This window comes from Rhodonellum psychrophilum GCM71 = DSM 17998, from assembly GCF_000381545.1.
Taxonomy (GTDB): Bacteria; Bacteroidota; Bacteroidia; order Cytophagales; family Cyclobacteriaceae; genus Rhodonellum; species Rhodonellum psychrophilum.
The window spans coordinates 115,343-173,013 of the sequence record NZ_KB906680.1 but is presented as its reverse complement, the minus strand read 5'-3'; the positions used below and the strand labels follow the sequence as shown (position 1 = coordinate 173,013).

The following is a 57,671-nucleotide window of genomic DNA, read 5'->3' as shown; positions in this document are numbered from 1 at the left end:
TTGGAAGAAGAAATTTAGAACCAAGTTCCCCTTTGAAATTTGCAATGGGCTTGTTGCTTTTGGGCATTGGTTTCTTTGTGATGTATTTTGCCGCTAAAATTGCGGCGTCAGGGGATTTGGCTGCTCCCACCTGGTTGATCTTTACTTATATGCTTCACACCTTCGGTGAGCTGAGTCTTAGTCCAGTTGGATTGAGTTTGGTCACCAAACTTGCCCCTGCAAAATATGGAGGGCAAATGATGGGGATTTGGTTCCTTTCGGTTTCACTTGGAAATTTGATTGCTGGAATCATCGCCGGTGAGGCAAGCGGGGGGACTGAGGAAGCTTTGGCACAGATGCCAGACCAATACATGATGATCATTTACACGGCAATAGGAGCTGGTGTGGTTTTGCTCCTGCTCAGCAAGCCCATTAGAAAATTGATGGGAAATGTCCATTAGAAAAAAAAAGAGAGGACTTTTAAAGTCCTCTCTTTTTTTTTCTAAATTAACGAATGAACTTAGTGATTTTTCTTGTCATCCTCTTTTTTGAAAAGGCTTTTTCGGGCATCCATTGCCGAAAGTCCAGCGCCCACACCGATCAAGATACAAACGATTAAAAGGAACAATTGTGCACCTGGTGCGATTGGGGAATTAAAAATCTGTAATAGCATGATATATGGGATTAAATGAATTGCTTAATTTTTTCGAAAGATAATACAGAAGGTTTGTTGCTCAAAGAAAGATCCAAAAAAAGGCAGAAGGAAATGCCATTCCATCTGCCTTTGTTTTTCTGACTCAGTCAATTTCGTCGTCAAGGTCTTCGAAATCCTCATCTTCGAAGTCTTCAAGGTCGTCGTCGTCGTCGTCGTCAAAATCTACAAAATGGTCGTCGAGAAGCTCACTGTCATCGTCCAAGTCATATGCCTCGTCTTTAAATTGCTCAGCAAACTCATCTTCCTCTTCTTCTACGAAATCATCTAATTCCTCTTCAAAATCCTCCATGGTGTGAACGTTGGTTAATGATGCAAATATATTAATTGCATTGATTTTCACTAAACACTTCAAAATATTTTTTTACACCAAGATCAGCGCTTTCTTTTTGCCATTTGGATTTTGATCAGGCAGGAAATGGTTCTTGATCTCCAATTGGATTTGTTGACTATCCAGCCATTCCTTTTCAAGAATTCCTGTCCAAGTTTCGAGATATAGAATTACATCTTCTTTCCTGTTTTTAAGAAGGTTATTCCTTTCTTCAAAGGGAATTTCTTTGAGGATTTTTGGGTCGGAAAGCCTTTCCAAATGCTTCAATTCATCGAGGGTCAATCCAGCTTCCAACATTTTATCGATCATCAAATCCATCGGATATCCACTGGTGGGGCAATAATCGATCAACTGTTCGTTCCAATCACCCATCCTTTGCATGGCAAAGCGATGGATTTCAGCTTTGCTCAATTGAGTGATTTCCTGTGCAAGGTTTCCGCAGTTGCAAGCCCCCATGTGGCCCCATTGATAGGGTGCCCCATTTTTCAGTTTTACGATCGTTTTTCTGAATGCTTTGATGAGATCAAGATTGTTTTTTGCCATTTCACTTCAATTGTTGTTCTATCAATATAACCATAAAATGGCATTCAGGTTTTAGAAATGCATAAAAAAAAGGCTCTATCAATGACGGAACCTTTTAAAATTTATGATTAAGAAGATTTATTTAAAAATGGTTTTGATATATTTTTTGATCAGTGGTTTTGATAAATATTTTTTGACCAAGGAGTAATTTGAAGCTTTATTGATGTCTCTTTCATCGACGGAACTGCTCAGGATATAAACTTCCGGCTTATAGGTTTTGGGCTCAAATTCTTCCAAAAAATCCCAACCTGTCATTTCCGGCATGTTTAAATCCAAAAAAAGGTAGTTTGGACTAATACTGGAAATATCCTTGAGTGCTTCTATGGCACTTTGGAATTTAAAAATTGTACAGGGCACCTTTATGTTGTTGAAAATAAGCTTTTCAGTAATAAAGGTACTTATGGGATCATCGTCGATTAATACTATCCGAACCATCAAGATGCAAAATACATGTTTTGAAATGCAAAATTATTAATACAAAAATAACGGAATAGTTTTGAATTGCAACATGGCTTTGATATTAATTTTTATTAAAACCAATTATTTTTTTTTCTAAAATTAAAACAAGCATTTCGTGAGAAAGGGATAGACCCTATTTTGATAAAATTCTCCGGATAGGACTTGATATTTACTTATCTCTTAATTCCGGAAGGTAGGTGTCAAGATGCTCTTGGTATGTTTTCACTATCTGAGAGACTGATTTGGATAGTCTTTTCCTTTTTTCCTTTGGGCTGTTGCTTTCGCTCACAGCGGTGAGCCGCATTAGGATTTTATCTTCCTTTGGATCTATATAATCCACGATCAATTGGATCAACTCATAATCCTTTGTGGTGACGGTGTTGAATCGATTGTTCATTCTCGGATCAAACATCCATGGGTCCCAAACCCTCCATCCCCACATTGGATACCTGTTTTGGTATATCTCTTTTTGTCTAAGATCTTCATTTGAGGCATATCGGATGACCAAGTCGGGATTGGTTCTCTCATATTTCATGCCGATGGCTTCCAGTTGCTCCTGTAAGTCGTGGGAAACCTGGGCATCCAAAAGGTCATCGTCAAATCCCTTCATGCCAATTTCTTTATTGATCAGTACAAAACTGGTGTAGGCTTTATAAGGTGCGATTTCCGTATTTTCCTTGAATATTTCGATGGAGCTGCATCCCATGCAAACGAAAATGATCAGTGCAAAATAAGGATTCAATAGATTGATTTTCATTGTGATTTCGGTTTGTCTTCTTATCTAACGCTTGAAATTGAATTTCGGATCAATGTGCTGTAATTTATAGATTTTATTGGTATCGGGATTAGGTAATTTTTCTGTAAGGCTATTTTCAATTATAAAACACAAAATGAAAGCTTATATTTTTTCTTCAAATTGTTTATTATTTTATTTGTGTATACTTTCTAAACTTAAATTTTCGGAATCATGAAAAATTCAATTTTAATCTTATTCTTTGGACTGTTGGGTTATGCTTCTCAAGCGCAGGACGTTATTGAAGCTGTTCCCAGTCCTGTGACGGCATTAAAAGACACAACTTATTGGAACTCAGAAATCAGCGCTGGGCTCAATTTCAATCAGGCAGCCTTCAGTGGAAACTGGAAATCAGGTGGGGTTAATTCCGTGGCGTTCGGCTCCATCATTTCAGGAAAAGCCAATTATGCCAAGGAGAAGATTTCTTGGGACAATGACCTGGAGTTTCTATTTGGGATTGTGAAAAATGAAGGACAAGGTACAAGGAAGGCGGCGGATAGGATTTTCTTGGATTCAAAGTTGGGATACAAAATCTCAGACCATTGGGGATATTTTACAGCGGTCAATTTTATTTCCCAGTTCGCTGATGGGTTCGAGTATGGAGACAACGGCAATGATTTGCTGATCTCAAGTTTTCTTGCCCCAGGTTTTTTGACAGCTTCATTGGGTCTGGAATACAAGCCCAATGATGAGTTTGCGCTGAGATTGTCTCCTTTTTCCCCAAGATTAACCTTTGTGACCAATACTGAAATCATCAACAACGTTCCAAATAATTATGGTGTTGATCCTGGAAAGAAGGTCAGGGGCGAATTACTCGCATTCTTGGTTTATGCCACTTGGAAAAAGCAAATCAGTGAGAATTTCACGATCAATTCCAGGTATCAGATGTTTGGGAATTATGAAACGCTTTCTTTCAAGAATATCGATCACCGACTGGATGTGACTTTGGTGGCAAAAATCACCAGTTTTATTGATGTGACTTTTACCAGTATCAATCTCTATGACATTGATATGGATCCGGGGATCCAATATAGTCAGGCCCTGGCATTGGGTGTGTTGTACAAGATCAGCAATAAAAAATAAAGGAAAATCTCCTCAGATACAATAATTATACTGTTTTTTGGATTTATCTGATTTATTTGTTTTATTGGGATAGTTAAATAATAGTTGGTTTAGTTTTCATACAAAGAGCGGGAGAGATTCTCCTGCTTTTTTATTTATTCTGGATCTTTATACTTATTATAGGTAAATCGCTCATTGTGATCAAATTTTCCGTGATACTAGGGGAAAAATATTGCATGAGATCGGATCTCCCATGTGTGATGATGGCGATGGCATCTGCACTTACTTTTTCCGAAAATTGGATTATCCCACGCTCTTCTTTGAAAGCATCTTGTATATGTATGTCATGCTGGTAACTGCTGAATGTGGAAAGGAAGGATTCACCAATCTTCAGGATGTCATTGGTTTCCATGAAATAAGTAGGCGTGTTTACAAACAAGATCTTCAATTTTAACTTTAAAAATTCTGCAAGTCTTTCCAAATCCGAAAACGATGGTCCTGATTCTTCCTTGAAATTTGTGGAGATGATAAGAGTATCCAAATCCAATTTAGTATTGGCCTCTTTGACGATAATGACAGGGACTTTGGCTTTTCTGATCATGCCGTAGGTATTGGTGCCAAGAATATGTTCTCTGAAACCATATTGCCCATGGGAACCCATGACGACCAAATTTGCGTTTTCGGATTCGACAAATTTTTCAATTCTTTCTTTCCCGTCGCTGTAAATGAGTAATTTTTTTGCGGTCAATCCCTCCGCATTTGCTTTCTTGATGAGTTCTTTGAGGTTTTCTTTTGCCTCGGAAATCTTTGATTTCGTGTCAGGGAAAAGGAGTTCCTGCTCCTTGGTAAGTTTTGACCAATTGACCGGAGTGATCATGGTGTGAAGGAAAATCAATTCGGATTCTGTTTTCTTGGCCAAATGAAATGCATAGGTAACAGCAGCGTTGGCGCAATCCGAGAAATCTGTGGGAACCAGTATCTTTTTGTTCATGATCGAAAAATTAAGAATTATAAAAATAACCATTATAAAGTTAATTTTAATCTGGGAATATCACAAGATTTGGCAATATTTAAAAAGTGATTAAAATCAGAAAAATCCACAATAAAAAAATGAGCTTAAATAACAAAAGCCTCCTAGTTATGGGAGGCTTTTGTGCGCGCGGAAGGATTCGAACCCTCAACCCTCAGAGCCGAAATCTGATATTCTATCCAGTTGAACTACGCACGCAGGATGCTGCTTGGTGACAAGTCAGCATTCAATGGGAATTATTTTTCTGATGGAACTAGAATTGCGGCTTTCACCTTCTCCGCTGCTTCTTTCAAAGTGATGGCAGAAGATACTTTCAATCCGGATTCATCTATGATTTTTGCACCTTCCTCAGCATTGGTTCCTTGAAGTCTTACGATAATCGGAACTTTAATGTCACCGATCGTTTTGTAAGCTTCCACTACGCCGTTAGCGATTCTGTCACATCTTACGATACCACCAAAAACGTTGATCAAAATAGCTTTCACATTTGGATCTTGAAGGATGATACGGAAGCCAGCTTCTACTGTTGTTGCATTGGCCCCGCCACCTACGTCTAGGAAGTTGGCAGGCTCACCGCCGGAAAGCTTGATCATGTCCATGGTAGCCATGGCCAAACCTGCTCCATTGACCATACAGCCAACGTTTCCATCCAATTTGACATAGTTCAAACCGTATTTGTCGGCTTCAACTTCCAAAGGATCTTCTTCTTCGAAATCCCTTAGGATGGCAAGGTGTTTATGTTTGAAAAGCGCATTGTCATCAAGATTAACCTTTGCATCGACAGCAAGGATTTTATCATCTGATGTTTTCAATACTGGATTGATCTCAAATTGAGAAGAATCGGTTGCAATGTAAGCCTCATATAAGGAGGTGATGAATTTCACCATACCCTTGAAAGCAGTTCCTTCAAGCCCAAGTTTGAAAGCCAACTTTCTTGCCTGGAATCCTTGAAGACCTACCTTTGGGTCGATCCATTCTTTGATTATTTTTTCTGGATGGTTTTCAGCCACCTCTTCAATGTCCATTCCTCCTTCGGTAGATGCCATGATTACATTGCAACCTTTGGCTCTGTCCAAAAGGATGGACAAATAATATTCTTTTGGCTCGGATGCTCCTGGATAGTACACATCTTGCGCGATCAATATCTTATTTACTTTTTTGCCTTCAGGACCAGTTTGGTGTGTGACCAAGGTTCCTCCTAGGATGTTTTTGGCTTTCTCCATTACTTCGTCCAAACCTCTGGCCAAGACCACACCGTTTGAACCCGTACTCTGAATCTTACCTTTACCACGTCCACCGGCATGAATCTGTGCTTTGATTACATACCAAGAGGTACCCGTTTCCGCATTCAGTTTTTTGGCCGCTTCTAGTGCCGCTTCAGGGGTATCGGCAACTATGCCCTCCTGGATGGCGACCCCATAACTCTTTAAAACTTCCTTTGCTTGATATTCGTGTATATTCATTCTTGTGATAATTTTTGCCCGAAGTTAAGCGCTTACAATTGATTTTCAAATTAACCTATGCTCTTTTTGGGAAATTTGTGGCATTTTTGAGGTAAATTAAGAAAGTAATTTAAATTTCGGATCAATAAATTTCTTCCATGTTAAGCGCAAAAGGAATACATAAAAATTATGGGGATCTTCATGTCCTTAAGGGCGTGGATGTTACCATCCAATCTGGGGAAGTGGTGTCGATCGTGGGAGCATCCGGTGCCGGCAAAAGCACTTTGCTTCATATTCTTGGTACTTTAGACCAAGCTGACGAAGGAGACGTGGAAGTTGGCGGTGCCTTGATTTCTAAATTGAAGGGGGACAAGCTGGCCGAATTCAGGAACAAGGAAATCGGTTTTATTTTTCAATTTCATAACCTGCTCCCTGAATTTACAGCTGAGGAAAACATCATGATCCCTGGTTTGATCGCTGGAACTCCCGAAAAGAAATTGAAGGAACGCGCAAAGGAATTGGCCGAACTTCTTGGCTTCGGATCCAGGTTGGATCACAAACCGTCACAGTTGTCAGGAGGTGAGCAGCAAAGAGTCGCCGTGGCGAGGGCATTGATCAATGATCCCAAAATAATTTTTGCCGATGAGCCGAGTGGCAACTTGGATTCCCACAATGCGCAGTCTTTACATGAGTTGTTTTTTGAATTGAGGAAGAAATTCGGGCAATCATTCGTCATTGTGACGCACAATCAGGACTTGGCACAAATGGCCGACAGGATGCTCACCATGCACGATGGCAAAATCCTGAGTGAAGTGCGAAATCCCAAATTGCCATCCCAATAGGGACATGCTGATCTTTATCTATTGCATTCGGAACATGCTTGATGAGAGCAGTTTAAATTGGTGACAATGTTGCTTTCAAAATCATCGACGTAACAGATTTGAATATTTAACTTTTTCGAATTTATTCAACCTGAAATAGGCATACCTTAGGGGGTTAAACTGCAAGAAAATCAAACTATTTGGACAATAGGGCGAGGCACCGAAAGGGTGGAATCAAAAATAGTTGACAACTTATTGATCATTGATAATTAAAGGCCCGAATTGCCTTTGTAATCCACAATACATGCTCAAAGGGAAAACCTGTTGAAGGAATTGAGTCTTTTCTATGAAATGGAAAAGAGATTTTACTTTAGCAACTTCAGCATTTCGTCGACGTGTTTTTTGGAGGCAAACAGATCAGAAAATGCGCCCTGAACCTTGTGGTCTTTGTCCAGAAAATAGGTGACCCTTTTTGGCATGCCCAAAATAGGGATGGAGGCGTCATATGCTTTGCATACATTTCCCTTGGCATCGGACAAAAGTTCAAAAGGAAGTTTGTTCTCTTTTTTGAATCGCAAATGCGTGGGGATGCTGTCTCGGCTGATCCCCAAAACCGGGATATCCAAGTCCCGGAAAGCCGAAAACTGATCACGGAAATCACAAGCTTCCGCAGTACATACCTTGGTGAAATCTTTGGGGTAGAAATAGATGATGCAACTTTTTCCCTTGCAGTCCTTTTCCAAGTTAAAATCTTTTCCGGAAGTGGATGGGAGTGTAAAATTCGGTGCTTTTTGTCCTATTTTAAGTGGCATAAAGGAAACTTTATTTAGATTGTTTTTGGAAAATGTGAGTGGAATGAATCTCCATTTGAAAAGACAATAAAGATTACACAATTGTTTACCTCAAATTTGCGACTCAAATGAACCAATTGGATTTTATAATCCTTTTTCCATTAGTTTTCTGTATAATCCATCCCAAGTTTTGAGCAAAAAAAGTATCCAGCACATGCTGATCGCAGGTGTTCTTTTCGCCTTTATGAATGTTTCAGTGAAACTGATTCCTCATATCCCGGCGCTTGAAATCATTCTTTTTAGATCGGTGTTCAGTTTGATACTGACTTATTTTTTCCTCAAATCAAAAAATATTCCCGTCTTGGGAAACAACAAAAAACTTTTGATCCTCAGAGGCATTGCAGGTTCGGTAGGATTGATGGCGTTCTTTTACACGCTACAGACCATCCCTCTGGCAAGTGCCGTGACGATCAATTTTCTCGCCCCGATATTCACCACGATTTTGGGGATTTTCATCGTCAAGGAAAAAGTCGCTTCCCGCCGTTTCATTTATTTTGCGATCTCTTTCGTAGGAGTGGTCATCATTCAGGGCTTTGATCCGAGGATTGCGATAACGGATTTGCTGATCGGTCTTACCGCGGCTTTTGCGATGGGGATCGCCTATAACATCATCCGGAAACTCAAGACCACTGAAGATCCGCTGGTGATCATGTTTTATTTCCCTTTGATCACCATTCCCATTGCCTCCGTGATCAGCTTATTTGTTTGGGTGCAGCCCCAAGGCTGGGATTGGGTGATTCTTTTGGCCATTGGGCTTTTGACCCAATTTGCCCAATACTTCATGACCATGGCCTACCAAAACGCCAATTTGTCCAAAGTGGCAAGTTTGAGCTACATTGGAATTATCTATGCCCTCGGGTTTGGCTTTGTTTTCTTTGGCGAGACCCACAACTTATACACCTATTTGGGGATGATTTTGGTTTTGGCTGGGGTGATTTTGAACATCACTTCTAAAAAGTAAATCCAGATTCATCTTTTTGAACCCCATTCACATCAATAAGACCGATCAATTATGGGGTAGCCTTTCCTTTTACCAGCCAAAGCCTAAAGATGAACCATTGCTTGAACGCTCATTCTTATTTTTTTAATTTGTTGTTTTAAAGACCCGAATTCCACAGAGATCATTAATTTCGTGAATCGGTAGCTTTATTGGGTTTAGTCTGAAAAATTATAAATTCATTTCTCGAACATGAAAATCACAAAAGACCTCTATCAAGGCTCATTGGCCCTTCTGACGGATTTTTACCAATTGACAATGGCCTATGCTTATTGGAAGTCGGGAAAGGCAGAGGAAACAGCAGTTTTCAATTTATTTTTTCGAAAAAACCCATTCCATGGGGGATATACCTTGGCCGCAGGCTTGGATTACGTCATTGACTATTGCAGGAATTTTGCTTTTGACGAGAGGGATTTGGGGTATTTGCGGGAAATGAAAAACAAGGATGGTTCCCCGACATTTGAAACTGCTTTTTTGGAGTATCTCCAAAACATGAAATTTTCCTGTGACATTGATGCCGTCGAAGAAGGTACGGTAGTGTTCCCGCATTCGCCCATCATCAAGGTGACGGGGCCATTGTTGCAATGTCAATTGCTTGAAACTCCCCTTTTGAATATCATCAATTTTCAGACACTGATCGCCACCAAGGCCTCCCGGATTGTCTTTGCGGCAAAAGGGGACGCTGTGCTGGAATTTGGTTTGAGAAGGGCGCAGGGAATTGACGGGGCTTTGGCTGCCAGCCGTGCCTCCTATATCGGAGGATGCTCGGCAACAAGCAATGTGATGGCGGGAAAATTATTTGATATTCCAGTTTCGGGCACACATGCCCACAGTTGGATCATGGCCTTCAGTACCGAAATCGCCGCATTTGAGGCCTATGCAGCAGCTTTCCCTGACAAATGCGTATTTCTTGTCGACACTTACGACACGGTCAATGGGATCAAAAATGCCATTCAAGTGGGGAAGCAGTTGAGGGAAACAGGAAATGAAATGGAAGGGGTGAGGATAGACTCTGGTGATCTGGCCTACTTCAGCAATGTTGCACGCAAAATGCTGGATGAAGCGGGTTTTCCAAATGCCAAAGTTGTTGCAAGCAACGATCTCGATGAGCACATCATTGCCTCCTTGAAATCCCAAGAAGCCACGATTGACACCTGGGGTATTGGAACCAAATTGGTGACAGCCTATGACCAGCCAGCGCTTGGGGCAGTCTATAAACTTGCCGCCATCAAGTCAGAAGATGGCCAATGGGAGCCCAAAATAAAGATCTCTCAACAAACCATCAAAATTAATATTCCAGGAAACCAACAGGTCATTCGGTATTCCAAACACGATAAAGTGGTGGCGGACATGATATGCCTGGAGGGGGAAGATATTGACAAGGAAACTTTTGTCATTATCGATCCGGTGGATCCGACCAAAAGAAAGAAAATCTTTACCAAGGGAATGGACCAGGAAATTTTGCTGAAGCCTATTTTCAGGAATGGTGAAATGATTTACAAAATACCCGATATCCACACCATCCGAGAAAGAGCGAAGACAAACCTTTCCCATTTCGATAAGGCGCACAAAAGATTGGTAAATCCACACACCTATCCAGTTGGATTGGAAGAATCCCTGTATCAGTTAAGGACTGACTTGGTATTTAAAATGAAGAACTACAATGGAGAATAAAAAAATCATATTCAGTATTCAATCTTACCGCTATTTAAGAGATGAAGTCTTGTTGTTGGGCGACTTTGAAAAAGGGGAAATAGAGGTTAAGTTATTTCCCGATGGCGAGCGGTACCAAAGAATCCAGACGGATGTCAGCGGCAGGGATGTGGTCTTGATCGGAGGAACCGTGGCAGATACCGATACCTTAGAAATTTATGACCTTGCTTACGCCTTGATTAAATATGGCGCAAAATCCATCTTTCTGGTCTTCCCTTATTTCGGCTATTCCACCATGGAAAGAGCAGTAAAAAAGGGGGAGGTGGTCACCGCAAAATCCAGGGCAGTGATATTTTCATCCCTTCCGAGAACCAGCTTGGGGAACCATTTCATATTTTTTGACCTGCATTCGGAAGGAATTCCACATTACTTTGAAGGGCAGGCATTGATCAGCCATGTGTATTGCAAACCAATCATCACCAAAATCGCCAAGGAGTTAGCCACCGACGGTTTTGTGATGGCCTGTACCGATGCAGGAAGGGCCAAATGGGTCGAATCATTGGCCAATGATATGGGCGTAAATGCAGCTTTCGTATTTAAAAGAAGGCTTTCGGGTGACAAAACCGAAGTAACCAGCATCAGTGCAGACGTAGAAGGCAAAGATGTGGTGATCTACGATGACATGGTCAGAACAGGTGGTTCCCTGATCAATGCAGCCAGAGCCTACAAACAAGCTGGAGCCAACAAAATCTTCACCATCACCACCCATGGCTTGTTCAGCAACGATGCCTTGGAGAAAATCATGGGTTCTGGCTTGATCGAGAAAGTAGTGGCGACCAACTCCCATCCCAACAGCCATTTTTCTACCAATCCGGATTTGCAGGTAGAAACGATAGCGCCCTTGATCATTGCGCAGCTCAATCAACTTTGAGAAAGGAAGTAGTGAGGGGGTTCGGAAGAATTGCCAGACCAACAATGAAGCCTGATGAAGGAATTGTTTTGAGATTATTCAAAACTCTTCCTCGTTAAAAACAGTACCTATAGAAACCAAAAAAACCCAAACTATGAAAGCATTGCTAATTGTAGATGTCCAAAATGATTTCATTCCAGGAGGAGCATTGGCGGTGTCTGGTGGTGATGAAATCGTTTCGATCATCAATGAAATCCAGGAGAAATTCGACTTTATTGTTGCTACCCAAGACTGGCATCCCGCCGATCATGGCAGTTTTGCTTCCAATCATCCAATGAAATCTGTAGGTGAATTCATTGATCTCAGGGGAATCAACCAGATTCTATGGCCCGAACACTGTGTGCAGGGAAGCCAAGGTGCGGATTTTCATCCCGATTTGAATAGGGACAAATGGAAGGCTGTATTCCAAAAAGGAACCGACCAGAGTGTGGACAGTTACAGCGGCTTTTTTGACAACAATAAAGCAGGTGATACGGGATTGAGCAGCTTCTTGAAAAAAAACAGAATCAATGAAATAAGCGTCTGTGGCTTGGCAACGGACTATTGTGTCAAGTTCACGGTATTGGACGGGCTGGCTGAAGGTTTTAAAATGCAGCTTATTGTGGATGCGACCAAGGCGGTGAATATACAAGAAGGAGATTTCGAACGGGCAATCGAAGAAATGGAAAATGCCGGAGCAGTGGTCCTGCAATCAAGCCAATTTCAATAGCCAATTGGCAGCGTGAAGCACTTTGGATCGCGCTATCACATCAATAAATCCCAAAGCGGGTATTCCGCTGACCTATTTTAAACCTATGAAAATCGTGAAAATCAATTCCTTTATCATTTTGTTGGCCCTTTTCTTCATGGGTTTGTCTGTACAGGCGCAAAACAACCGCTTGCATGATTACAATCCAGTCGGCTGGTATGCTTTCTTTGCCAATTACAAGTTGGATGATAAATGGAGCCTGCATGGCGAATTTCAATGGAGGAGAGAAGGATTTTTTCCAGATCCTCAACAGAATCTTTACAGGGTAGGGGTGAATTATGCGATCCATAAACAGGTGGTTTTTAGGCTGGGCTATGCTTTTGCGGATACCTATTTCTACGGAAATATCCCTATTCAAGCCTCCGCAAAGATTTTCCCTGAACACAGGACTTACCAAATGGTCACGATCAGCAATCCGATTGGAAGAGTAGCCTTGTCGCACCGGTTCATGCTGGAACAGCGCTGGGTGGGAAGATATGTCAATCCAAATCTGAGCAAAGTGGACGATTATAATTTTGTCAACAGGATCCGTTATATGGCCAGAATCCAAATTCCACTGGTCGGGCCGACATTGGAGGACAAGGAACCTTATTTGGCAGCATACGATGAAGTGATGATTGGATTCGGGAAATATGTGAATCAGAATATTTTTGACCAAAACCGAATAGGATTGTTGGCTGGCTATCAATTCAGTAAAAGTCTTAGAATTGAAGGCGGATATCTCAATCAAACGGCTCAATTTGGTCGATTGATTGATGGGAAAAGCGTTTTTCAGCACAATACGGGATTTATAGTCAACACCTATTTTTCATTTTAGGATTTTCCTTATCCGAAAGCAGAATGGAGAGAATACCAGACAAAATCAATCTTGAGGAAAAAGATCCTATACCAATCCTTCAGCAGGAGATCCTTCAACTCGAATCCTTGCTGGAAACGCTTAAAAATGAATTGAGGAGTTTTGAGCATGTCATTCATAGTCAATTGGATAGAGCAATCGCCAGAATGTCTGAATTGAATAACTTGTACAAGACACAGAAAAATGCCAAAAAAGCCAAAAGGCTGGAACAAAAGAAAAGAGGAAAAAACTACCAAGAGCCAACAGGATTAATAACGAACAGGAATTCTTTTGGAATAGAAACAGCATTGGAATTGTCCGATAAGGAAGAGTTAAGACGACTGTACAAAGAAGCAGTCGTGCAGGTACATCCCGATAAAATAGCCCATGGAGGGGAGGAAGGCAAAATCCAGGATGCTACGGCATTGACCGCCCAACTCAATGGGATCTACAAAAGAGGGGATCTTGAAGAATTGATTTATTTTTACCAAAACGTGATTCTGGGAAACCTTTCGACCGGATCGACCCCGCATCCAAAAGCGGATAGCAAGCAAAGGATTTCTTCGCTGATAAAGAAAAAAGAAGTATTGGAAACAGAAGTCGCCCAACTTCAAAACTCCTTTATCTATCAAGTCCTTAAAACCTACAAGGATCCACTTACATTCATTGATGAGCTCCGGATCCAGTTTCAGGAAAGAATCAAACAGCTTGAAAAAAGGACGAGAAATTCGAAATAATGTTTTCTAAAAAGAGGAATTTCAAAATGCCGGTGATAACGACTTAGAATTGGAGAAAGGATTTCAAAATCAGATGGTTTGCTTCCTAACTTCCCCCGTCCAATGTAATAGCGTGCAGCTTTGTGGTATTTATGTCAGCCCACCACAGTCACTTCAGTGCATCTTGTGCACTTCAGAGGAGATGCTTTTGGACAAATCTTTCATGGGTGATCAGTTGCTAATGAACGTATCAATCAAACACGAGAAATGATTACCTTTAGAATATGAAATTAATGTGTCTTTCTGAATGGAGAAAGGAATTGACGGAGTAATAAGAACGAAAATGAAAAATTACCTTGATAGAACAAACTTTTGTTTAATTGCTTTTGGACTGTTGCTGGGGCTTTCAGGATGTGATTCTGGAGGGAGAGTTGAAGAAAAGAAAATAGTTGAACATGTTGCTAAATTGGCTCCAAAGGTTGCCATATCTGAAATTGAAGCTGGAATCAAAGCTTTTATTGACAAGGAAACAGCCTTGAATGATGGTTATTTTCTGGTTAAAGACGCTGAGAAAACGCTGCGTTTGAAGCTGGTGCGTGTACATACTGAATACCTTTCTAATTTGGGGCCGAGCAGATATTTTGCCTGCGTTGATCTTGCTGACGAAAAAGGTGATGTGTATGATGTGGATTTCTTTTTGGAAGGGGAGCCTGGGGCCATGAAGGTTACAGAAACTTCTCTCCACAAACTTAACGGTAAACCGTTTTATACCTGGAAGCAGGTTGTGGACAAGACTTGGCGTAAAATCCCTGTAGAAAAAGCCACATCTGACCTTTTAGGTGTTGTGGAAGTGGAGGATGAATTTGAGTTTTATTATCAGAGCGAATTACCGGAAATCACCGAATGGGCAAAAATGTGGATACCCATAGCCAAGACAGATACCTACCAAACTGTTGAGTTGATATCCATGAAAGCACCCGGCAAACAAAGAATACTAGCCGATAAAGATTTTAACAACAATATTCTTTACTTGGAACTAGGTCCTGAACACAGCGGTCAAAATCTGGAAATAATTTACAAGGTTAATCGCAAAGAAAAAGGCCCTTATGATGCCCAGATGCCTGTGCACGAAAGATATTTGAGTTCAAATCTTTTAATGCCTGTTGGAGGCCGTTTTCTAGAAATAGCCAATGAAGCAATTGGCGAAAAACGGAATGAAAGCAAACTGATGCAGGCACGGGCGCTTTACGATTATATTATTGACAACATGCGGTACATGAAGTTCGGCAAATATGGAAGTGGGGATTCGGATTTTGCCTGTGACTCCAAAACAGGAAACTGTACTGAATTCCATTCCTATTTTATTTCTCTGGCAAGATCGGTCGATATTCCAGCCCGTTTTTCCATTGGGGCTTCTGTTCCTTCTGACAGAAATGATGGAGGAATTGATGGGTATCACTGTTGGGCGGAATTTTATGCTGAGGGAAAATGGTGGCCGGTGGATATCAGCGAAGGGAATAAATACACAGCCCTTGCCACCTATTATTTCGGAAGACACCCCGCAAACAGGATCGAGTTGAGTCAGGGACGAGATATTGTTGTTCAGCCCGGGCCGGCATCTGGACCGATAAATTTTTTGGCCATGCCAATTTTAGAAATTGGAGGGAAGACTGCCTATCCAAAAACCAAATTTTCCTTTACAAGAAAAGCAGAGTAAGCAGTCAAAAAAATATCCGAAGACCTATAAATATCGATTTTAGGTCTTCGGATATTTTAATAAACTGTTGGATTAAATATTAACCTAATCCAGCAATCAAATTGTTTTCATTTGTGACTTGATTCCAGCTTTCCTTAATTTTTTGGATGTTCTCCACCTGTTGATTCAGCAGGATGTTCTGTGGAATCAGCAGGATGTTCCGCCTCTTCGGGATGCTCACCTGCATTTTCAGGTTGCTCAATTTTTTCGGTACCTTCCGATTCAGTCTTTTTGTTTCCACAGGAACTTAAAGAGGCAGAAAAAAGGAAGCCAAAAGCAGCTAATGTAAGAGCGATGGTTTTAAATTTCTTTAGTAAAATCATGATTGATTGTTTTAATGTTAGAAAATGAATTTAAAAAAGCGCATTTTTATCAACCAAAATTAGTACAATTTATGAGGTTGACACTGATTAAAGGCTATTTTTTTAACTCCAATTAACTTAAAAAAATAATTGTTTCAATCAATAAAGGCAATATTGAACCATTACTTTATGTCCAAAAAAATGGTCTGTTACAAAAAACTGAAAATCAAAGCTGAGAAAACAGAGGGTTCCCCGGATTGATAATTGCTTTAGCTTTTTTACAATTGTTCCAAATTACTTAAATAATTGGACTGGTTTTGTTGCCTAAACTTGTCCAGATTTAAAGCAGAAAGAGCAAAATATATAGATATTTTCACATGTTTTTTCTTCGTAATAGTCAGTAATTATTCACTAATGTTTTATAGAATGGGACATTGAAGCTATTGAGGTTCTACGACCACGGTATTCCTGTATTTGGAAAATGATTTCGTTTTAGCTTTTCTAATTGCGCCAAATTCAAGAATTGAGTTTTTTTGAATCAAAAGGTGCCTGCTCTAAAAAGTGTATTTGACAACCGGAAGTCATTTACCTCCCTATCAATTGCCATGGGCTTGATGATAATATGCATGCCGTTTTAAAATAAAAAATAGAGGTGAAGTGACTCCCAAATCCTGAAGAGATTATTAACCTCGACCGGATAAAAGCGTCACTTCACCTTTTTTCAAAAATTCAATTTTACAAGACCTTACTCTTGATGACCATCAATTTCACTCTTGTCATTTCATGGATGGAGTAGGGGATTCCTCCCAAACCTTCGCCAGAGGCATCTCTTCCGCCAAATGGCATCCAATCCACCCGAAATGCGGTGTGGTCATTGACCATAACTGCCGTTGCATTGAGTTTTTTGACAGTGTCCAAAGCGATGTCCAAGTCCTTGGTAAATACTGCTGCTTGAAAATGCAAATCCAGACGATTTGCTTCTTCGATGGCTTGTTCCCTGTCCTTGAATGGGTAAACACAGACCACCGGCCCAAAAATCTCTTCCCTGGAGACTTTCGCGTCTTGAGAAGGATTCCACAATACAGTCGGGGCATAAAGCGTATCGGAGATTCTTTTTCCACCGCAAAGCACTTTGGCGCCACTTTTCACTGCTTCCTCCACCCATTCTTCCACACGATCCACTTCTTTGGGTACAATCAGTGGACCGACCTCTGTTTTTTCATCCAGAGGATCTCCAACAACTAGCTTTTTGGCCATTTCTGCAATACTATTGGCGATGTTCTCCGCAATGGATTCGTGGACAAATATTTTCTGGACGGATACACAAACCTGTCCAGCATGATAAAATCCGCCTTTCACCAACAAGGGAAGCATTTCTTTGACGTCCGCGTCTTTTTCCACAATGACGGGTGCCGCACCACCATGTTCCAAGGCAGATCGGGTGCCGGGAGATAGTTTGGATTTCAGGTACCAACCAATTTTGGCCGAACCGATAAACGAAAGAAAGTTTATCCTTTTGTCCGTGACCATGAATTCCGAGGTTTCATTGTCACAAATGACAGTTTGCACCCAACCTTTGGGCACACCAGCCGCTCCCAGGATGTCCATGAAAGCCAGGCAGGAAAGCGGAGTGGTAGATGCAGGTTTGATGATCACGGGACAGCCGGCGGCAAATGCGGTGACCGTCTGATGAATGACCAGGTTTAAAGGATGGTTGAAAGCGGATATCGAAGCCACCACACCGATTGGCTCCCTTGTGGTGAAGGCAATGCGGTTGATTGACGCTTCCGTTTGTCCCATTGGAATTTGCTCTCCCTTGATTCTGGAAATTTCTTCGGCAGCGATTTTCACGCCGTTGATGGCGCGGATCACCTCCACTTTGGAATCCTGATAGGGTTTTCCGCCTTCCTGAGCCGCTGTTTTGGTCAAGCTATCGATTTGATCCTTCATCAATGCCGCTACTTTTTCCAGGATGGAAATCCTTTTGTGTGCGGGAATCCATTTGCTTCGGTCCAAAAATAAGCCATTGGCTGTTTCCAATACTTTTTCCACTTCCTTTTTTCCCACCATCGGGATTTCTTTGATCAAGCTTTGGTCAAAGGGGGCATATATCTTCAAGGTTTTCTTTTCGCTCATAATTTCTGTGTTTTTTGTTTTAACATCACATTCAGAATGGGGTGGTTTAAGGAATAATCAACAGGGAGATCGATCACATGTACGCCATCGGTTTCCAAACAGTGTCTCAGGATTTCCTGAAAATCCCCGTCGTTTGCAGGGCGATAGCCATTGGCACCATAACTTTCTGCATATTTCACAAAATCAGGGTTTTTGTAGTCCAAGCCAAAATCATCAAAGCCCATGTCTTCCTGTTTCCATTTGATCATTCCAAAAGCATTGTCATTGAGAATGATCACGGTCAGGTTGAGTTTTAGCCGGATGGCCGTTTCCAATTCCTGAGAATTCATCATAAAACCACCATCCCCACATACGGCCACCACTTTTTTATCAGGATGAATCATGTTGACTGCCATAGCAGAAGGCAATCCCGCACCCATCGATGCCAATGCATTGTCGAGCAGGAGCGTGTTGGGTTGGTAGCAAGTGTAATTTCTGGCAAACCAAAGTTTGTAAACGCCATTGTCCAAGGTAATGATGTCCTGTGGTGCCAGACTTTCGCGAAGGAGATTGACCAGGCGCTGCGGAAGCATCGGGAATCTTTCATCCTTGAAATAAGTACTCAGGTGTTGGGCAACTTCTTTTTTGACTTTTTCAAAAAAGCTGAAATCCCAATTTTGCTGTTTGGCGATTCTTTGGGAAAGTTTTTTGACGGTGGGCGTGATGTCACCCACGACATTGAGCTGTGGAAAATAAACAGGGTCTACGCCAGCGGGGGAGAAATTGACGTGAATCACTTTTTTCCCTCCTTTTTTCATGAAAAAAGGAGGTTTCTCGATCACATCATGTCCCACATTGATGATCAGGTCGGCCTGGTCGATTGCGGTATGGATAAAATCATTGCTGGAAAGGGCGGCAGTTCCAAGGTATTGGGCATGCCTTTCGTCAATCACTCCCTTTCCCATTTGCGTGGTGAAAAAATAGATCCCTGTGGTATCCACAAATTCCCGTAATGCTTCGCAAGTGATCTTTCTATTGGCACCTGCACCGATAAGCAACAAGGGCATCTTTGCATCCTGGATCATCTTGACAGCCTGATCGATGGCAATGTCATCCGCTTTTGGGATAATGTGCCCCACTACTTCAAAAACATCCGGTTCACAATCTTCTTGGGCAATATCTTCCGGCAATTCCAAGTGGACAGCCCCCGGTCTCTCCTCGATGGCCAATCTAAATGCTTCCCTAACGCTGGAGGCGATATTGTTGCTGTTGACGATTTGTTTGGTGAATTTGGTGATTGGACGCATCAGGTCCACCACGTCTATGATCTGAAAACTCGCTTGTTTGCTTTTTTTGATTGGCTTTTGGCCGGTGATCATCATCATCGGCATGGCACCAAGTTGGGCGTATGCTGCCGGAGTTACGAGATTGGTGGCACCAGGTCCCAAGGTGGAAAGGCAAACTCCGGCTTTACCCGTCAACCTGCCGTAAGTGGCTGCCATAAATCCAGCGCCTTGCTCGTGGCGGGTAAGGATCAATTTGATTTTTGAATTTTTAAGGGATTGAAGAAAATCCAGATTTTCCTCTCCAGGTACCCCGAAAATATATTCTACACCCTCATTTTCAAGGGCTTTTATAAAAAGATCGGATGCTTTCATTGAGAGATTTATTTAGTTTTGAAAAATGATTTCAGCTTAACAACCCAATTTTAAAGGCTTAGAGTTCGGTGATTTGTATTTTTATTTAGGATATATAGGATGGAATTGAGATTTGAAGCCCATTTATTCATCCTGAAAACAAATATCTGTGCGTTATGAACCCTTTGGTTTTGGCTCTTGGATTTCGTTTTTTTTCAACCAATGATTTCTTTTCCATGAATGATATTGTGAATGAACCTTAACTTTTCCTTCACCGAAGAATTGATCACAAAGGGATAGACATCCTTTGCGCCCATGCTCCTGTTCATGCTGTTCATCATAAATGTTACGGGCAACCATTGGTTGAAAATCTTGTCAAAATCCAAAGTGTCGTAAGCATTTGATTCCTGCTTGGTGGAGAGGTAATCCCCGGGTTTTGAAATTCTGGGAGAAATGGACAGTCCAAAAGAAAAGGCCGTTTCCAGGGTGTCTACCATGTGCATGTAATGCGCCCAACTCTCCGCCCAGTCTTCCCAAGGATGCATGGTGGCATATGGACTGATGAAGTGTTCATTCCAGTCATTTGGCGCTCCAGTTTGGTAATGTCTGTTCAAGGCTTCCTGATAACTTGTGGTTTCATCCCCAAAGAGCTTCCTGAATTCACTCAAATGATCCGTCCCATAAATAAGGAGGTCCCAATAGTAATGTCCGACTTCATGGCGAAAATGTCCCAAAACGGTTCGATATACTTCCTCCATCTGGTTTTTGGCCATTTCCCTTTCGACGTCATCTGCTTCGGCAATGTTCATGGTGATCAGTCCGCTGGCGTGTCCAGTCAGCACCTGGTTTCCTATTTCTCTTCCATCATTGGATTTGAACGCAAAGGCAAGGCCTTTTTTAGGATCTGTTTTCTTACTGATCACTGGGAGTTTCCATCTCAAAAGACTGTAGATCAATCTGCGCTTTGCGGCTTCAATGATTTTCCATCTTTCCAGATGGTCAGGTTTCAAGATATCGGGAACGGTACTGTTCAGTGCGCAGGAAATACAATATTTGGCGGGATCATCATCCAGGATGACCCAGTTGCACACATTGTGTTCGTGGTTGGCACAAAAATGAAAACCTCTCCCATACATCGATCCAGTAAAAATGCCGTCATCATGGGCATGCAGAGAAATCATTTTTAAGGATTGCGCATCAAAACCCAAGGTGTTGCCACAATGCCCACAAAAGGTATTGTCGAAATAAACCGGATAAGCACAATGATTGCATTTGAATAGGCGCATTTTTTAGGACAATTGGGGGAAGGGAATCTTTTAAGGATAGTAAATCAGCAATAATTCAGCCTTAAATTTTATTTTTAACAATGGGCAGCACTCTTTTTGAATGGATTTTTTGAAATGTTGATTCAGATAAAAACCATACAGGTTGATGGTATTCAGAACTTTATCCATAAATGAAATAGTTTTCAAGTCTATCCAGTTTTTGACTTTGATCAACCAAGCTCAGGCCTTACCAATTGCACAAGGGCAAGGAAAAGGTTCATATTCAGAAAGTTGCTTTCTGTTTTTGAATCCCCAGATCGATCCTAAACTCTATTCTCCAAATAATCTGATTTTCTTGCAGTTTAAACTCGATTAGGAAGACCAAAGTAATTTTGGGTTAAATCGGCATTGAAATTCTCCGTCACTGTTTCATTTTTACATGATTTGTCAAGGTACCAATCTGGTCGATGGTGATGGAAATGCTATCCTCTTCTTGCAAGGTGAACCCATCCTCCGGAACCAAGCAAGTTCCCGTCATCAGGTAAACGCCCACGGGGAAATGCATTTCCCTGAAAAGAAATTCGATCAATTCCCCATGTCCGCGCTTCATTTGATTGATGGAAATCTGGCCGGAAAAAACCTCTTGGTTGTCTCTGTGGATCTTCATGGAAATGATGGTGTCTGAATCAATGGGTAAAGCAGGAACGTAAAGTCCAGGGCCGATTGCCGCCGAACGGTCATAGCATTTTGCCTGCGGCAAGTAGAGCGGGTTTTCACCTTCTATATCTCTTGAGCTCATGTCATTGCCAATCGTATATCCCACGATCTGACCCGATGAGGTCGCGTAAAGTGTGAGTTCGGGTTCTGGTACGTTCCATTGGGAATCCTTGCGGATGTGGACCGCCTGCTCGGGTCCGGCAACACGGAAATGGGTGGATTTGAAAAACAGTTCTGGCCTTTCTGCTTCATATACTTTGGAATAAAAAACCGCAGCTCCGCTTTCCTTGGATTCTTCCATTCTCGCTTCTCGGCTTCTCATATAGGTGACACCTGCAGCCCAGATTTCCTGCGTCCCTATCGGAGCCAAAATGTCTTTTCCATCCCAAATCACTTTTTCCAAATCTTCCAACTCATCCAAAACCAGTTGGTGAAGATTGTCGCGATTGACAAAATCATTCCAAGGGGTATTTTCCTTTAAGTAATGACCGGAATCTGTTTCGACGAGTATGCCTTCGGAAGTCTTATAAAGCCGCATGGAATAGGTTTTTTGGTTTTGGGATTTGGTTTCTTCTAGAATTATTTAACAAGTTAAGTTGTTTGTTTAAAATCCAAAAGAATATCAAAATGATTTACAATTTACAGGGATTAAGCAAATGGTCTGACACCCAAAAATCCGTAGAACCTATGCCGGTGCTGTTTATTGGCCACGGTTCACCTATGAACGGGATTGAGGACAACCTTTTTTCCCAGCAGTGGAAAAAATTGGGTCAAAAATTCCCAATACCGGCCGCTGTCCTTGTCATATCAGCCCATTGGTTGACAAGGGGAACTTGGATCACGGCCATGGAACAGCCTAAAACAATACATGATTTTGGTGGATTTCCGAAAGCACTTTTTGATGTCACCTATCCAGCTCCTGGAAATCCGGAATTGGCTGAATATACGTCCAAGTTGGTTTCCCACAGCCATGTCGGTTTGGATCATGACTGGGGATTGGACCATGGTACCTGGACAGTCGTCCGGCACATGTATCCGGAGGCCAATATTCCTGTCCTGCAATTGAGCATTGATTATGCCCAATCACCCGAATTCCATTATCGGCTAGCCAAAGATTTGGCTCAGCTCCGCAAAAAAGGAGTGTTGATTATTGGAAGCGGAAACATGGTGCACAACCTTGGAAAGGTGGCTTGGGACAAAATAAATGAACCGGAATACGGCTTTGACTGGGCTTTGGAGATGAATTCCATTTTCAAGGAAAAAATCAGTTCCAAGGACCATCAATCCCTGGTCGATTATATGCATTTGGGGCCGGCGGCAAGATTGGCCATCCCAACCCCAGACCATTATTACCCCCTTTTATACAGTCTGGGGCTGCAAGGTGAGAAAGAAGAGGTTGCTTTCTTCAACGACAAAGCCGTTGGCGGATCCCTGACAATGACCTCTGTGATGATCGGCGGGGAACATGATTTTGTGATTTAGGTTAGGCGGAAACAAAAGCTGTGTTTCATGTCGGATTCAACCCGTTTTATGCATTGCCAATTCAATTCTAGCCTAAAAATGCTTCTTAATCAGTCGGTTGTTTAGTATTCTTGACTTCACCAAATCAGTACTATGCCTTCATCCCCAAATAGTCTGATTTTCTTGATTTTTCAAGCCCATTAGGAAATCTAATCCATATTTCGGGGTCAAAATCGATTGCCGGAATCAGTCCAAGATTTTGATTCTCAAAATCTTGTCATCTCCAGGTCGGGTCTTGGCCCTACCATCCGTATTGCTGGTACAGACATATAGGTAACCGTCAGGTCCAATGGTGATGTCCCTGAATCTTCCGTAAACCCCTTCCGAAAGCCCCGTCGAAAACCAGCGTTCCGTTTTTTTGACTTTGAAACCTTCTTCTTCAAAAATCACACGCATCAACGCCTGGCCTCCCAAAGAGGTCACGAAAAGATCCCCTTTATAGAAAACCATTCCGGCAGGAGGGAAGGCAGCATCGTTCCAACTCAAAATCGGGTCTTCATACTCCTCAATTCCCGGTGCACCCACCACCATTGGCCAACCGTAATTTTTTCCTTTCACAACCAAATTGATCTCATCCCTGAATTTGACTTCGTTTTCGACAGCTGCTCCCGAAGGTCCATGTTCTGAGTTGAACATCGTTTGCGTTTGAGGATCCCAGGCAAATCCCTGAACGACACGATGGCCATAGGAATAGATGGGCGAATTGGGAAAAGGATTGTCCTTGGGGATTTCTCCTTCGGGCGTCACCCGGAGGATTTTCGAAGCCAGTGATTCCAGATTCTGGGCAATAAAGGGTTGGCTCATATCACCCGTGCCGATATAGAGCATCTTGTCTGGACCAAAAGCGATCCTTCCTCCCAAATGGATGGCAAAAGCTGGGATATTGTCCAAAATGACCCGGTCGTCTTTAGCGGTGTTTCCTTCATGCTTGATCCGTATTACTTTGCTGGTCAATGCATTGTTTTCCCCAGCGTAAGTGTACATGAGGTAGATGAAGGGTTGGTTTTCAAAATCAGGATGCAATGCCATGCCCATAAGGCCGGCATCTCCGACAGCCATGATATCGCTGACCTCAAAAAATGATTCCTGTATGTGGCTTCCTTTGGGTACTCTCATAATCTCTCCTTTTCGCTGCGCAACCAATGCGTCTCCATTGGGAAGGAACAAAAGGCTCCAAGGGATATTGAAATTTTCAGCCCAAACCTCCACTTCAACGCCCTTGGGTTCGGGTACAAAAGTTTCTGGGAATTTCTGTGGCATCTCTCCCAAAATAGGACTTGCATTTTGTGCGACTGACAAGGAGGAAGCAAGGATAAATAGAAAAATGATCAGTTGGGTTTTCATAGGGGATAGGATTTGATTTAAATTTAAACAAAAATCAATGCTTTTTAAATGAATATAATTCAAACGGTATTTGACTGACTGATTTTGGAAGACCAGACTTTAAAGCAGGGACCAAAGCTTTTATACCTGGATTCAGAGCATTGATTTTATTCATTCAGGGTTCCGGTGCTTGAAAGAAAAAGAAAATAAAATACTTCATTCAATTAATTCCGAAGCCCTTTGATCACGACATGACCCGTGCCGTCTTCTTTGCAGGGGTATTGGAACTCCTGTTTGACCTTTTTAGGATTATTGATGATGGCATAAAATGCATCCAGGTATTTGAGCGTGGATTGGATATACTTCTGGTCAAGAAAGGCGCTTTTGGAATAAACTGCATAAATAGGCTCCTTGAGGGTATTGAAATGGGCTATTACCTTATCAAAATGCGCCATGTTGTCAATGCAAAACCCACGGTACCGTCTTTCCCGGACAGAACTCATTAATAATTCCGCTGCTGGTTTTGCATATGGAGCGCGGACAATTCCCGAATGGTCGAAATCATAGGGTACCGTTGAGGTCTTGGACATGGAATCTATTGCTATCAGTTTCACATTCTGTCGGTACTGGACGGACCAATCCGTGTTCCCGATCAAATAATTGAACACGGCCATGTTCAAGAAATCATCCAGTTGGGTTTGTTCGGGTCTGACCAAGGTTTTTTCCACCGCCACCATGCCGTTGCGTTCGGCCATCTGTTCCTCTTCTTCCAGTAAAATCCCATAAAATGGACCTTGCTCTTTTGGCTTTAATTTGGGGTCGTCCAAAACCACTTTGACCAGTTTGGCTTGGAAACTTTTTGGACTCATCAGGTTGTAAAGTTTGTAAACATGGTATTCTCGGATCAGGAAACTTTCTCCCTGACAGGGCATCACCAGTTTTAGACGGTCCTGTTGTGCGAAAATCGTTTTCTTTCTGTCTTCTTTTCGGAAATTCAAGAGCAATGGAGGATGGGAACAAATGCCTTTTGCCCTCCTGAAATTCCCTCGGGTTCTCAACCGGATAGGGATGGTAACAACACTGCTGTCCCCATCCGTGTAGCGCAAATTTCCAAAGCGATATTGCGGATCTCCTGACCGATCCCTTAACACTTCCGCCAAATCGCCTGACAAGGTGATTGTAAATACTTCCTCATTTTCAAATAAGCCACCCGTCTGGGCACTCGAAAATCCGGTAAGAAACAGCAGGAAAAACAAGGCCAAGCAGGTTGAGCACTTGTGACCAATACACCCTTTTCCCGAAAAGCAGTGAACAAAAGAAAAAATGGGAATTGATTTCATTTCCATTACATAGTGTTGAAATAAAGCAGTTTAAGTTATAAAAATATTTTGATATTTCTGAAAATCTGCTTCTTCATTTTATGTAATTCTTTGTTTAAAATAATTAACTTAGTTATATAAAAACCATAAAATGGAAATAGAACAAGAGGAAGAGCATAAAAAATCCGGGAGGGAGCGAGAAACGCTTTTTCGCGCAACTTACAGAAACCAAACCAATCTGAGACAGATCGTGGATAGCAAGGCAAACATGATCATCAGCATCAATACAGTGATCATTTCTTCTATCATCGCCATTTCAGGTTATGGAGTCGTGGCCGAAAAACTTGATTTTTACCAATATTCCATCATTATCCCTATGGTGGTGATCGTTCTTTCCTGTCTTACATCTGCCATTTTGGCGATTTTGGCGGCTCAGCCAAAGATCATCGAATCCCATTTCAAACCCAACCCTTCAGAAAAGACAAGCCTGCTGTTTTTTGGCGTGATTGCAGATTATACCCAACAGGAATATATCAACAAAATGGAAGAATTGTTGAATTCAAGGAAGGACATCTACGAGCACATGATCATCGATCTCTATAGCCAAGGGGTGATTTTAAAACAGAAATACAACCTGCTCGGCTACGCATATAAAGTGCTGATGATCGGATTTGCAACCGGCGTACTGGGCTTTGTGATCTTTATGGTCTTCTTCAGGTGAGCGAATGCTTCTTTTTAGGAAGGGTAAGAAATTTCCTTTCATCGGTTTCAAATAATTTGGCGTTCTCAATCAATGTCTAGAATATGAAAACCAAAGTGCTTGTCATTTTCCTGCTCGTTATTTTTTGCCATGTAGGTGTGGCTCAGGAAAGAATATTTGCACCACTTTTTGGAAGTGACTCGCTGCTGGAAATGAGCTTGTCTTATTCTTTCAAGGAGTTAAGGAAAAATACAAACGACTCTCTTTATCTCCCCACGATTCTCCATTATAAAACCAATAGAGGAAACTGGGATTCAATTGGAATCGAAATGCGCTCAAGGGGGAATTTCAGAATGAAAAACTGTTTTTTCTCTCCTGCCAGAATCAAAATAAGCAAAAAGGAGAGCAAGGGGACGCTATTTGAAGGATCCAAATCCCTCAAACTTGTGCTTCCCTGTCACGCCAACAAAACTGGCAATGATCTGGCCTTGAAGGAATATCTCTGCTACAAACTTTATGAACCCATTTCCAATTATTATTTCAAAACAAGGTTGATTGACCTGAACCTGACGGATCTCGATGGAAGGCAGGTCAAATCTTACACAGTCAAGGCTTTTTTTATCGAGGACAATGACCAGGTAGCCAGACGCTTTGGTGGGAGAATCATGAAAGGCAAAAACATCAACCCCTATTCCTTGCAGGATACGGCGGCTGTAAGACATGATTTTTTTCAATTTATGATTGCCAACACGGATTGGTCCAGTTTGGTACAACACAATTTGCAGGTGATGCAATTGCCTCCGAGGATTTATATCCCATTGCCCTATGATTTTGACATGGCTGGGCTTGTCAATGCCCCTTATGCTCAAGTCAGTGAAAAGCTGGAAATTGACAATGTACGGGAAAGGCTTTACAGAGGATTTTGCAGAAATGAAGGATTGCTGCAGTATGTCAGAGCAGAGTATCTTGAACGCGAACCGCAAATTTGGGAGGCTTTCAAGCACATCGAAAAGGACATCCACAAAAACGAATTGCAGGCAATGCGGAAATTTATCGAAGAATTTTTTTCCATACTCAAAAATGACAGGAAATTCAAAGACATCATCCTTTACAAATGCCGAACGCACACCTAAAATTCAGGATTTAAAACCAAATACAAATGGTCAAGACAAAAGTCATCCCGCTCCTCCAAAGGATTTTTTTTCACTCCTTGTTCTTGCTTTCGATACAGTCCGGTTTTGCGCAGCAAATCCTGGTGCCTCCCTACATCCAGCCAGGAAATGCACCAAATTTTTTCAGTGAACAAAAGGTAGTCATCTGGCAGACCGACAGTCTGCGGGGAAACTTCAGGTTGGAATGGGGAGAAGGACTTTCTGCCATTTCCGTGAAAAAGTTTAAGTCCGTCAAACTGTCTGCAACTAAACTTAACTTGAACAATGCATCGAGTTTCCTTTATCGGGGGAATATCAAAGGTTTGAAATTTGACAGAACCTATGTGTATCGGGTGACCCAAGATCAAAAAACAATAGCCGAACATGTCTTCCAAAGCCGAACCAAAAAGCCAAAGACACGCTTTGCAGTATTCGGGGACAATGGGGCAGGCACAAGCGAACAAGCCGCCATAGCCCATCAGATTTATCTCCAAAAACCAATGTTTGCGCTTTTGACTGGAGACATGGCCTATTCCTATGGCAGGGAATTGGAGTATCGCCACCGGTTTTTCCCCTATTATTTGGCGCAGGAGGCTTCACCGGTATTGGGAGCCCCTTTGATGGGAAGCATTCCTTTTTACATGTTTTTGGGCAACCACGATATCTACAGTGCCGATTTCACCAAATATCCAGATGGATTGGCATATTTCTATTACAGTGATTTGCCCTTGAATGCACCGATTCCAAAGATGACGGTCACACCCGAAGGTCCTCAGGATTTGATTGATGCCTTTGTGAAAAACACAGCGCCCCGTTTTCCGAGAATTTCCAACTACTCCTTCCAATACGGGAATGTGCACATCGTTTGTCTGGATGCCAATTACTACGTCAACCCTCTGGATCCTGCATTGATGGAGTGGCTGGCGAACGATTTGCGCAGCAGCAAAGCAGATTGGAAAATCGTGGCTTATCACCATCCAGCTTTCAATTCCAGTCTCCAGCACCACCAATATCAGGTGATGAGATTGGCCGCCCCTATATTTGAATCTTTGGGCGTTGACCTCGTATTTAATGGACATGTGCACAATTACCAGCGGACTATTCCCTTGAAGTTCAATCCAAAAATCAATGAGGAAGGGACCCGATTTGTCGTGTCGGAAGAGGGGAGTGTCGATGGAGAATTTACCTTGGATCTCAATTTTGATGGTGTCAACGTCACCAAACCGGAAGGTATCATTCACATCGTCACGGGTGCCGGAGGGGCGGCCCTGTATGATCCCGAAATCAGTGAGAACCCTGATTTATGGACAAAAGGAACGCCGGAAAACTGGGCTCCTTTTACCGTAAAGCTGGTTTCGGATCGGCATTCCTTTACCATGGTGGAAACGGATGGAAAAACACTGATTTTGAGACAATTGGATGGCAACGGAAATGTGTTTGATGAAATCAAAATCACCAAATGATCGTTTTTTTTTATATGTACGATTGCCGACAGAAAAGTAGGCTCATGCAAGGCCAATTTGACAATCATTTGCGAAAAAAATGGACGACAGTTTTCATGGAAAGTTCATGAAGTTGGATTTTCCCGCATTTCCTTTAGCAGCGCGATGACTTCATCATCACTCACCTGACCGAAATCCGCATAAAATTGTCCCACACCATAAAAATCATCAGGAGTGTGGAGGCATATCAGTTCATCCACCATTTCGCGAACTTCTCGGGCAGTACGGGGAGGAGCGACAGGCACGGCCACGATCAATTCTTTCGGGTTCTCTTTTCGGATGGATTCGATTGTGGATTTCATGGTGTGGCCGGTGGCAATGCCATCATCTACCACGATCACGATTTTGTTTTTGAGGGAAGCAGGCTTTCGGTTTCCCATAAAAAATTCAAATCTTTTTTTCAGTTCTTTGGAAAGTCGATCGATCTCATTTTTGATGTAGCTTTTGTCAACATCAGCAATTGAATCATCCACTAGAACAGTGTCCATGGTGACAGAGCCAATCGCATATTCGGGATTTAAGGGATGCCCGATTTTCTTCGAAAGAATGATTTCCAGAGGAAATCCAAGGTTTTTGGCCACGATGGCAGCCATTGGTACGCCTCCTCTGGGGATTGCCAAGACAATTCCATCCTTTCCGCGGTATTTTATCAATTGATCAGCCAGCAATAGGGCTGCCTCGTTTCGGTTTCTGAAAAGTATGCTCATTTTGATAAGATTAAAGTTTAACCCGTGTCATGCATTTCCAATTTTATTCCGGTCTTAGATGTCATAATAATCATTCAGTTATCCATAATTTTTGACTTTGCCCTATCGGTACACTGCCCTATTCTCCAAATAGTCTGATTTTCTTGCAATTTCAATCCCATTTGAGAATCTATTGCATATTTTGGGCTTACACCAAATAGGTTTTGAACCAAACTGCCGCATAGGTAGCCACCTGTTCCAGTGTCCCAGGTTCTTCAAAGAGATGGGTGGCACCTTCCACAATTTTCAATTTTTTGGTACAAGTCATGAATTCGTAAGCGGTTTTGTTCAACTGGATCACCTCCAAATCCAAACCTCCCACGATCAATAGGGTCGGGGCTTTTACTTCTGAAATTTCAGGTGTTGCCATATCGGGTCTGCCTCCCCTGGAAACCACCGCATGGATCAAATCGGGTAATTTTGCAGCGGCTTTCAGGGCAGAGGCCGCACCCGTACTCGCTCCGAAATACCCCATTTTCAGATCAGAAAAACGCGTGTCAGCAGCGATCATTTCGGTCACCTGAACCAAACGGGAGGTAAGCATTTCGATATTGAATCGGTTGGAATACATTTCATCTTCTTCCTCGGTCAATAGGTCAAACAGAAATGAACCAATTTGCACGTTGTGAAGCTCTTTGGCCACAAAATTATTTCTGGGACTGAATCGACTGCTACCACTTCCATGGGAAAAAAGCACCAAGGAACTCGCCTTTTCGGGGAGAATCATTTCCCCGGACAATTGCACCTGGTCGATCCGAAGGTTGAGCGTTTCGTGAAAGCGTGTTTTCATGTTGATGTACTTTTAGGGAAGCTCATCTGACCAATGAAATTTTTCTCATCCCAAGGGTTGGTATTTGGTTGGAAAGCTAAAAAACCGTTTTGCTTATTTTTGAAACAATTGCATAATTTACATAATTAATTTAATTTTTACTTTATAAAAAAATCATATTTTGAATTTTTATCAAGTTAAAATTTTGGTCGCTTGATCGTTTTGGATTTAATCCGAAATATGGATTAGATTTCTAGGAGAGGCAGTAACTCTTAAAAAATCAACGTATTAGGGCAATATGGTCTATTGCTGATATGGTGAAATGAAAAATAGTTTACAACCAATTGATTATGAAGCATTTTTTGGCTTGAATTGGCAATGCATAAAACGGGTTTGAAATTCTTTGGTGTGGTATTGACAATCAGGTTTTCATTCCTGCATTTCGTTGGTCATACCCAAAGACTTCTTTTTACAATTTAATTTTTGGAGGAATGGATATTGTTGTAGCTGGTGAAGTTTTGAACGTTGAATTTTCATTGGGTTGGGTTGCTTCCTTATATGGATTAATTTCGGCAGTCAATTTTTTATAAAAAAGTTTATAAAAAAGGTTAAATCTTTGACAATCAATATTTTGTGAATTTTTAATCCATCTTAAATAATATTTTGTAAATCTGTGATTTATGGAAGATTATTTTGTTTTAGTGTAATTTTTTCCTTTGAAAACCTGCTCACCTTTATGTCACAATACGCTGGAAATAGGCCATTTTCAATCACCCAGACAAATTTCGCTACGAGTTGCAGTTATGGATTCACAAAATCCGTTTTGCCGTATTTGTGTGATTTGTTATCATTTTGATTGGTTCCACTTCAGCGCGTATTCCACGGACAAAAAATCAAGAAATCACCCAGTTTAATTTGAATCACAAATATTATGAAAAAAGAAAGTACCAAAAACCGAATATGGCTGACCGCATTGGCAGCTGTATCCTTAGGCGCCTTGTTTGGTAGCTGTAAGGATGAATTTGATGAGGTTTTGGGGATTTGCCCGGAGGTTGAATCCACAAATCCTGTTACCGATGCCATCGGAGTCCAATTGACCAAAACGATCACTGTTACCTTCAATGAGGCCATGGATCCGGCAAGTATTGTTCCTGGCGCATTTAGTTTGAGAGTGATCAATACTTCGGGTGGAATCGCCGAAGAAATTTCAGGTGAATTGACTTTCCAAGCGGAGACCAATAGCATGAATTTTAAACCTTCCGCAAATCTTTCACCAAACACGACTTACACAGGTAGGGTAGAACCCATCGTCAAAGATGTGATGGGGAATGCTTTGCAAACCGCCTATGTTTGGACTTTCACCACGGGTGTATCGCCGACTGTGATTGCTACCGACCCAGCTAATTTGGCAACGGGAGTTGCACTTGATAAAACAATCACCGCCACATTCAGCATGAAAATGGATTCATTGTCCATTTCAGCAGCTTCATTTACCTTGATGGCAGGGACCACCCCAGTTTCAGGTGCAATCAGCTATGCGGGCAATACGGCCAGCTTCAAACCTGCCAATGATCTTTTGCCAGGTACTACTTACAAAGGAACCATCTCCACCGAAGTTAAAAACAAAGATGGAATCCCAATGGCAACAACTTACAATTGGACTTTCAATACTGGAACGGCTCCAACCGTTATCGCCATTGACCCGAAAGACTTGGCCATCAGTGTACCTGCCAACAAAGCCATCAAAGTCACTTTCAGTGAACTGATGAATGCGGCAACGATCAATGCTTCTGCCTTTACAGTTAAAATTGGTTCGGTAGCAGTTGCCGGAACTGTCACTTATTCGGATTCCAGTGCGGTTTTCACGCCGATCATCAGCCTGTTGTCGAATACAACCTATTCGGTGACAATCTCCAAATTGGTAAAGAATCCTGCGGGCATTCCAATGGCAAATGATTTTGCATCGACATTTACCACCGGAAATTTTGCAATCCCAAAAGTTGCTTCCACGGATCCAGCCAACAATGCGACCGGTGTGGCCATCAACAAAGTGATCAAAACCACTTTCTCTGAAGCGATGAATCCAGCCACTATCTCTGGGTCGACTTTCACGGTCAAGCAAGGCACCACAAATGTTCCCGGAACAGTGACTTACAGTGGAACGACGGCAACTTTTACGCCGACCAATCCACTTTCTTCCAATTTGGTGTATACGGGTACCATTACCACTGGAGCCAAAAACACTGCAGGAACAGCCATGGCCAACAATTTTGTCTGGACCTTCACCACTGCTGCAATTGTTGCCCCAACGGTATCTTCTACAGACCCAGGAAATAACGCGACCAGTGTAGCACTCAACAAAGCAGTGAAAGCCACTTTCTCTGAAGCGATGAATCCAGCCACAATCTCTGGCGCAACATTCACGATCAAACAAGGCACTACAAATGTTGCTGGAACAGTGACTTATAGTGGTTCCACGGCCACTTTCACGCCGACCAATCCATTCTCTCCTAGTTTGGTTTACACTGGTACCATCACCACCGATGCTAAAAATGCAGCTGGAACAGGCCTTGCAAATAATTTTGTTTGGTCATTCACGACTGCGGCTTTGAACGTGCCAACGGTGAACTCAACCGACCCAGCCAATAACGCCACGGGTGTAGCCATGAACAAGGCAATCAAGGCTGTTTTCAATGAAGCCATGAATCCGGCTACAATCACGGGAAGTACCTTCACATTGAAACAAGGAAATACGGCTGTGGCTGGAACGGTCACTTATGCGGGCACCACTGCGACCTTTACGCCGACCAATCCGCTTTCTCCTAATTTGGTTTACACAGGTACCATTACCACTGGAGCAAAAAATGGAGCAGGAACTGCAATTGCCAGCAATTATGTATGGTCTTTCACCACAGTGGCAAGTATTGCTCCTATGGTTGTTTCCATTGATCCTGCCAACAATGCCACGGGTGTCCCAATCAATAAATTGATCAAGGCAACTTTCAGCGAGGCAATGAATCCAGCTACCATTACCGGAACAACCTTTACAGTGAAACAAGGTGGAAACGCGGTTTCAGGAATAGTTTCTTACAATGGAACAACAGCGACCTTTACACCAAACAATCCACTTGCATCGAACCTAGTCTACACGGTCACCATTACCATTGGTGCAAAAAATGTGGACGGCACTCCTTTGGCAAGCAATTTTGTTTCAACATTTACCACTTCGGCCAATGTGTCTCCGACTGTGGTTTCTACCGATCCGGCAAACAATGCAACCAACGTGGCGCTCAACAAGGTGGTTAAAGCCACTTTTAGCGAAGCCATGAATCCAGCGACGATCACAGGGGCAACTTTCACGGTGAAACAAGGTCAAACGGCGGTTGCCGGAACTGTTACCTATAGCGGAACAACAGCTTCCTTTACACCTACCAATCCATTCTCTGGTGGTCTTGTCTACACGGGAACCATTACAACCGAAGCCAAGAATGCAGCGGGTACAGGTTTGGCAAACAATTTTGTTTGGACCTTTACGACAGCAGCCAATGTGGCTCCGACTGTGGTTTCTACCGATCCGGCAAACAATGCAACCAACGTGGCGCTCAACAAGGTGGTTAATGCCACTTTCAGCGAAGCCATGAATCCAGCGACGATTACCGGAGCAACATTCACATTGAAACAAGGTCAAACAGCAATAGCAGGAAATGTTTCCTACAATGGAACAACGGCATCCTTTACGCCAAACGTTCCGCTTTTGCCCAATTTGGTTTATACTGGAACGATCACCACTGAAGCCAAAAATTCAGCGGGTACAGGTCTGGCAAACAATTATGTTTGGACTTTCACCACTGTAGCGCCTATTGTACCAACGGTGCTATCGACGGACCCCATGAACAATGCTACTAATGTGGCGCGTAATAAGGTCGTTAGAGCGACATTTAGTATTCCAATGGATGCTTCATCGATCAATGGAAACACCTTTAAGCTTCAATTGAATGGTGCAAATGTTGCTGGAATGGTTTCCTACAGTGGAACAACCGCTTCATTTACACCAACTAGCTTACTTTCAGCAAATCAAGTGTACACAGCGACCATCACCACTGGAGCACAAAGTGTAGCAGGTTCAAATTTGGTCAATGATTATGTTTGGAGTTTCAGAATTGAAAACCCGACATCTGCCTATTTTGTGGATCTTAAGACCGCTGGTAGATTTGGGATTTTTGCAGCAACGGGAATCAGCAACAATGCAGGATTCAGTGAAATCCGAAACTTGGATGTGGGGATTTCTCCAGGCGCTCGTTCTTCGGTAACAGGATTTCCTCCTGCGATCGTGGTGAATGGTGCCATATATGCTTCGGACGATGCTTCGCCAGCTGGTGTTGCGGCCATGCTGATACAGGCCAAATCGGATTTGTTACAGGCTTATTTGTTTGCTGAAGGAGCATCATCCCCAGCACCTGCGACGATGGCCGGAGACCAAGGTGGCAAAACCCTTGCCCCAGGGATATACAAATCCAATTCCACGCTTTTGATTCAAGCAGGCGATTTGACACTTGATGCCCAGGGTGATCCCAATGCAGTTTGGATTTTCCAAATCGCTTCAGGTTTCACCACTGTTGGCGGATCGGGTGGAAACGTCATTTTGACCGGAGGCGCCCAAGCCAAAAACATTTTCTGGCAAGTGGGAAGCTCTGCGACGATTGGTGACAATACCAATTTCAAAGGGAATGTTTTGGCCTTCACTTCCATCACCATGAATTCAGGTGCAAAAATTACAGGAAGAATGTTGGTCCTCAATGGAGCAGTGGTCATGACCAATACAAACATCATTGAAAAACCTTAATCTTAGAAAAATGAAATCATCCAATAATATAAAAAAGGGATCGCGCGCTGCGTGGTCCCCTTACCACATGGTCAATAAAAGTCTCATTTTCGGGGGATTGATGTTTATGGGTATCCAAGCACCACTTGTTGCCCAGGAAGTCCAGTTTTCCAGGCCCTCTTGGTGGTTTGGGGCTGCAGCAGGAGCAAATTTCAATTTCAATCAAGGGACTACCCAGCGGTTGAATTCAAGTTTGATGATCCCCGCAGCCTTCAACCATGGCAATGGTGTTGGGCTTTTTCTTGGACCCGTATTGGAGTATCACCGTCCGGAATCGAGATGGGGAATGATGCTTCAGGCCGGATTTGATTCGCGAAAAAGCAGCTTCGACCAGATCAGAACCGCTTGCAACTGTCCTGCTGACTTGTCAACTGACCTGAGTTACTTGACCATAGAACCGAGCCTCAGATTTGCACCGTTCAAGTCGAACTTTTATCTGTACGGGGGCCCGAGATTTGGCTTCAACAGGACCAATGCATTTACCTATCAGTTGGGAATCAATCCGGACTTTCCGGATCAGGCGCCCACGCCTGAGGTCAATGGTGAATTTAGCAATACCAACAAAAATCTGATCTCTATGCAGATCGGTGCTGGATATGATATCCCGCTTTCCTCCCAAGCAAGCAAAGTCCAAACTGTGCTGTCTCCATTTGTTTCGTTCCAACCTTATTTTGGGCAGAATCCAAGGTCTTCAGAAACTTGGACTTTGACCACGGTAAGGGTAGGTGCTGCACTGAAGTTTGGCAAAGGGCGTAAAATCCCGGCTGTCGTGGCTGCGCCTGTCTCGTACGTGTCTCCAGAGGTCGGCTTCAAGATCGATTCACCCAAAAATCTTCCTTTGGGCAATCAAATCATTGAAACCTTCCCACTTCGGAATTATGTATTCTTCAATGCTGGATCAACCGAAATCCCCAAACGTTATGTAATTCTTGAAAAAGAGCAAGTAAAGGATTTCAAAGCGGACCAATTGGAAGTGTTTGCACCGACTGTATTGTCTGGTCGATCTGACCGACAGATGATGGTGTATTATAATGTGTTGAACATCCTTGGGGATCGCATGGTGAAAAATCCTTCTGCAAGCATCAAGCTGGTAGGATCCTCAGAAAAAGGATCCCAAGAAGGAACCAAAATGGCCGAAACCATCAAAAAATATTTGGTTGGCACATGGGGAATTGCAGGAACAAGGATCGCTACCGAAGGTTTGGATAAACCAAAATTTCCATCCAAAAAGCAAGGAGGCACGCGTGAGCTCGACCTATTGCTTGAAGGAGACCGAAGAGTATCTATCGAAAGCAGTTTCCCTGCTTTGTTGATGGAATTCAAAGGTGGATTGGACGTTCCATTGAGACCTGTATCCACGGAAGCCCCAGAGGAGAGTTATGTATCTTTTGATGTTGAAGGAGCCGAAGAAGCATTTACTTCTTGGAGACTTGAAGTGAAGGATGATCAGGGAAGGGTGCAAAATTTTGGGCCTTACACGGAGAACAAAATAAGTCTCCCTGGTAAATTGATCTTGGGTGACAAGCCTGAAGGTGAATACAAGATTGCCATGGTGGGTCAAACCGAAAGCGGAGAAACCATCAGGAAAGAAACCACCTCCAAAATTGTAAAATGGACTCCTCCTACCAGTCAAGAAGGAATGAGATTCAGCATAATCTATGAATTCAATGATGCAAAAGCCATTGCCTCCTATGAGAAATATCTTACGGATGTGGTTGCCCCAAAAATCACTCAAGGTGCTACTGTCGTGATTCATGGTCATACGGATGCGATAGGGGAAGAAGCCTACAACTTGGCATTGTCTCAGGCTCGTGCCAATGATGTGAAAAGCATTCTTGAAAGAAGTCTTTTGAAGGCTGGAAGAAACGATGTGAAGTTTGACGTCAAAGCATTTGGCGAAGATGCAAACCTTTCTCCTTTCCAAAACAAGTTTCCTGAGGAGCGTGCTTATAATCGTACGGTTATCATTGATGTGCTACCCAGAAAGTAAGCGTTTGAATCTGAAATAAGGATTCTTATGCTGTATAATGAAAAAAGGCAGTTCCAATGATTTGGAACTGCCTTTTTTATTTTATTGATGGTTTAACCCGAAAGATGCAATAGTTTTCTAAATGGGATTGAAACTGAAATAAAATCAGACTATTGGGAGAATAAATACCTGCACCAATAGGGTGAATTTAAAAATAGTATTTAATAAATTGAATATCAGTAAATTGTGATATTCAATTGTGTTCGGGATGCATAAAACAGATTTGATTTTTTATGTCAACTTTCTACAGTGCTTTCCTTCAGATTTCCCAATACAGCATCTTTCAAACCTTCTAATTGGCTCAGATCCATTCCCCAGAAATCTATCCTCCCCAAGGTTTTCTCCACGACGGTTTCCAGATTTTCCTCCTTCCAAACCTCCTTAAAGAAAGCCATGACAGGTTCATCATCCTTGAGCGGAATTGGTTCTCCATTGATTTCTCCTTTGTAAAAAGCAATCAGGGCGGCAAAAGATTGGATAAGGTGTGCCGGCCAAATCCCTTTGATTCTATGGTATTCCAAAATCGAGGGAAGTACCCTGACCTTGAATTTTGAAATGGAGTTGAGGGAAATCGAGACCAACTCATGTCGGATAAATGGATTTCGAAACCTGTCCAAAACATCATTGGCGAATTGTTCCAATTCCTCCTTGGGCAAATCCAAGGTTGGGATGATTTCCCCAAAAATGGTTGCTTTGATAAATTCACCCATTTCCGGATCTTCTACGGATTCCCTGACCGTCCTAAAACCCTTCAGGAATGCAACCGGCACCAAAGCAGTGTGGGCACCATTCAAGATTCTTACTTTTCGGGTGCGATAAGGATTTTGGTCTTTTACAAATTTCACCTGGAGTCCAGCCTGAGCAGCGGGGAATTCCTTTTCTAGTCCTTCAGGTCCTTCGATCACCCAAAGATGAAAGGGTTCCGCCATCACGACAAGATTGTCCTCATAACCCAATTCCTCCTGAATCTCTCCTATGGTTTCCCTTGGGAATCCTGGGACAATTCTATCCACCAAGGTATTGCAAAAGGAATTAGCTTCTTCGATCCAAGAGGAAAATGCCTCCGACAAATGCCAAAGTTTTGCATATTTCAAAATACATTCCTTCAGGATTGCACCATTCTTGTCGATCAATTCACAGGGAATCAGCACCAAGCCTTTTTTTGGATCGCCATTGAAAGTTTGAAATCTTTTGAAAAGCAAAGCTGTCAATTTCCCAGGGAAAGTGAGGGGAATCGATTGATGCTCCTTGTCTTCTGGATCAAAGGTGATCCCAGCCTCTGTGGTATTGGAAATGACAAATCTCAAATCCGGATTCTCACCCAATTCCAAATATGCAGCATAGTCCTCAAATGGATTCATGGCTTCCTGTATACAGGTAATCAATCGACTTTCCTGAGTGGGCTTTCCGTTTTGGATCCCCTGAAGCAGCACATGATACAATCCATCCTGCGCTTTTAGCATTTCAGCCAGACCTTGGGCAATGGGTTGCACCACGACCACATCTCCATCAAATGAGGTCTTCTCATTCATCACATCCACCATCCAGTCTACAAATCCCCGTAAGAAATTCCCTTCTCCAAACTGAAGGATTTTGACTGGCCTTTTGGCTGTGTCTATATTTTGTCTATTTAGATTTTTCATGGTTTTGGATTGGGGATGACATTGGGAAAGGAAGTGGATTTCACTATAAGAAGTTTTAAGACAGGATTTTAAAAGCGAAAATATTCCTTCGCATTGTAATAGGAGATGTCGGAAATGATTTTGCCCAGCCAAGCTTCGTCAGCGGGAAGTTCTCCATTTTCGACATCTTGAGCGATTAGATTACAGAGAATCCTGCGGAAATATTCATGTCTCGGGAAAGAAAGGAAGCTCCTCGAATCCGTCAGCATTCCCACAAAGCAACTCAGCATCCCCATATTGGATAGGGCGTTAAGTTGCTTTTCCATCCCATCTTTTTGATCCAAAAACCACCAGCCTGAACCGAATTGGATTTTGCCCTTGATGGAGCCATCATTGAAATTCCCCACCATGGTTGCCAACACTTCATTGTCGGATGGGTTCAGGTTGTAAAGGATGGTTTTGGCAAGTTGGTCACTGCTGTCCAAGAGATTCAGATAGCTTCCCAATGCCCTTGCCTGGGAGAAGTCTCCAATGGAATCAAATCCCGTATCCGGACCCAAAGTGCGCAACATCCTGTCGTTGGTGTTGCGTAGGGCTCCCAAGTGGTACTGTTGTGTCCAGCCTTTGGCATGGTACATTTTGCTCAACTCCACCAAGGTGTGAAATTTGAAGTAGTCTACTTCTTTGGATTGTAGGGTTTTTCCTTCCTGAAGTTTCCTGAAAAGTGTTTCCACGTCAAAGGTTCCCAACTCAAAGAAGTATAGTTGCTCCAAACCATGGTCCGAAAGTCTTCCTCCCATGTCGTGAAAGAAGGAAATCCTGTTTTCCAGAGCCTGCAATAAATCCGAATACCTGCAAATTTCCACTCCACTGGTATCGGAAAGAAGGTTCAGATACGCTACATAGCTTCCTGGATTTTCTACCGCATAAGACTTGTCTGGCCTGAATGTGGGAAGGAGTTTGGTTGGGACCTTGTTTTTCTTGGCCAGGATGTGGTATTCCAAAGAATCCGTGGGATCATCAGTAGAACAAACGGTTTCCACATGCATCCTTTTCAACAAGCCTTGGGTATGGAATTCCGGATCCTGCAAAAGTGCCGTCGCCTCTCCATATACTTTCGTTGCGGTTTTTGGAGTCAACAATTCCTCGATTCCAAAATAACGCCGCAATTCTAAATGTGTCCAATGATACAGTGGATTTCTCAGTGTATAGGGAACTGCTTCCGCCCATTTTTGGAATTTTTCTTCGTCGCTTGCCTTCCCGGTAATGAAATGTTCGGAAATACCCAAAGTCCTCATCGCTCTCCACTTATAGTGATCGCCGTTCAGCCAGATCTCCGTGAGGGAGTTGAATTTTCGGTTGGTGGCAATGTCATGGGGAGATAAATGGCAGTGGTAATCGATGATGGGCAGTTTGGCCGCATAATCATGGTAAAGCAATTTGGCAAAATCAGTTTTGAGAAGAAAATCCTGAGTCAAAAACCTGTTTTGTTCAATTACGGGTGAATGCATAATATAAAATGTTTTGATTATTTTTTCTGGCTTGATCTTCTGATGATCAACTCAGGTTTCAATACTGTTTTTTGGGGGGAGTCCTTTTTTTGGTCGGATTTCAGCAATTCGAAAAATGTTTCGGCGGTTTCTTTCCCCATGGGAATACTTTTTTGGTCTACGGTAGTCAGGGGAGGATCTGTGAAAGAGGTGAAGGGCTCATTTCCAAACCCGGCCATCATTACTTGTTCGGGGATTTTGAATCCCCTTTCCTTGAGCACCTGCATGGCGCCCATGGCTGCATAATCCGAGGAAGAAAACACGGCATCGAAGGGTATGTTCTTTTCAAGAATGTTCAACATGCTCTGCCTGCCATCTTCGAGCTGCATATTGCTTTCTTCGATCAACAAAGGGTCGAAGGGAATCGAATGGTCCTGTAAGGCATCCATGTATCCCCGCAACCTTTCTTTGTAGATATTGATTTTTTTTGGACTGGTAAAATGTACAATTCGTTTGCAACCTTGTTGGATCAAATGATCCACTGTCTGATAAGCGCCATAATGATCATCAATCACCACCTGACTGACTTCAAGGGAATTGGTGATCCTGTCAAATAGGACAAGTGGAATCCCTTTGTCCAAAACTTTCTGGAAATGGTCGAATTTTTCCGTGTTTTTGGCAATGGAAGCGATGATTCCATCCACCCTAGCATTGAGTAGCGCCTCAACAGTCTGCACTTCCTTTTCATAGTCTTCGTATGACTGTGAAATAATCACCTTATAATCCAGGGTGTTGGCAATGTCCTCAATTCCCCGGATGACGGAGGAAAAGAAATTTCTGTTTACGGTTGGAACGACTACACCGATCAACTTGCTCTTGCCACTGCGCAGGGCAGAGGCGATGTTGTTGGGTTGGTAGTTCAACTGCCGGGCCATTTTGATCACCAGTTTTTTGGTGTTTTCTGAAATCCGGGGGTGATCATTCAGTGCACGGGATACCGTGGATGCGGTGATTCCAAGTTTCTCCGCGATATCATGGATGGTAGATTTACCCTTTTTCATATTGAATTGTTTAACCCGTGTGGCGCATTACCTATTCTTTCCAGCCTGAAATTACCTAACAATCCGTCTTTGTTTGTGATTTTGGACCTCACCATATTGGTAAACTGCATTATTCTTCAAACAGTCTGAATTTCTTGCAGTTCCAACCCTTTTGGGAAACCTAAGGCGTTTTTCGGGTTAAAAGCAATTTGCATTTCAAAACCGAAAGTTGGCGGGCTTGTCTTTATAATTTTGCTGAATTTAGTGAATCCATCTTTTGTATCTAGCAGGACTTGGAAAATAAAACGTCAATGAAAATCCTTCAGTCTGCCTTCACCAAGCAGGGCAGATGGTGTGGAAGATACCCTTAAATTTTCACTTCAGTCAACTTCGTTTTTTAGTCTCTAGGCTTCCCAATCGTAGCCAATATCCCTCCATCCACATATAAAATCTGTCCGTTGACAAAATCGCTGGATTTACTGGACAAAAAGATAACAGCTCCTGCAAGATCCTCCGGGTCGCCCCATTTCCCTGCAGGTGTGCGGCTGATTATAAATTCATTTAATGCATTTCCCGGTACCCTAAGGGGGGCGGTCTGTTCCGTTGCGAAATAGCCAGGGCCTATTCCATTGACTTGGATGTTGTATTTTGCCCATTCAGTGGCAAGATTTCTGGTCAACATTTTTAATCCACCTTTGGCCGATGCATAGGCACTGAGGGTGTCCCGACCCAATTCACTCATCATGGAGCAAATATTGATGATTTTTCCTCCTCCTCGTTCCACCATGGTTTTTGCTACGCGTTGGGAAACAATAAAAGGGGAAACCAAATCCATGTCGATGACTTTCCTGAAATCCTCAGGATCCATTTCCAAGGCGGGTACCCTTTTGATGATGCCTGCATTGTTCACCAGAATATCTATCGGGCCAACTTCGGTTTCGATCTTTGAAATGTTCTCAGCGACTTGCGCCACATCGGACACATCAAAGAGGTAAGGTTTTGGAAAGATCCCTTCTTTTGCATATTCCTGCAGGGCCAATTCCATTTTGGAAGGGGTATGGCCATTGATGACCAAAGTCGCACCCTGAAGGGCGAGCGCTTTGGCCATGGCCATTCCCAATCCGTGGGTTGCTCCGGTGACTAATGCAACTTTTCCACTTAGGTCAAATAGGTTTTTCATATTTAGAATAATTCAGTAGGGGCTACGATATCCATGTCTCCATAGTCCAGGTTTTCGCCTGCCATTCCCCATATAAATGTATAATTGGAAGTTCCCGCGCCACTATGAATCGACCAAGGCGGCGAGATGACTGCTTGGTTATTTTTCATCCAAAGGTGTCTGGTTTCCTCTGGTTGGCCCATATAATGACAGACTGCCTGTCCTTCCGGAACGTCAAAATAAAAGTAAGCTTCCATCCTTCTGTCATGGGTATGCGCTGGCATGGTGTTCCATACACTCCCAGGTTTTAGCAAAGTCATTCCCATTTGCAATTGGCAGGTTTCCACTACCGAATTGACTAACAACTTGTATATCGTTCTATGGTTTGAGTTTTCCAAGGCTCCCAAGGTGACCACTTCGGCATCTTCCAGCCCCACTTTTTTGGTGGGATAGGATTTGTGGGCGGGGGCGGAGTTGAAATAAAACAAGGTTTCACCCTCAGTCGCGGGATGAAAAATGACATCCTTAGCGCCCTTGCCAATGTAAAGCGCTTCTTTGTGTGCTAGCGTATACTGTGTACCATCTACTTCGATTGAAGCTGCTTGCCCAACATTGATGATTCCGATTTCCCTTCTTTCGAGGAAATATTCGGATTTGAGTTGGTCGATTGTTTCCAATTGAACTGGAGCGTTTTTGGGATGGATTCCCCCCACGATCAATCTGTCATTCAAGGTGTAAATTCCGTGGATTTCATTGGGAACAAAAAGGGTTTCCAATAAAAAGTGCTCCCGCAAAGCTTTTGTGTCATAATTTTTGACATCAGCGGGATGGTTGGCGTATCGGGTATGGATAAAGGTATGCATGCAGTTTATTTAATGTAATCGTTTGCGCAATATACTTGAATAATTTCTCAAAAAACAAATGAAAAGACTAAATTTTTTTCAACACGTAAAAACAGGATCAGCCATATATTATTTCTTTTTATACCAGATGTAATCTTTTAAACGGTTCCCACAAGAAAAAAGTAAGGGCTTTATTTTTTATTTCGAATATTCTCTTTTTATTGTGCAATCGATTGCTCAATAGGTTGTTAATTGATTGTTTTTGTGCAAATGTTGCGCAAATCCCAATTTTCGTTTTCAAGCCATTGACAGGAACACAAAAAACTTCTAACCTCAAATCCTTCATGAACAAACCTGCTACTTGTTTCCAACTTTTAAATTTCTACATTTTTCTTGCCCTCAGCTTTGTGCTCTTTTCCTGTGGATCGCCCGAAAAAGAGCTTTCCGAATTTTCAGACACCATGGATTTGGAGGTTTTCAATCCTTTGGATCGGGAGAGAAGCGATGTGATGGTTTATATGAACGAGAAGGACCTGCTCAGCAAGTATCCAAATTTCAACGCCAAAGGCTTTGTGGTGAAAAATGGCGAAATGGAAATCCCTTCTCAATACAATGACAAAGGGCATGAAATCGGGATTGTTTTTGTGTTGCCTTTTATAGGGCCAAAAGAGACAATGTCGATCCAAATTGCCTATCACTCCGAAAATGAAATTTCCCGAGATTATCCCAAACTCACCCAAGCAGAACTTTCACACAAAGTGGATGGTCATTTTGAAAACAGAGTGTATATGGGAGGGACATTCCAAAACGTGGATGAATTGCATGTGCCAGCTGAGCATACCGATCATTCCTGGTTTATCAGATACGAAGGCCCGGGTTGGGAATCAAACAAGGTGGGCTACCGATTTTATTTGGATTGGAGAAATGGCGTGGATGTTTTTGGCAAGAAAGTGCCGGAACCCATTCTCCAGAGGGTAGGTCATGACAATTTTGACTCCTACCACGACATGTCGGATTGGGGAATGGATGTGTTGAAAGTCGGGAGTTCACTCGGTGTAGGTTCGATTGCCACCTTTATCGATGGACAAGCCAAAAGGGTTGATGTCACCGACAGCCTCTATGCCGCAGTCAGGAACAATGGTCCTGTTTATTCTTCCATCGAAACAAAATATTATGGATGGGATTTGGGTGATTCCAAGACCACCATCACCTCCAATTTGAGCATCCACTCCGGAACTAGGCTCAGCAAGCAAATGCTCAACAGTTCCGATGAAATCGGGAATTTTGCCACCGGGCTGATCAAGGATCAAAAAGCCGAAGTCATGACTGGGGGAGAAGGATTGGCCTTTGAATATTTGGCTACTTATGGGCCGCAGAGTTTGGCCGAGGACAAACTCGGTATTGCGGTTATTTATCCAAGTGCCCAAAAAATGGAGCTTACCCAAGACAAGCATTCCCATATAGTGGTCCTCAAACCTGAAAGCAATACCATTACCTACTATTTCCTCGCTGCTTGGGAACAGGAAAAAGGTGGGATTCAAGACAAGGAAAGCTTTAAAATTTACATGGATCAGGTAGTGGAAGAGCTGTCGAATCCACTTGTCGTCACCTTTTGAAAAATCAATTCAACTACCTAATATAAATCAAACAATTTACCCTCAATTAACCCAAATGCGCACAATGCAACATCAGCTCAAATCAAGGTGGAATCCTGTTTTCCTCCCTCTCCAAAACAAAATCAGGTCCCAGGCTTTTTTTGTTCTCTCCCTAATTTTCCTGGGATTGTTACCTTCCATGTCTTTTGCACAGCAAATTCTGGTAAAGGGACAAGTCATGTCAGGAGATGACAATCTTCCTGTTCCCGGTGCTACCATCTTGCTCAAGAATTCCCAAAAAGGAACAATTACAGATGTTGATGGACTCTACACTATCGAGGTGCCAAGTACTGGCAGTATCCTGATTTTTTCCTATGTGGGCTACAATACCCAGGAAGTTCAGGTCAACAATCAAAATACCATCAATGTAACCCTTCAGACCGATACCCAAGATTTGGGTGAAGTCGTAGTCGTGGGATATGGAACGGTCAAAAAATCAGACTTGACGGGTTCGGTGGTCTCCATAAGGGACAAAGACCTCACTGCGATTCCCGTCACCAATGCCTTGGAGGTCATGCAGGGAAAAGTTCCGGGTTTGGATTTGACCAAAGCGAGTGGACAACCCGGTGCGGGACTTAATTTCACCATCAGGGGAAATCGATCCCTCAATGCGAGCAACGGTCCTTTGATTATTGTGGATGGGATCATTTATGGTCCAAACATGGATGTGAATCCAAACGACATTGCCTCGATAGAGGTGTTGAAAGATGCTTCTGCCACGGCCATTTATGGTACTTTGGGTGCAAATGGTGTGATTTTGGTCACTACCAAAAGAGGGGCTTCTGGTAAAAGTAAAATTTCGGTGAACAGTTACTACGGCGTTCAAACCCTAGGCGGCTATGCAGATATCATGACAGGACCTGAGTGGGTGGACCTGAGACGGGAATCCAGAAGAACCGTAGGGGAGTGGAACAGTCCTGCAGATGATGAAAAGATCTTCAACCCAACGCAACTGGAGAATTTCCAAAACGGCAGGTACACAGACTGGGCTCAACAGCTTTTGGGAACTGGTAGTCAACAAAACCATCAAATCAGCACTTCGGGTGGATCAGACAAGGCCACTTATTACTTTTCTATGGAATATTTCAATGAAAAAGGGCTTTTGGAAAGAGATGAGTTGAACAGATATAGCGGTAGGCTGACGGTAGATTATAAGGTCTTGGACAATTTGAAACTCACGACCAATCTAATGTACACCATGAAAGACCAAGACCGAAGAACGGATCCGATGAATCAGGCAAATAAAATGAGTCCATTGGGAATGCCTTTCGACAGTGAAGGAAATGTCAATACTTTTCCCGTGGGAGATGCATCGACTTTGAATCCTTTGATGGACCAGGTCCGCGGCAACTTCGAGGACAATGAGCTGAACAAAAGATTTTTTGGAAACCTTAGCCTTGACTGGAATGCTACCAAAAATCTGACTGTTACTTCCCGATTGGGAATCGACGCCATTACGATGAGAAGGGGATTATTTGCTGCTACCAATACCATAGCAACGGGTGCAAATGGATTGTCACTCGCTCGTGCGGACAACAATTCCTTTTCGAGGACTACTTGGGAGAATTTTGCCACCTACACCTATGTGTCCGGAGATCATGAATGGCAGGGATTGTTGGGAACAAGTATTTGGACCGAAAGTTCGGAAAACTATTTTGCCGAAGGCCGCAACCTACTTTCTCCAACGATGCTCTTCAATAATCTTGGTGCATCACAAACAGGTATCCGACTTGGAAGTTCTTTGGAAGAGCGTTCTCTTGCTTCTTTCTTCGGAAGAGTGAATTACAAATTCAAAAACAGATATCTCTTGACTTTATTGATGCGCTCTGATGGGTCTTCGGTATTGTCCAAGGGGAACAAATGGGGCTATTTCCCATCTGCGGCGCTTTCATGGATACTGAAAGAAGAAAGTTTCTTACAAAATATGGAAGGTTTAACAGATCTTAAAATCAGGACGAGTTATGGGATTTCAGGCAACAGTGCGGTAAATCCTTACCAAACATTGGGTGGTCTTTCCAAAAGTACATATGCTTTTGACAGGGGAACCGCCGAAAGTCCAGCTTTTGGTTTTTATCCTTCCTTGATCTCCGCGCCGACACTTTCCTGGGAGACCACCGCCACGACCAATTTTGGCTTGGATTTCGGGTTTTTCAACAACAGGATTACTGGTTCAATTGATGCCTATCAGCAAGACACCAAGGATTTATTGATGCAAAGGGCCTTGCCGACGACTTCAGGTTTTTCTTCCTCATGGGACAATGTAGGGAAAGTGAGAAACAGGGGAATTGAGGCACTTATCAGCACCATCAATGTAGACCGCATGAATGGCATCAGGTGGAATTCTGACATCACCTTTTCCAGCAACAAAGAATCCATTATGGAATTGGTGGACGGCGATCGGGATTTGGCCAATGGCTGGTTTGTGGGACATCCCATCAATTCTTTTTATGACTACCAAAAGATTGGAATCTGGCAATTGGGAGAAGAGGATGCTGCTGCTGTAAATCAACAGCTACCTGGCGAAGTAAGGGTTCGGGACCAAGACGGTGATGGTTTGATCACGCCGGAAGACAGGGTTATCATTGGTAGCGCAGTCCCAAAATTCACCCTAGGTTTCAACAATAGAGTGACTTATAAAGGAGTGGAATTGTCATTTTTCATCTATGCCAGACAAGGACAGATGATTGTCAGCGAAGCTGCAGGTTCCTATAAAATCGACGGTTTGGAAAATGGTCCAAAGCTGGATTATTGGACGCCGGAAAATCCAACAAATGATTATCCAAGACCAAATGCAGGGACAAGCAGAGCGAGTACCCGTTATTATTCGACCCTTCAATATGTGGATGGATCTTTCGTAAAAATCAGGGATGTAACTGTTGGGTATAATTTCCCAACCGCAGTGACAGAAAGATTAAAAGTGTCACGGTTGAGATTTTATGCCACTGCCAAAAATTATTTTGTGTTTAGCAATATGGGTCCGTACGATCCAGAAAGAGGCGGAAATCTAAGTTTCCCAATGACCAGACAGATGGTATTCGGGCTCAACATAGATTTATAAATTTCTAGTCAACTTCAAATTCAACATCATGAAAAAATCAACAGCTTTATATAAAATAATGGGATTGCTTTTGCTTTCCACCATCTTTTCCTGTGAAAGCTTCCTGGAGGAAGACAACAAGACCGGGCTGACTGCAGATGCCTATTATGCTACGGCCGAGGGAATGGAGGCATTGGTCAATTCCTGCTATACACCTATGCGGTTTTGGTATGGCAAAGAAAACGGAATCGCCCTGACAGAGACGGGAACAGATATTTTTACGCGGGGAAATGGAATGGAAAATCCTCCCGTGGCCTTGTATAATTCCGACTTGCAAGGTGCAAATGCCCCGATCGGATTTTACTGGACGAGACTGTATTCGGCTTTGAATACGACCAATTCTGTGATCGGAAGAATCGGTGACTCGCCACTGAGCAGCACGCTTAAGCCAATCAGAGAAGCAGAGGCAAGGTTTCTGAGGGCGTTTTATTTATGGCACATTGTGGAAACATGGGGCGGTGTCCATTTCACTACCACAGAAGTAACGGCAATCGAGTCCACTGCGAACAAGACTCCTATCGAGACCTTTTATGCCCAGATATTTGAGGACTTGGATTTTGCTGTCAACAATCTGCCCGCCACCACATCGGATTATGGTCGAGTAATCAAACCATCGGCGGAAGCATTTTTGGCCAGAATGCACCTGTACAGGGGAAACAATGCTGAAGCGGCTAGGTTGGCAAAAAATGTCATCAACGATTATAATTATTCACTTGTAGCCAACTACGCTGATTTATGGAATATTAATAACGTCCGCAATTCCGAGGTGGTTTGGTTGGTGAATTTCACGGCTGATTTGGTCCTGAACAGGGAGTTGGAAAATCCAGATGGAGATATCCTATTGAGAGATGGTGGAAACAATTCCCATCTGTTTTTCTTGATGACCTATGACCAGATGCCGGGGATGTTGAGGGATATCAACAATGGTCGGCCTTTCGCCAGATTTATGCCTACAGCGCATTTATTGGATTTATTTGATGAAACAAAAGACGCCAGATTCAATGCCACTTTCCAGACTGTATGGTATGCTAATAATTCGAAAAATGCACCTGCGGGCATGAATTTGGGTGATACAGCCATCTTTGTTACCAAAAAAATCATCCCACAATCGGTAAAGAATGAAAAAAATTACAACATCATCGACAGAAGCAGAACCTATGGGCCAAACGATGCGCCATTGGTAAGGGACCGATACATGTCACTGAAGAAATTTTTGGATCCATCCAGACTCACCATTTCCCAGCAACAGGGGAAAAGGGATGCCTTCGTCATCAGGCTTGCCGAAATGTTCCTGATCGTTGCGGAAGCAGAAATGAATCTGGGCAATATGGGTGAAGCGGTCAATCACTTCAATGCAGTGAGAAGAAGAGCAGCGTTACCTGGTTTTGAAGAGGCAATGGAAATCTCTGCGGCGGAATTGGACATTGACATGATCCTGGATGAAAGGGCGCGTGAATTTGCTGGCGAGCAACAGCGATGGTTTGACCTGAAACGTACCGGTAAATTGGTGGAAAGGGTACAAGCCTGGAATCCAGATGCCGCTGCCAACATCAGGCCTTACCATGTCTTAAGGCCAATTCCGCAATCTCAGTTGGATGCGGTGACCAACAAAAATGAGTTTACCCAAAATGAGGGTTATAATTAATTTCAATATAAATTAACTATCCAGAAGTTGGCAACAGCTTCTGGATTTTAACCATCCCAAACATGCCCAAAATATGAACATAAGACTTAAAATCAGAGGGTTAAACATATTGGCTTTTGCACTTTTGCTCGTAGGAACTTCTTGCGGAGGAACTTCAGATGCCAAGCTGGTTCAACAGGAGGAGGAAACAAGCCCTAAACCCAAATACTCCAGTTGGATGGCCCAATCCGAAATCAAACGAAATCCCGAAGGATGGACGCTCGACTTCAACGAAAAACCCAAATGGGAATATACCCACGGCTTGGTGATGTCTTCAATGCTGAAAGTTTGGGAAAATACAGGTGATCAGCAGTATATGGATTATGTCAGGCACTTTGTCGATTTTATGATCGATGAAAATGGAGTGATTAAAACATACAAGAAATCCGATTACAATATTGATAGGGTCAATGGCGGGAAATTCCTGATCGAACTTTACAAGGAAACCAAAGAGGAGAAATTCAAGCTTGCCATTGAGGAATTGAGGGATCAGATGCGGGAGCATCCGAGAAATTCAGATGGCGGATTTTGGCACAAGAAAATCTACCCCCAGCAAATGTGGTTGGATGGCATCTATATGGGTTCCCCATTTTTGTCCAAATATGCCGTTGAATTCAACGAGCCGGCGCTTTTTGATGATGTCGCCAAGCAAATTCACCTCATCGACAAGCATTGCTACAGTCCGGAAACAGGCCTTTTCCATCATGCCATTGACGCAAGTAAATCCGAAAAATGGGCAGACCCAGCAACCGGACTTTCCACCAATTATTGGGGAAGAAGTATCGGTTGGTTGGCTATGGCTTTGGTGGATGTCCTGGACGACATGCCCAAGGATCACCCAAAAAGGGCGGAAATTGTTTCTATCGCACAGAAACTGGCCAAAGGAATCGTGAAGTATCAGCACGAATCAGGCACATGGTACCAAGTGATTGATCAGGGTGACAGAGCAGGTAATTACTTGGAATCCTCCGCGACCAGTATGTTTGCTTATTTTCTGATCAAAGGAGCCAAGAATGGATATCTGGATCAAGAATTTAGGGATGCAGGTGTGAAGGCTTATGAGGGAATTCTAAAGGAATTTATCAGAGAAGATGCCGATGGAGGCATCACCATCACGAACGTATGTGGCGTGGCTGGTTTGGGTGGAAATCCTTATAGAGACGGATCCTATGAATATTATGTAGGGGAAGAAATCCGGGAGAATGATCCCAAAGGAGTTGGCCCTTTTATCTTGGCTTCCCTTCAATATGAATCCTTAGACAAAAATTGATTTGAATCTTAAAACTGTATTTTTCTTCCTGCTCTTGTGCTTTTCCCTCTCTTGGGCAAAAGCGCAAGAGTTTGATTTCACGGTAGCCCAAGATGGATCGGGGGATTTCACCACCATTCAGGAAGCCTTTATGCCGGTGCCGGATTTCAGGAATACGGTCACGACCATCTTTTTGAAAAATGGCACCTACAAGGAAAAGTTGGTTTTGCCTGCTTCCAAAGTCAATGTGAAACTGATAGGGGAAAGTGCAGCGCAAACTTTGCTGACCTATGATGATTTTTCGAAAAAGAAAAACAAATTCGGAGAGGAAATGGGCACCACAGGCTCCACCAGTTTCTATGTGTTCGCCGATGGATTCCACGCCCAAAACATCACTTTTGAAAATTCCTCTGGACCCGTTGGTCAGGCAGTTGCCGTCAGAGTAGATGGCGACAAAGTGATTTTCGAAAATTGCAGGTTCTTGGGTTTTCAGGATACTCTCTACCCACATGGCATATACAGCCGACAGTACTACAAAGATTGTTACATTGAAGGCACCACTGATTTTATCTTTGGTTGGTCCACTGTAGTATTTGAAAACTGCGAAATCTTCTCCAAAAAAGGAGGCCAATACATCACCGCGGCATCCACGGAAGTGAGCACCAAACACGGTTTTGTATTTATCAATTGCAAGTTGACTGGAGATGCGCCCGAAAACAGTGTTTACCTCGGAAGGCCTTGGAGAGAATATGCCCAGACAGTTTTTATCGACTGTGAGATGGGGAAGCATATACGGAAGGAAGGCTGGCACAATTGGAACAAACCGCAGGCGGAAAGGACGAGTTTCTATGCGGAATTCAATTCCAGCGGACCTGGAGCCAATGCTTCATCAAGGGAGTCCTGGTCACGCCAACTAAGTGCCGAGCAAGCCGAAGCTTTTGCCGCGAAAGAAATTCTGAAGGGAAATGACGGTTGGAATCCGCTGAAGTGACCATATTTCGGATTTGATCAATTAAAATAAGTATCCAAAAAATAATCCATGAAATTCACAAAACCAATCCTTTCCACTTTTTTGTTCAACCTCCTGTTTATAGGGATTATTTCCGCACAGGAAGGGCCCATCTCAAAGGTTTGGGTAGCTGATCAGGGCGATGGGACCTATATCAACCCAATTCTACATGCCGACTATTCAGATCCGGATTTGTGTCGGGTGGGAGATGATTTTTACATGACAGCATCGAGTTTCAATGCCGTTCCTGGGCTTCCAATTCTCCATTCCAAGGATTTGGTGAATTGGAACCTGATCGGTTATGCCCTAGAAAGACAACTTCCCTTGGATTTTTTCAGCAAACCACAACATGGCAACGGAGTATGGGCACCCGCGATTCGATTTCATAAAGGCGAATATTACATCTACTGGGGTGATCCGGATTTTGGGATCTATATGGTAAAAACCAAAGATCCCGCAGGGCCTTGGGAGGAACCTGTTTTGGTGGAAGCTGGTCTCGGATTGATTGATCCATGCCCGCTTTGGGATGAGGATGGAAAAGCCTACTTGTCTCATGCCTATGCCGGAAGTCGTGCAGGAATCAAGAGCGTATTGGTTGTAAAACCTATGAATGCGGAAGGGACGAAAACAACGGGAGCAGGAAAATTGGTTTTTGATGGACATGAAAATCATCCAACAGTGGAGGGAACCAAGTTCTATAAGCGGAATGGCTACTATTATATATTCGCCCCGGCTGGCGGGGTTTCCACAGGCTGGCAATTGATTTTAAGATCAAAAAACCCATATGGTCCTTATGAGGAGCATATTGCCTTGGCCCAAGGAGAAACCGAAATCAATGGTCCCCATCAAGGGGGATGGGTGGAATTGAAAAATGGGGAGCATTGGTTTGTCCATTTTCAGGACAAAGATGCTTATGGAAGAATTGTCCACCTCCAACCCATGTCCTGGAAAAATGATTGGCCGACAATGGGTGAGGATAATGATGGTGATGGAACGGGACAACCCGTTTTGATCCACAAAAAACCAAATGTCGGAAAATCCTTTCCTGCCATGACACCTCCTGATACGGATGAATTTGAAGGGAATGAATTGGGAATGCAGTGGCAGTGGCATGCCAATCCAAAGGCCACTTGGGCATTTTCCAATCCGGCAAAAGGACAATTGCGCCTCTACACGGATCAAATCCCAGAGGATGCCAAAAACCTGTGGGATGCCCCCAATCTTTTGTTGCAGAAATTCCCAGCAGAAGAATTTACCACAACCACTTCCCTGACCTTTACGCCAAATGAAAAGCTTGAAAATGAGCAAGTCGGCCTGATTGTGATGGGAATGAGTTATGCGTATCTTGGTTTGGAAAGTAAAAAAGATGGATTGTATCTGAAATATGTAACCTGTCTTGATGCGGAACATGGCAAACCGGAACAAGAAATCACAATCAAAAAATTGGAATCCCACCACATCCATTTTCGAGTCAAAGTAGAGAAGGGTGGCTTGGTAACATTTAGTTATAGCGAAAACGGCCAGGAATTCATATCCGTTGAAGAGCGATTTTCTGCTGTTCCCGGAAAGTGGATAGGGGCCAAAGTCGGGCTTTTTGCCACAAGAAAATCCAAGACCAACGATTCGGGATATGTCGATATCGACTGGTTCAGGTTCTCCAAATAGGAAAGAAATTAAAAATTAAACCCATTGAAAATGACAAGCAAAAATACATTTTGGATATCCCTCTTTTATTTATTGATCGGGATCAATACTTTCTCCAATGCCCAAAATTCACCAAGCCAAATCAATATCCAAACCATCTATGACGGGGTGGAGTTTGACATGCCAAAAGTGAAGGAAACAAGCTTTCCTGATTTTTTGCTTAGCATCGCGGAATTTGGTGCCGTTTCTGATGGCTTGACAAAGAACACGGAGGCTTTTGCTAAAACGATCGAAGCGGTTGCAAAAAATGGGGGAGGCACTGTTTTGGTTCCTCGGGGAATCTGGTTGACAGGACCCATTCGCTTCCAAAGCAATATCAACCTTCATTTGGAAGCGGGCGCATTGATTTTGTTCAGCAAGGATTTTGAGGATTATCCCCTGGTGGAAACAAGTTTCGAGGGTTTGAATACTACACGCTGCGTTTCCCCGATCTATGCCCTTGAAGTGGAAAACATTGCGATCACCGGATCTGGAACGATAGACGGAAACGGAGATGCTTGGAGACCGGTCAAACGCAGTAAAATGACCGATTCCCAATGGAAAAAACTCTTGGCTTCAGGAGGTTTTCTCAATGAAAAAAAAGACATCTGGTTTCCAACTGAAGGGTCAAGAACAGGCTATATTTCCAGCAGCAGTTTCAATGTGCCGGATCTCATCGATCCTTCGGAATTTGAAAAAGTCAGGGATTTTTTAAGGCCTGTTATGGTGAGTATCGTGAGCAGCAAAAGGATTTTGCTGGATGGGGTGACCTTCCAGAATTCCCCTGCGTGGAACATCCATCCCTTGATGAGTGAGGACATCATCATCCGGAACCTCAGTGTAAGAAACCCCTGGTATTCCCAAAACGGAGACGGTCTTGACTTGGAATCCTGCAAGAATGTGTTGATTTACAACAATACCTTTGATGTGGGAGACGATGCGATTTGTTTCAAATCCGGAAAGGACCAAGATGGAAGAGACAGGAATATGCCCACAGAAAATGTGCTGGTCAAAAACAACATTGTCTATCATGGTCACGGAGGATTTGTGATCGGAAGTGAAATGTCGGGCGGAGTCAAAAATGTCCATATTTCCCAATGTACCTTTATGGGGACGGATGTTGGATTGCGTTTCAAAAGCACAAGGGGCAGAGGGGGCGTTGTGGAAAACATCTTTATTTCCGATATTGATATGCTCAATATCCCGACGGATGCGATCAATTTCAACCTTTTTTATGGAGGAAATTCACCCGTATTGGAAGCCGAGCAAAGTGCTGACAGGGAAAAGAGAGACGAAACGCTAATTCCTGTGACCGAAAAAACACCTGCTTTTAGGAACATTTTCATGAAAAACATTAATGTTACTGGTAGTGGTCAGCCGGCCAATTTCCAGGGCTTGCCGGAAATGAACCTGCAAAATGTCCGCTTAGAAAATTCTTTTTTCGAAGCCAAAAAAGGAATCATCGTGGTGGACACGGATGGATTGGAATTGGTCAATGTAAAGGTGATTTCACCAATGGATGCGGCGCTGACGCTATACAACAGCAAGAACATTGCCGTGAAGGGATTTTTATTTGCTGAAAATGGAGAGACGCCCATTCGTGTTCTGGGTGAAAAATCCGGAAACATCACTTTTCAAAAAGCGGACTTCAAAGCTGCTGGAAGTCAATTTTTCCACGCTCCCGAATTGCCGAAAAATGCCGTGAAGATCGAATAAACATGATGAAAAAACTGATATTGATCGCATGTGTTGCCTTGGTTTTGGGGATTTCTGCCTTTCAAAAGAAATCCCAAATCACCATTTTTTTGGTTGGGGATTCCACCCTGGCGGACAAGCCCTATTCGGGGAGCAATCCTGAAAAAGGCTGGGGGCAGATTTTCCCACTTTATTTCAAGGATGGGGTCAGATTTGAAAACCACGCAGTCAATGGAAGAAGCACCAAAAGTTTCAGAAGCGAGGGAAGATGGAAAAAGGTGCTCAATCGGATTCAACCCGGTGATTATGTCCTGATTGAATTTGGCCACAATGACCAGAAGTCGGAATCCAAAGACAGGTATGCTGCTGCCGATACGGACTATAGAGCCAATCTGATTCGATTTGTCCGTGAGACAAGAGAAAAAAGAGGGAAAGCCATATTGGCGACGCCGATTTCGCGGAGGAGTTTTGATGAAAACGGGATATTGACCGATACCCATGGCCGGTATTCGGAAGTGGTGAGAGAAGTGGCGGCGGAATTGGGTGTCCCGCTCTGGGATTTGCACAAAAAGTCCATTGCGCTTTTGGAACAATTCGGCGTGGAAAAATCCAAGGAGCTTTTTCTCCACTACAGGCCCGGAGATTATAATCGCTTTCCGGAAGGAAAAGAAGACAATACCCATCTTTCTCCAACCGGCGCTTTCAAAATCTGTGATTTGGCTGTGGAAGAGCTGAAAAGGACGGTTCCGGAACTGGTTAAATTCCTGAAAGATTGAATGTTGTGTCTGCAGGTGCTTAGGGCTTATTTGAGTAGGTAGAGCCCCCTGAAGAATCAAAAACTGATCAAATTAGAAATCCTTTTTTTTGAAGATCCGCATAGACAGCAAAACCGGCCAGACCATCCAAATCAGCAAAACCCCTGAGGTAAGCATGATCCCTTTTGCACTGCCGAAAAACTGTTGAAAAAAGGCACCTGTATATCCCATCAGTGCGGATATATCCAGTTGCATCAGCATGATGATCCGGGCAAGATCCACAGGGTTGAGCATGACCATGGCCAGCGTGGCTTTTTCCAAAGGATAATCCGCAAAGCTATAGATCACATAGAGCACAAGCCCATCATACACCAAGGAGAAATAGATCCAAAAGGAAAGGGTAATTCCGATCGCTTTGGCCTTGTCACGGGTCAATACAGAAGCCAAAAATGCCAATCCAGCGAACACAATGCTGAGCGCAATACCAGCGGCGAGTAGAACCAATAAGCTACTCTCGGCACCCCAAATCGCCATAGGTAGCCCTATACCGATCAAGATGGCCAGACTCAACATGATGATCACCGCCAAGAGCTGGCTGAGAAATACATCCCGCCTTTTGACGGGTTGGGCAAGCATCAGTTCGGTGAATTCTAGGTTATTGAAGAAATGTGTGGTGGCAAACACCGCTGAGATAAGCGGCACGATCATCAGCATGATATTCAACAAACTCAGGGAAACCTTGCTCAGGTCCTCGCTGATCTGGTAAATAGACACCGTCACCAGCACCATAAATAAAGTGTACAAGATTGCAAAACGTGATTTCACAATATCGTATAGGGAATATTTTAGCAACTTAAACATGGTTTGGTTTTTTTTGAGGTTGTTTTTTCAAGCTCCACTCCATCAGCCTGGCGATTGCGGTGGAGAATTTGGTTTCACCAGTGGTTTCCTTGAGTTCTTCGATGCTGTTGTTGAA

Annotated in this window: 48 protein-coding genes and 1 tRNA gene (2 of these 49 running past the window's edge); 24 read left to right on the top strand and 25 right to left on the bottom strand. The window is 43.1% G+C overall.

All coding sequences use genetic code 11. The annotated features are described in order from the left end of the window. On the top strand, window positions 1-440 hold the end of the coding sequence (locus F824_RS0113675; protein ID WP_026333707.1) for a peptide MFS transporter. Its footprint begins 1,123 nt before the window's first position; the window shows 440 of its 1,563 coding nt (coding positions 1,124-1,563); the start codon falls outside the window, past its left edge; the stop codon is at window positions 438-440. Between the two features lie 59 nt (window positions 441-499). Here F824_RS0113675 and F824_RS27735 read toward each other — a convergent pair whose 3' ends face one another. The 5 genes from F824_RS27735 to F824_RS0113645 form a co-directional block, all read right to left on the bottom strand. Continuing rightward, the gene (locus F824_RS27735) at window positions 500-652 is read right to left on the bottom strand and encodes a hypothetical protein (protein WP_019598472.1); all 153 of its coding nucleotides are present in this window, start codon (window positions 650-652) and stop codon (window positions 500-502) included. 124 nt (window positions 653-776) lie between these two features. Beyond that, window positions 777-1,046, bottom strand: a complete 270-nt coding sequence (locus tag F824_RS0113660) for a hypothetical protein (RefSeq protein ID WP_236613222.1) — start codon at window positions 1,044-1,046, stop codon at window positions 777-779. Window positions 1,047-1,055: 9 nt separating this feature from the next. Beyond that, window positions 1,056-1,565: a hypothetical protein gene (locus F824_RS0113655; protein WP_019598469.1), complete on the bottom strand. Its 510-nt coding sequence runs from the start codon at window positions 1,563-1,565 to the stop codon at window positions 1,056-1,058. Window positions 1,566-1,682: 117 nt separating this feature from the next. Further along, window positions 1,683-2,039: a response regulator gene (locus F824_RS0113650; protein WP_019598468.1), complete on the bottom strand. Its 357-nt coding sequence runs from the start codon at window positions 2,037-2,039 to the stop codon at window positions 1,683-1,685. 193 nt (window positions 2,040-2,232) lie between these two features. After that, window positions 2,233-2,820 carry a DUF4136 domain-containing protein gene (locus F824_RS0113645; protein ID WP_019598467.1) on the bottom strand — a complete coding sequence of 196 codons (588 nt, stop codon included), beginning with the start codon at window positions 2,818-2,820 and terminating at the stop codon, window positions 2,233-2,235. 210 nt (window positions 2,821-3,030) lie between these two features. Between F824_RS0113645 and F824_RS0113640 the strand changes: the two genes are divergently transcribed. Then, window positions 3,031-3,939 carry a DUF3078 domain-containing protein gene (locus tag F824_RS0113640; RefSeq protein WP_019598466.1) on the top strand — a complete coding sequence of 303 codons (909 nt, stop codon included), beginning with the start codon at window positions 3,031-3,033 and terminating at the stop codon, window positions 3,937-3,939. Between the two features lie 130 nt (window positions 3,940-4,069). Here F824_RS0113640 and F824_RS0113635 read toward each other — a convergent pair whose 3' ends face one another. The 3 genes from F824_RS0113635 to sucC all read right to left on the bottom strand — a co-directional run bounded on the left by F824_RS0113635 (window position 4,070) and on the right by sucC (window position 6,411). Beyond that, window positions 4,070-4,909, bottom strand: coding sequence for a universal stress protein (locus F824_RS0113635; RefSeq protein ID WP_019598465.1), 840 nt, complete (start codon window positions 4,907-4,909; stop codon window positions 4,070-4,072). A gap of 163 nt (window positions 4,910-5,072) precedes the next feature. Beyond that, window positions 5,073-5,146 (bottom strand) — tRNA-Arg (locus tag F824_RS0113630). 38 nt (window positions 5,147-5,184) lie between these two features. Further along, window positions 5,185-6,411: an ADP-forming succinate--CoA ligase subunit beta gene (sucC, locus tag F824_RS0113625; protein ID WP_019598464.1), complete on the bottom strand. Its 1,227-nt coding sequence runs from the start codon at window positions 6,409-6,411 to the stop codon at window positions 5,185-5,187. Window positions 6,412-6,548: 137 nt separating this feature from the next. Between sucC and F824_RS0113620 the strand changes: the two genes are divergently transcribed. After that, window positions 6,549-7,232 carry an ABC transporter ATP-binding protein gene (locus tag F824_RS0113620; RefSeq protein WP_019598463.1) on the top strand — a complete coding sequence of 228 codons (684 nt, stop codon included), beginning with the start codon at window positions 6,549-6,551 and terminating at the stop codon, window positions 7,230-7,232. 344 nt (window positions 7,233-7,576) lie between these two features. Here F824_RS0113620 and F824_RS0113615 read toward each other — a convergent pair whose 3' ends face one another. Continuing rightward, entirely contained in the window at window positions 7,577-8,023 is a 447-nt protein-coding gene (locus F824_RS0113615) for a peroxiredoxin (RefSeq protein ID WP_019598462.1), read from the bottom strand. 193 nt (window positions 8,024-8,216) lie between these two features. Here F824_RS0113615 and F824_RS0113610 point away from each other — a divergent pair, with 193 nt between their 5' ends. The 7 genes from F824_RS0113610 (at window position 8,217) to F824_RS0113580 (ending at window position 15,698) form a co-directional block, all read left to right on the top strand. Then, on the top strand, window positions 8,217-9,023 hold the full coding sequence (locus F824_RS0113610; protein WP_019598461.1) for a DMT family transporter: 807 nt from the start codon (window positions 8,217-8,219) through the stop codon (window positions 9,021-9,023). 228 nt (window positions 9,024-9,251) lie between these two features. Then, window positions 9,252-10,733, top strand: a complete 1,482-nt coding sequence (locus F824_RS0113605; RefSeq protein ID WP_019598460.1) for a nicotinate phosphoribosyltransferase — start codon at window positions 9,252-9,254, stop codon at window positions 10,731-10,733. Next, entirely contained in the window at window positions 10,723-11,643 is a 921-nt protein-coding gene (locus F824_RS0113600; protein ID WP_019598459.1) for a ribose-phosphate diphosphokinase, read from the top strand. The genes F824_RS0113605 and F824_RS0113600 overlap by 11 nt, the downstream gene beginning before the upstream one ends. Window positions 11,644-11,776: 133 nt before the next feature. Next, complete coding sequence (gene pncA / locus F824_RS0113595) at window positions 11,777-12,391, top strand: bifunctional nicotinamidase/pyrazinamidase (protein WP_019598458.1); 615 nt, start codon at window positions 11,777-11,779, stop codon at window positions 12,389-12,391. A gap of 85 nt (window positions 12,392-12,476) precedes the next feature. Continuing rightward, a complete protein-coding gene (locus F824_RS0113590; protein WP_019598457.1) occupies window positions 12,477-13,247 on the top strand; it encodes a DUF2490 domain-containing protein in 771 nt (256 codons plus the stop codon). Between the two features lie 23 nt (window positions 13,248-13,270). Beyond that, on the top strand, window positions 13,271-14,002 hold the full coding sequence (locus F824_RS0113585) for a J domain-containing protein (RefSeq protein ID WP_019598456.1): 732 nt from the start codon (window positions 13,271-13,273) through the stop codon (window positions 14,000-14,002). Between the two features lie 322 nt (window positions 14,003-14,324). Next, complete coding sequence (locus tag F824_RS0113580; RefSeq protein ID WP_033405365.1) at window positions 14,325-15,698, top strand: transglutaminase-like domain-containing protein; 1,374 nt, start codon at window positions 14,325-14,327, stop codon at window positions 15,696-15,698. A 134-nt stretch (window positions 15,699-15,832) separates the two neighbouring features. On the opposite strand, the gene F824_RS25915 is transcribed toward F824_RS0113580, so the two are convergent. From F824_RS25915 to F824_RS0113545, 5 genes are all read right to left on the bottom strand, one after another. After that, a complete protein-coding gene (locus tag F824_RS25915; RefSeq protein ID WP_019598454.1) occupies window positions 15,833-16,060 on the bottom strand; it encodes a hypothetical protein in 228 nt (75 codons plus the stop codon). A 714-nt stretch (window positions 16,061-16,774) separates the two neighbouring features. After that, on the bottom strand, window positions 16,775-18,175 hold the full coding sequence (locus F824_RS0113565) for an aldehyde dehydrogenase family protein (RefSeq protein ID WP_019598452.1): 1,401 nt from the start codon (window positions 18,173-18,175) through the stop codon (window positions 16,775-16,777). After that, window positions 18,172-19,812 (bottom strand): acetolactate synthase large subunit, encoded by a 1,641-nt coding sequence (locus tag F824_RS0113560; protein ID WP_019598451.1) that lies wholly within the window; start codon window positions 19,810-19,812, stop codon window positions 18,172-18,174. The genes F824_RS0113565 and F824_RS0113560 overlap by 4 nt, the downstream gene beginning before the upstream one ends. Before the next feature lie 194 nt (window positions 19,813-20,006). Further along, window positions 20,007-21,077 (bottom strand): zinc-binding metallopeptidase family protein, encoded by a 1,071-nt coding sequence (locus F824_RS0113555; protein ID WP_019598450.1) that lies wholly within the window; start codon window positions 21,075-21,077, stop codon window positions 20,007-20,009. Window positions 21,078-21,477: 400 nt separating this feature from the next. Continuing rightward, window positions 21,478-22,311: a fumarylacetoacetate hydrolase family protein gene (locus F824_RS0113545; RefSeq protein ID WP_019598448.1), complete on the bottom strand. Its 834-nt coding sequence runs from the start codon at window positions 22,309-22,311 to the stop codon at window positions 21,478-21,480. An 89-nt stretch (window positions 22,312-22,400) separates the two neighbouring features. Here F824_RS0113545 and ygiD point away from each other — a divergent pair, with 89 nt between their 5' ends. Beyond that, window positions 22,401-23,255, top strand: coding sequence for a 4,5-DOPA-extradiol-dioxygenase (gene ygiD / locus F824_RS0113540; RefSeq protein WP_031327187.1), 855 nt, complete (start codon window positions 22,401-22,403; stop codon window positions 23,253-23,255). A gap of 225 nt (window positions 23,256-23,480) precedes the next feature. On the opposite strand, the gene F824_RS0113535 is transcribed toward ygiD, so the two are convergent. Continuing rightward, window positions 23,481-24,638, bottom strand: coding sequence for a PQQ-dependent sugar dehydrogenase (locus F824_RS0113535; protein ID WP_019598446.1), 1,158 nt, complete (start codon window positions 24,636-24,638; stop codon window positions 23,481-23,483). A 203-nt stretch (window positions 24,639-24,841) separates the two neighbouring features. Next, the gene (locus tag F824_RS25910) at window positions 24,842-25,873 is read right to left on the bottom strand and encodes a hypothetical protein (RefSeq protein WP_139189814.1); all 1,032 of its coding nucleotides are present in this window, start codon (window positions 25,871-25,873) and stop codon (window positions 24,842-24,844) included. A 214-nt stretch (window positions 25,874-26,087) separates the two neighbouring features. Between F824_RS25910 and F824_RS0113525 the strand changes: the two genes are divergently transcribed. The 3 genes from F824_RS0113525 (at window position 26,088) to F824_RS25905 (ending at window position 29,250) form a co-directional block, all read left to right on the top strand. Next, the gene (locus tag F824_RS0113525) at window positions 26,088-26,657 is read left to right on the top strand and encodes a Pycsar system effector family protein (RefSeq protein ID WP_019598444.1); all 570 of its coding nucleotides are present in this window, start codon (window positions 26,088-26,090) and stop codon (window positions 26,655-26,657) included. An 83-nt stretch (window positions 26,658-26,740) separates the two neighbouring features. Continuing rightward, a complete protein-coding gene (locus F824_RS0113520) occupies window positions 26,741-27,769 on the top strand; it encodes a hypothetical protein (protein WP_019598443.1) in 1,029 nt (342 codons plus the stop codon). Between the two features lie 26 nt (window positions 27,770-27,795). Continuing rightward, on the top strand, window positions 27,796-29,250 hold the full coding sequence (locus F824_RS25905; RefSeq protein WP_019598442.1) for a metallophosphoesterase: 1,455 nt from the start codon (window positions 27,796-27,798) through the stop codon (window positions 29,248-29,250). A 104-nt stretch (window positions 29,251-29,354) separates the two neighbouring features. On the opposite strand, the gene F824_RS0113510 is transcribed toward F824_RS25905, so the two are convergent. After that, entirely contained in the window at window positions 29,355-29,996 is a 642-nt protein-coding gene (locus F824_RS0113510; RefSeq protein WP_019598440.1) for a phosphoribosyltransferase, read from the bottom strand. Between the two features lie 187 nt (window positions 29,997-30,183). Then, window positions 30,184-30,825, bottom strand: coding sequence for a dienelactone hydrolase family protein (locus F824_RS0113505; RefSeq protein ID WP_019598439.1), 642 nt, complete (start codon window positions 30,823-30,825; stop codon window positions 30,184-30,186). A gap of 910 nt (window positions 30,826-31,735) precedes the next feature. Between F824_RS0113505 and F824_RS25900 the strand changes: the two genes are divergently transcribed. Next, window positions 31,736-35,647 (top strand): Ig-like domain-containing protein, encoded by a 3,912-nt coding sequence (locus F824_RS25900; protein WP_019598437.1) that lies wholly within the window; start codon window positions 31,736-31,738, stop codon window positions 35,645-35,647. Between the two features lie 10 nt (window positions 35,648-35,657). Further along, window positions 35,658-37,676 (top strand): OmpA family protein, encoded by a 2,019-nt coding sequence (locus F824_RS0113490; protein WP_019598436.1) that lies wholly within the window; start codon window positions 35,658-35,660, stop codon window positions 37,674-37,676. 275 nt (window positions 37,677-37,951) lie between these two features. Here the strand turns inward: F824_RS0113490 and F824_RS0113485 are convergent, their stop codons facing one another. The 5 genes from F824_RS0113485 to kduI form a co-directional block, all read right to left on the bottom strand. Continuing rightward, entirely contained in the window at window positions 37,952-39,358 is a 1,407-nt protein-coding gene (locus F824_RS0113485; protein WP_019598435.1) for a tagaturonate reductase, read from the bottom strand. Window positions 39,359-39,426: 68 nt separating this feature from the next. Beyond that, window positions 39,427-40,848, bottom strand: a complete 1,422-nt coding sequence (gene uxaC / locus F824_RS0113480; RefSeq protein ID WP_019598434.1) for a glucuronate isomerase — start codon at window positions 40,846-40,848, stop codon at window positions 39,427-39,429. A gap of 17 nt (window positions 40,849-40,865) precedes the next feature. Next, window positions 40,866-41,888, bottom strand: coding sequence for a LacI family DNA-binding transcriptional regulator (locus F824_RS0113475; RefSeq protein WP_019598433.1), 1,023 nt, complete (start codon window positions 41,886-41,888; stop codon window positions 40,866-40,868). 376 nt (window positions 41,889-42,264) lie between these two features. After that, the gene (locus F824_RS0113470) at window positions 42,265-43,047 is read right to left on the bottom strand and encodes a gluconate 5-dehydrogenase (protein WP_019598432.1); all 783 of its coding nucleotides are present in this window, start codon (window positions 43,045-43,047) and stop codon (window positions 42,265-42,267) included. Window positions 43,048-43,049: 2 nt separating this feature from the next. Continuing rightward, window positions 43,050-43,889: a 5-dehydro-4-deoxy-D-glucuronate isomerase gene (kduI, locus tag F824_RS0113465; protein WP_019598431.1), complete on the bottom strand. Its 840-nt coding sequence runs from the start codon at window positions 43,887-43,889 to the stop codon at window positions 43,050-43,052. Window positions 43,890-44,212: 323 nt separating this feature from the next. Between kduI and F824_RS0113455 the strand changes: the two genes are divergently transcribed. The 8 genes from F824_RS0113455 (at window position 44,213) to F824_RS0113420 (ending at window position 56,716) form a co-directional block, all read left to right on the top strand. After that, window positions 44,213-45,484, top strand: a complete 1,272-nt coding sequence (locus F824_RS0113455; protein ID WP_019598429.1) for a DUF4861 domain-containing protein — start codon at window positions 44,213-44,215, stop codon at window positions 45,482-45,484. A gap of 64 nt (window positions 45,485-45,548) precedes the next feature. Further along, the gene (locus tag F824_RS0113450) at window positions 45,549-48,581 is read left to right on the top strand and encodes a SusC/RagA family TonB-linked outer membrane protein (RefSeq protein ID WP_139189816.1); all 3,033 of its coding nucleotides are present in this window, start codon (window positions 45,549-45,551) and stop codon (window positions 48,579-48,581) included. 28 nt (window positions 48,582-48,609) lie between these two features. Continuing rightward, window positions 48,610-50,265, top strand: coding sequence for a RagB/SusD family nutrient uptake outer membrane protein (locus F824_RS0113445; RefSeq protein WP_019598426.1), 1,656 nt, complete (start codon window positions 48,610-48,612; stop codon window positions 50,263-50,265). A gap of 73 nt (window positions 50,266-50,338) precedes the next feature. Then, window positions 50,339-51,574: a glycoside hydrolase family 88/105 protein gene (locus F824_RS0113440; RefSeq protein WP_019598425.1), complete on the top strand. Its 1,236-nt coding sequence runs from the start codon at window positions 50,339-50,341 to the stop codon at window positions 51,572-51,574. Window position 51,575: 1 nt separating this feature from the next. Beyond that, the gene (locus F824_RS0113435) at window positions 51,576-52,544 is read left to right on the top strand and encodes a pectinesterase family protein (protein ID WP_026333703.1); all 969 of its coding nucleotides are present in this window, start codon (window positions 51,576-51,578) and stop codon (window positions 52,542-52,544) included. A 48-nt stretch (window positions 52,545-52,592) separates the two neighbouring features. After that, window positions 52,593-54,227 (top strand): glycoside hydrolase family 43 protein, encoded by a 1,635-nt coding sequence (locus tag F824_RS0113430; RefSeq protein WP_019598423.1) that lies wholly within the window; start codon window positions 52,593-52,595, stop codon window positions 54,225-54,227. A gap of 30 nt (window positions 54,228-54,257) precedes the next feature. Beyond that, the gene (locus tag F824_RS0113425; RefSeq protein WP_019598422.1) at window positions 54,258-55,961 is read left to right on the top strand and encodes a glycoside hydrolase family 28 protein; all 1,704 of its coding nucleotides are present in this window, start codon (window positions 54,258-54,260) and stop codon (window positions 55,959-55,961) included. 2 nt (window positions 55,962-55,963) lie between these two features. Beyond that, on the top strand, window positions 55,964-56,716 hold the full coding sequence (locus tag F824_RS0113420; protein WP_019598421.1) for a rhamnogalacturonan acetylesterase: 753 nt from the start codon (window positions 55,964-55,966) through the stop codon (window positions 56,714-56,716). Window positions 56,717-56,788: 72 nt separating this feature from the next. Here the strand turns inward: F824_RS0113420 and F824_RS0113415 are convergent, their stop codons facing one another. Both F824_RS0113415 and F824_RS0113410 read right to left on the bottom strand, forming a co-directional pair. Next, window positions 56,789-57,556, bottom strand: coding sequence for an ABC transporter permease (locus F824_RS0113415; RefSeq protein ID WP_026333701.1), 768 nt, complete (start codon window positions 57,554-57,556; stop codon window positions 56,789-56,791). Next, window positions 57,549-57,671, bottom strand: partial view of an ABC transporter ATP-binding protein gene (locus F824_RS0113410; RefSeq protein ID WP_019598419.1) — the final stretch only. It continues 618 nt past the right edge of the window; only the last 123 of its 741 coding nucleotides appear in the window; its start codon lies off the right edge, out of view; its stop codon occupies window positions 57,549-57,551. Before F824_RS0113410 ends, F824_RS0113415 begins: the two co-directional genes overlap by 8 nt.

Bases quoted from the DNA above. Each gene is read 5' to 3' on its own strand.
- F824_RS0113655 (WP_019598469.1), bottom strand. From the start codon at position 1,565: ATGGCAAAAAACAATCTTGATCTCATCAAAGCATTCAGAAAAACGATC.
- kduI (WP_019598431.1), bottom strand. From the start codon at position 43,889: ATGCATACCTTTATCCATACCCGATACGCCAACCATCCCGCTGATGTC.
- F824_RS0113640 (WP_019598466.1), top strand. From the start codon at position 3,031: ATGAAAAATTCAATTTTAATCTTATTCTTTGGACTGTTGGGTTATGCT.
- F824_RS0113560 (WP_019598451.1), bottom strand. From the start codon at position 19,812: ATGAAAGCATCCGATCTTTTTATAAAAGCCCTTGAAAATGAGGGTGTA.
- pncA (WP_019598458.1), top strand. From the start codon at position 11,777: ATGAAAGCATTGCTAATTGTAGATGTCCAAAATGATTTCATTCCAGGA.
- F824_RS0113620 (WP_019598463.1), top strand. From the start codon at position 6,549: ATGTTAAGCGCAAAAGGAATACATAAAAATTATGGGGATCTTCATGTC.
- F824_RS27735 (WP_019598472.1), bottom strand. From the start codon at position 652: ATGCTATTACAGATTTTTAATTCCCCAATCGCACCAGGTGCACAATTG.
- uxaC (WP_019598434.1), bottom strand. From the start codon at position 40,848: ATGCATTCACCCGTAATTGAACAAAACAGGTTTTTGACTCAGGATTTT.
- F824_RS0113605 (WP_019598460.1), top strand. From the start codon at position 9,252: ATGAAAATCACAAAAGACCTCTATCAAGGCTCATTGGCCCTTCTGACG.
- F824_RS0113580 (WP_033405365.1), top strand. From the start codon at position 14,325: ATGAAAAATTACCTTGATAGAACAAACTTTTGTTTAATTGCTTTTGGA.
- F824_RS0113475 (WP_019598433.1), bottom strand. From the start codon at position 41,888: ATGAAAAAGGGTAAATCTACCATCCATGATATCGCGGAGAAACTTGGA.
- F824_RS0113520 (WP_019598443.1), top strand. From the start codon at position 26,741: ATGAAAACCAAAGTGCTTGTCATTTTCCTGCTCGTTATTTTTTGCCAT.
- sucC (WP_019598464.1), bottom strand. From the start codon at position 6,411: ATGAATATACACGAATATCAAGCAAAGGAAGTTTTAAAGAGTTATGGG.
- F824_RS0113645 (WP_019598467.1), bottom strand. From the start codon at position 2,820: ATGAAAATCAATCTATTGAATCCTTATTTTGCACTGATCATTTTCGTT.
- F824_RS0113535 (WP_019598446.1), bottom strand. From the start codon at position 24,638: ATGAAAACCCAACTGATCATTTTTCTATTTATCCTTGCTTCCTCCTTG.
- F824_RS0113510 (WP_019598440.1), bottom strand. From the start codon at position 29,996: ATGAGCATACTTTTCAGAAACCGAAACGAGGCAGCCCTATTGCTGGCT.
- F824_RS0113490 (WP_019598436.1), top strand. From the start codon at position 35,658: ATGAAATCATCCAATAATATAAAAAAGGGATCGCGCGCTGCGTGGTCC.
- F824_RS0113430 (WP_019598423.1), top strand. From the start codon at position 52,593: ATGAAATTCACAAAACCAATCCTTTCCACTTTTTTGTTCAACCTCCTG.
- F824_RS0113545 (WP_019598448.1), bottom strand. From the start codon at position 22,311: ATGCGGCTTTATAAGACTTCCGAAGGCATACTCGTCGAAACAGATTCC.
- F824_RS0113420 (WP_019598421.1), top strand. From the start codon at position 55,964: ATGATGAAAAAACTGATATTGATCGCATGTGTTGCCTTGGTTTTGGGG.
- F824_RS0113590 (WP_019598457.1), top strand. From the start codon at position 12,477: ATGAAAATCGTGAAAATCAATTCCTTTATCATTTTGTTGGCCCTTTTC.
- F824_RS0113600 (WP_019598459.1), top strand. From the start codon at position 10,723: ATGGAGAATAAAAAAATCATATTCAGTATTCAATCTTACCGCTATTTA.
- F824_RS0113425 (WP_019598422.1), top strand. From the start codon at position 54,258: ATGACAAGCAAAAATACATTTTGGATATCCCTCTTTTATTTATTGATC.
- F824_RS0113415 (WP_026333701.1), bottom strand. From the start codon at position 57,556: ATGTTTAAGTTGCTAAAATATTCCCTATACGATATTGTGAAATCACGT.
- F824_RS0113650 (WP_019598468.1), bottom strand. From the start codon at position 2,039: ATGGTTCGGATAGTATTAATCGACGATGATCCCATAAGTACCTTTATT.
- F824_RS25900 (WP_019598437.1), top strand. From the start codon at position 31,736: ATGAAAAAAGAAAGTACCAAAAACCGAATATGGCTGACCGCATTGGCA.
- F824_RS0113470 (WP_019598432.1), bottom strand. From the start codon at position 43,047: ATGAAAAACCTATTTGACCTAAGTGGAAAAGTTGCATTAGTCACCGGA.
- F824_RS0113635 (WP_019598465.1), bottom strand. From the start codon at position 4,909: ATGAACAAAAAGATACTGGTTCCCACAGATTTCTCGGATTGCGCCAAC.
- ygiD (WP_031327187.1), top strand. From the start codon at position 22,401: ATGATTTACAATTTACAGGGATTAAGCAAATGGTCTGACACCCAAAAA.
- F824_RS0113445 (WP_019598426.1), top strand. From the start codon at position 48,610: ATGAAAAAATCAACAGCTTTATATAAAATAATGGGATTGCTTTTGCTT.
- F824_RS0113615 (WP_019598462.1), bottom strand. From the start codon at position 8,023: ATGCCACTTAAAATAGGACAAAAAGCACCGAATTTTACACTCCCATCC.
- F824_RS25905 (WP_019598442.1), top strand. From the start codon at position 27,796: ATGGTCAAGACAAAAGTCATCCCGCTCCTCCAAAGGATTTTTTTTCAC.
- F824_RS25915 (WP_019598454.1), bottom strand. From the start codon at position 16,060: ATGATTTTACTAAAGAAATTTAAAACCATCGCTCTTACATTAGCTGCT.
- F824_RS0113505 (WP_019598439.1), bottom strand. From the start codon at position 30,825: ATGAAAACACGCTTTCACGAAACGCTCAACCTTCGGATCGACCAGGTG.
- F824_RS0113485 (WP_019598435.1), bottom strand. From the start codon at position 39,358: ATGAAAAATCTAAATAGACAAAATATAGACACAGCCAAAAGGCCAGTC.
- F824_RS0113440 (WP_019598425.1), top strand. From the start codon at position 50,339: ATGAACATAAGACTTAAAATCAGAGGGTTAAACATATTGGCTTTTGCA.
- F824_RS0113455 (WP_019598429.1), top strand. From the start codon at position 44,213: ATGAACAAACCTGCTACTTGTTTCCAACTTTTAAATTTCTACATTTTT.
- F824_RS0113610 (WP_019598461.1), top strand. From the start codon at position 8,217: ATGCTGATCGCAGGTGTTCTTTTCGCCTTTATGAATGTTTCAGTGAAA.
- F824_RS0113565 (WP_019598452.1), bottom strand. From the start codon at position 18,175: ATGAGCGAAAAGAAAACCTTGAAGATATATGCCCCCTTTGACCAAAGC.
- F824_RS0113525 (WP_019598444.1), top strand. From the start codon at position 26,088: ATGGAAATAGAACAAGAGGAAGAGCATAAAAAATCCGGGAGGGAGCGA.
- F824_RS0113450 (WP_139189816.1), top strand. From the start codon at position 45,549: ATGCAACATCAGCTCAAATCAAGGTGGAATCCTGTTTTCCTCCCTCTC.
- F824_RS0113555 (WP_019598450.1), bottom strand. From the start codon at position 21,077: ATGCGCCTATTCAAATGCAATCATTGTGCTTATCCGGTTTATTTCGAC.
- F824_RS0113585 (WP_019598456.1), top strand. From the start codon at position 13,271: ATGGAGAGAATACCAGACAAAATCAATCTTGAGGAAAAAGATCCTATA.